Origin of the sequence: Streptomyces sp. NPDC001604, assembly GCF_042893475.1 — a bacterium.
Classification (GTDB): Bacteria; Actinomycetota; Actinomycetes; order Streptomycetales; family Streptomycetaceae; genus Streptomyces.
Genome location: NZ_JBIAUY010000009.1, coordinates 54,753 through 110,334 on the forward strand (window position 1 = coordinate 54,753; position 55,582 = coordinate 110,334).

Annotated in this window: 53 protein-coding genes and 4 pseudogenes (2 of these 57 only partly in view); 33 read left to right on the forward strand and 24 right to left on the reverse strand. The window is 72.0% G+C overall.

The features are described from left to right. The 7 genes from ACFY1E_RS24415 to ACFY1E_RS24445 all read right to left on the reverse strand — a co-directional run. On the reverse strand, window positions 1-380 hold the 5' end (the start) of the coding sequence (locus ACFY1E_RS24415) for an NADH-ubiquinone oxidoreductase-F iron-sulfur binding region domain-containing protein (RefSeq protein ID WP_389079415.1). 946 nt of this gene lie to the left of the window's left edge; 380 of the gene's 1,326 nt are visible here — the first part of the coding sequence; the start codon lies at window positions 378-380; its stop codon lies off the left edge, out of view. Continuing rightward, the gene (locus ACFY1E_RS24420; protein ID WP_389079416.1) at window positions 377-1,063 is read right to left on the reverse strand and encodes a ferric reductase-like transmembrane domain-containing protein; all 687 of its coding nucleotides are present in this window, start codon (window positions 1,061-1,063) and stop codon (window positions 377-379) included. The genes ACFY1E_RS24415 and ACFY1E_RS24420 overlap by 4 nt, the downstream gene beginning before the upstream one ends. Further along, entirely contained in the window at window positions 1,060-2,019 is a 960-nt protein-coding gene (locus tag ACFY1E_RS24425; RefSeq protein ID WP_389079418.1) for an FAD:protein FMN transferase, read from the reverse strand. Before ACFY1E_RS24425 ends, ACFY1E_RS24420 begins: the two co-directional genes overlap by 4 nt. Next, a complete protein-coding gene (locus ACFY1E_RS24430; RefSeq protein WP_389079421.1) occupies window positions 2,016-2,384 on the reverse strand; it encodes a hypothetical protein in 369 nt (122 codons plus the stop codon). The genes ACFY1E_RS24425 and ACFY1E_RS24430 overlap by 4 nt, the downstream gene beginning before the upstream one ends. A gap of 107 nt (window positions 2,385-2,491) precedes the next feature. Beyond that, window positions 2,492-3,907, reverse strand: a complete 1,416-nt coding sequence (locus ACFY1E_RS24435; protein WP_389079423.1) for a sensor histidine kinase — start codon at window positions 3,905-3,907, stop codon at window positions 2,492-2,494. Continuing rightward, a complete protein-coding gene (locus tag ACFY1E_RS24440) occupies window positions 3,904-4,608 on the reverse strand; it encodes a response regulator transcription factor (protein WP_389079425.1) in 705 nt (234 codons plus the stop codon). The genes ACFY1E_RS24435 and ACFY1E_RS24440 overlap by 4 nt, the downstream gene beginning before the upstream one ends. A 167-nt stretch (window positions 4,609-4,775) precedes the next feature. Continuing rightward, a complete protein-coding gene (locus tag ACFY1E_RS24445) occupies window positions 4,776-5,333 on the reverse strand; it encodes a CGNR zinc finger domain-containing protein (protein ID WP_389079428.1) in 558 nt (185 codons plus the stop codon). 83 nt (window positions 5,334-5,416) lie between these two features. Between ACFY1E_RS24445 and ACFY1E_RS24450 the strand changes: the two genes are divergently transcribed. The 5 genes from ACFY1E_RS24450 to ACFY1E_RS24470 all read left to right on the forward strand — a co-directional run bounded on the left by ACFY1E_RS24450 (window position 5,417) and on the right by ACFY1E_RS24470 (window position 11,711). Next, window positions 5,417-6,289 (forward strand): alpha/beta fold hydrolase, encoded by an 873-nt coding sequence (locus tag ACFY1E_RS24450; RefSeq protein ID WP_389079430.1) that lies wholly within the window; start codon window positions 5,417-5,419, stop codon window positions 6,287-6,289. A gap of 24 nt (window positions 6,290-6,313) precedes the next feature. Beyond that, a complete protein-coding gene (locus ACFY1E_RS24455) occupies window positions 6,314-7,267 on the forward strand; it encodes a pyridoxamine 5'-phosphate oxidase family protein (protein ID WP_389079433.1) in 954 nt (317 codons plus the stop codon). A 375-nt stretch (window positions 7,268-7,642) separates the two neighbouring features. Then, entirely contained in the window at window positions 7,643-10,402 is a 2,760-nt protein-coding gene (locus ACFY1E_RS24460; protein WP_389079435.1) for a cation-translocating P-type ATPase, read from the forward strand. Next, a complete protein-coding gene (locus ACFY1E_RS24465) occupies window positions 10,399-11,058 on the forward strand; it encodes a potassium channel family protein (RefSeq protein WP_389079436.1) in 660 nt (219 codons plus the stop codon). The genes ACFY1E_RS24460 and ACFY1E_RS24465 overlap by 4 nt, the downstream gene beginning before the upstream one ends. Continuing rightward, window positions 11,055-11,711, forward strand: coding sequence for a potassium channel family protein (locus ACFY1E_RS24470; protein ID WP_389079438.1), 657 nt, complete (start codon window positions 11,055-11,057; stop codon window positions 11,709-11,711). Before ACFY1E_RS24465 ends, ACFY1E_RS24470 begins: the two co-directional genes overlap by 4 nt. Window positions 11,712-11,737: 26 nt before the next feature. Here the strand turns inward: ACFY1E_RS24470 and ACFY1E_RS24475 are convergent. After that, window positions 11,738-12,212, reverse strand: a pseudogene (locus ACFY1E_RS24475) (universal stress protein); the annotation flags it as partial. Window positions 12,213-12,341: 129 nt separating this feature from the next. Between ACFY1E_RS24475 and ACFY1E_RS24480 the strand changes: the two are divergent. After that, window positions 12,342-12,941: a hypothetical protein gene (locus ACFY1E_RS24480; RefSeq protein ID WP_389079440.1), complete on the forward strand. Its 600-nt coding sequence runs from the start codon at window positions 12,342-12,344 to the stop codon at window positions 12,939-12,941. Between the two features lie 240 nt (window positions 12,942-13,181). Here the strand turns inward: ACFY1E_RS24480 and ACFY1E_RS24485 are convergent. The 3 genes and pseudogenes from ACFY1E_RS24485 to ACFY1E_RS24495 all read right to left on the reverse strand — a co-directional run. Beyond that, window positions 13,182-14,768, reverse strand: a pseudogene (locus tag ACFY1E_RS24485) (oleate hydratase); the annotation flags it as partial. A gap of 172 nt (window positions 14,769-14,940) precedes the next feature. Then, window positions 14,941-15,318, reverse strand: a complete 378-nt coding sequence (locus tag ACFY1E_RS24490) for a hypothetical protein (RefSeq protein WP_389079443.1) — start codon at window positions 15,316-15,318, stop codon at window positions 14,941-14,943. Window positions 15,319-15,351: 33 nt separating this feature from the next. Further along, window positions 15,352-16,556: pseudogene (locus tag ACFY1E_RS24495) on the reverse strand (globin domain-containing protein). Between the two features lie 653 nt (window positions 16,557-17,209). Between ACFY1E_RS24495 and ACFY1E_RS24500 the strand changes: the two are divergent. Next, window positions 17,210-17,356: pseudogene (locus ACFY1E_RS24500) on the forward strand (carbamate kinase); the annotation flags it as partial. 149 nt (window positions 17,357-17,505) lie between these two features. Next, window positions 17,506-18,420: a universal stress protein gene (locus tag ACFY1E_RS24505; protein ID WP_389079445.1), complete on the forward strand. Its 915-nt coding sequence runs from the start codon at window positions 17,506-17,508 to the stop codon at window positions 18,418-18,420. A gap of 12 nt (window positions 18,421-18,432) precedes the next feature. Here ACFY1E_RS24505 and ACFY1E_RS24510 read toward each other — a convergent pair whose 3' ends face one another. From ACFY1E_RS24510 to ACFY1E_RS24520, 3 genes are all read right to left on the reverse strand, one after another. Continuing rightward, complete coding sequence (locus ACFY1E_RS24510) at window positions 18,433-18,645, reverse strand: hypothetical protein (protein ID WP_389079448.1); 213 nt, start codon at window positions 18,643-18,645, stop codon at window positions 18,433-18,435. 165 nt (window positions 18,646-18,810) lie between these two features. Beyond that, window positions 18,811-19,485, reverse strand: coding sequence for a DUF4389 domain-containing protein (locus ACFY1E_RS24515; protein ID WP_389079450.1), 675 nt, complete (start codon window positions 19,483-19,485; stop codon window positions 18,811-18,813). A 136-nt stretch (window positions 19,486-19,621) separates the two neighbouring features. Beyond that, a complete protein-coding gene (locus tag ACFY1E_RS24520) occupies window positions 19,622-20,122 on the reverse strand; it encodes a pyridoxamine 5'-phosphate oxidase family protein (protein WP_389079452.1) in 501 nt (166 codons plus the stop codon). A gap of 241 nt (window positions 20,123-20,363) precedes the next feature. On the opposite strand from ACFY1E_RS24520, the gene ACFY1E_RS24525 reads away from it, so the two are divergent. The 10 genes from ACFY1E_RS24525 to ACFY1E_RS24570 all read left to right on the forward strand — a co-directional run bounded on the left by ACFY1E_RS24525 (window position 20,364) and on the right by ACFY1E_RS24570 (window position 31,356). Continuing rightward, on the forward strand, window positions 20,364-21,053 hold the full coding sequence (locus tag ACFY1E_RS24525) for a response regulator (protein WP_389079453.1): 690 nt from the start codon (window positions 20,364-20,366) through the stop codon (window positions 21,051-21,053). Between the two features lie 119 nt (window positions 21,054-21,172). Next, on the forward strand, window positions 21,173-22,201 hold the full coding sequence (gene gap / locus ACFY1E_RS24530) for a type I glyceraldehyde-3-phosphate dehydrogenase (RefSeq protein WP_389079456.1): 1,029 nt from the start codon (window positions 21,173-21,175) through the stop codon (window positions 22,199-22,201). Between the two features lie 92 nt (window positions 22,202-22,293). Beyond that, entirely contained in the window at window positions 22,294-24,048 is a 1,755-nt protein-coding gene (locus ACFY1E_RS24535; RefSeq protein WP_389079457.1) for a GAF domain-containing protein, read from the forward strand. Window positions 24,049-24,192: 144 nt separating this feature from the next. Beyond that, a complete protein-coding gene (locus ACFY1E_RS24540; protein WP_389079459.1) occupies window positions 24,193-25,491 on the forward strand; it encodes a transcriptional regulator in 1,299 nt (432 codons plus the stop codon). A 41-nt stretch (window positions 25,492-25,532) separates the two neighbouring features. Beyond that, window positions 25,533-27,056 (forward strand): aldehyde dehydrogenase family protein, encoded by a 1,524-nt coding sequence (locus ACFY1E_RS24545; protein WP_389079810.1) that lies wholly within the window; start codon window positions 25,533-25,535, stop codon window positions 27,054-27,056. Window positions 27,057-27,071: 15 nt separating this feature from the next. Further along, window positions 27,072-27,440: a DUF779 domain-containing protein gene (locus ACFY1E_RS24550; RefSeq protein WP_389079462.1), complete on the forward strand. Its 369-nt coding sequence runs from the start codon at window positions 27,072-27,074 to the stop codon at window positions 27,438-27,440. Window positions 27,441-27,451: 11 nt separating this feature from the next. Further along, entirely contained in the window at window positions 27,452-28,465 is a 1,014-nt protein-coding gene (locus ACFY1E_RS24555; protein ID WP_389079464.1) for a zinc-dependent alcohol dehydrogenase, read from the forward strand. 40 nt (window positions 28,466-28,505) lie between these two features. Next, a complete protein-coding gene (locus ACFY1E_RS24560) occupies window positions 28,506-29,621 on the forward strand; it encodes an NAD(P) transhydrogenase subunit alpha (RefSeq protein WP_389079467.1) in 1,116 nt (371 codons plus the stop codon). Then, on the forward strand, window positions 29,618-29,938 hold the full coding sequence (locus tag ACFY1E_RS24565; RefSeq protein ID WP_351463972.1) for an NAD(P) transhydrogenase subunit alpha: 321 nt from the start codon (window positions 29,618-29,620) through the stop codon (window positions 29,936-29,938). Before ACFY1E_RS24560 ends, ACFY1E_RS24565 begins: the two co-directional genes overlap by 4 nt. 5 nt (window positions 29,939-29,943) lie before the next feature. Then, window positions 29,944-31,356 (forward strand): NAD(P)(+) transhydrogenase (Re/Si-specific) subunit beta, encoded by a 1,413-nt coding sequence (locus tag ACFY1E_RS24570; RefSeq protein WP_389079811.1) that lies wholly within the window; start codon window positions 29,944-29,946, stop codon window positions 31,354-31,356. A gap of 192 nt (window positions 31,357-31,548) precedes the next feature. On the opposite strand, the gene ACFY1E_RS24575 is transcribed toward ACFY1E_RS24570, so the two are convergent. The 5 genes from ACFY1E_RS24575 to ACFY1E_RS24595 are packed head-to-tail and all read right to left on the reverse strand — an operon-like array spanning window position 31,549 to window position 36,914. Continuing rightward, window positions 31,549-33,174 carry an NAD(P)-binding protein gene (locus tag ACFY1E_RS24575; RefSeq protein WP_389079469.1) on the reverse strand — a complete coding sequence of 542 codons (1,626 nt, stop codon included), beginning with the start codon at window positions 33,172-33,174 and terminating at the stop codon, window positions 31,549-31,551. After that, window positions 33,171-34,181, reverse strand: coding sequence for a thiamine pyrophosphate-dependent enzyme (locus tag ACFY1E_RS24580; RefSeq protein WP_389079472.1), 1,011 nt, complete (start codon window positions 34,179-34,181; stop codon window positions 33,171-33,173). Before ACFY1E_RS24580 ends, ACFY1E_RS24575 begins: the two co-directional genes overlap by 4 nt. Further along, the gene (gene porA / locus ACFY1E_RS24585; protein WP_389079474.1) at window positions 34,178-35,419 is read right to left on the reverse strand and encodes a pyruvate ferredoxin oxidoreductase; all 1,242 of its coding nucleotides are present in this window, start codon (window positions 35,417-35,419) and stop codon (window positions 34,178-34,180) included. Before porA ends, ACFY1E_RS24580 begins: the two co-directional genes overlap by 4 nt. Continuing rightward, a complete protein-coding gene (locus ACFY1E_RS24590) occupies window positions 35,403-35,981 on the reverse strand; it encodes a 2-oxoacid:acceptor oxidoreductase family protein (RefSeq protein ID WP_389079477.1) in 579 nt (192 codons plus the stop codon). The genes porA and ACFY1E_RS24590 overlap by 17 nt, the downstream gene beginning before the upstream one ends. Window positions 35,982-36,023: 42 nt before the next feature. Then, window positions 36,024-36,914 (reverse strand): universal stress protein, encoded by an 891-nt coding sequence (locus ACFY1E_RS24595; protein ID WP_389079480.1) that lies wholly within the window; start codon window positions 36,912-36,914, stop codon window positions 36,024-36,026. Window positions 36,915-37,199: 285 nt separating this feature from the next. Here ACFY1E_RS24595 and ACFY1E_RS24600 point away from each other — a divergent pair, with 285 nt between their 5' ends. From ACFY1E_RS24600 to ACFY1E_RS24640, 9 genes are all read left to right on the forward strand, one after another. Beyond that, entirely contained in the window at window positions 37,200-37,922 is a 723-nt protein-coding gene (locus ACFY1E_RS24600) for a CBS domain-containing protein (protein ID WP_389079482.1), read from the forward strand. 146 nt (window positions 37,923-38,068) lie between these two features. Next, window positions 38,069-38,491 carry an Hsp20/alpha crystallin family protein gene (locus tag ACFY1E_RS24605; RefSeq protein WP_389079485.1) on the forward strand — a complete coding sequence of 141 codons (423 nt, stop codon included), beginning with the start codon at window positions 38,069-38,071 and terminating at the stop codon, window positions 38,489-38,491. Between the two features lie 177 nt (window positions 38,492-38,668). After that, window positions 38,669-39,223: a hydrogenase maturation protease gene (locus ACFY1E_RS24610; protein WP_389079487.1), complete on the forward strand. Its 555-nt coding sequence runs from the start codon at window positions 38,669-38,671 to the stop codon at window positions 39,221-39,223. A gap of 458 nt (window positions 39,224-39,681) precedes the next feature. Next, entirely contained in the window at window positions 39,682-40,557 is an 876-nt protein-coding gene (locus tag ACFY1E_RS24615; protein ID WP_389079490.1) for a universal stress protein, read from the forward strand. A 170-nt stretch (window positions 40,558-40,727) separates the two neighbouring features. Beyond that, a complete protein-coding gene (locus ACFY1E_RS24620) occupies window positions 40,728-41,453 on the forward strand; it encodes an HAD family hydrolase (RefSeq protein WP_389079812.1) in 726 nt (241 codons plus the stop codon). After that, complete coding sequence (locus tag ACFY1E_RS24625) at window positions 41,450-43,819, forward strand: glycoside hydrolase family 65 protein (protein WP_389079492.1); 2,370 nt, start codon at window positions 41,450-41,452, stop codon at window positions 43,817-43,819. Before ACFY1E_RS24620 ends, ACFY1E_RS24625 begins: the two co-directional genes overlap by 4 nt. A gap of 148 nt (window positions 43,820-43,967) precedes the next feature. Continuing rightward, a complete protein-coding gene (locus ACFY1E_RS24630) occupies window positions 43,968-44,213 on the forward strand; it encodes an SHOCT domain-containing protein (protein ID WP_389079495.1) in 246 nt (81 codons plus the stop codon). Between the two features lie 36 nt (window positions 44,214-44,249). Further along, window positions 44,250-45,239 (forward strand): Acg family FMN-binding oxidoreductase, encoded by a 990-nt coding sequence (locus tag ACFY1E_RS24635; protein WP_389079497.1) that lies wholly within the window; start codon window positions 44,250-44,252, stop codon window positions 45,237-45,239. 124 nt (window positions 45,240-45,363) lie between these two features. Continuing rightward, the gene (locus tag ACFY1E_RS24640; RefSeq protein WP_389079500.1) at window positions 45,364-46,269 is read left to right on the forward strand and encodes a universal stress protein; all 906 of its coding nucleotides are present in this window, start codon (window positions 45,364-45,366) and stop codon (window positions 46,267-46,269) included. Here ACFY1E_RS24640 and ACFY1E_RS24645 read toward each other — a convergent pair. Then, window positions 46,154-46,855, reverse strand: coding sequence for a response regulator (locus ACFY1E_RS24645; RefSeq protein ID WP_389079502.1), 702 nt, complete (start codon window positions 46,853-46,855; stop codon window positions 46,154-46,156). The genes ACFY1E_RS24640 and ACFY1E_RS24645 overlap by 116 nt on opposite strands. A gap of 228 nt (window positions 46,856-47,083) precedes the next feature. On the opposite strand from ACFY1E_RS24645, the gene ACFY1E_RS24650 reads away from it, so the two are divergent. After that, window positions 47,084-47,671, forward strand: coding sequence for a hypothetical protein (locus tag ACFY1E_RS24650; RefSeq protein WP_389079504.1), 588 nt, complete (start codon window positions 47,084-47,086; stop codon window positions 47,669-47,671). A gap of 44 nt (window positions 47,672-47,715) precedes the next feature. On the opposite strand, the gene ACFY1E_RS24655 is transcribed toward ACFY1E_RS24650, so the two are convergent. Beyond that, window positions 47,716-48,384, reverse strand: coding sequence for a CBS domain-containing protein (locus ACFY1E_RS24655; RefSeq protein ID WP_389079506.1), 669 nt, complete (start codon window positions 48,382-48,384; stop codon window positions 47,716-47,718). 23 nt (window positions 48,385-48,407) lie between these two features. Further along, a complete protein-coding gene (locus ACFY1E_RS24660) occupies window positions 48,408-48,872 on the reverse strand; it encodes a cyclic nucleotide-binding domain-containing protein (RefSeq protein WP_351464024.1) in 465 nt (154 codons plus the stop codon). Between the two features lie 209 nt (window positions 48,873-49,081). Between ACFY1E_RS24660 and ACFY1E_RS24665 the strand changes: the two genes are divergently transcribed. Then, a complete protein-coding gene (locus tag ACFY1E_RS24665; protein ID WP_389079510.1) occupies window positions 49,082-49,306 on the forward strand; it encodes a hypothetical protein in 225 nt (74 codons plus the stop codon). 5 nt (window positions 49,307-49,311) lie between these two features. Here ACFY1E_RS24665 and ACFY1E_RS24670 read toward each other — a convergent pair whose 3' ends face one another. After that, window positions 49,312-51,006 carry a SulP family inorganic anion transporter gene (locus tag ACFY1E_RS24670; protein ID WP_389079513.1) on the reverse strand — a complete coding sequence of 565 codons (1,695 nt, stop codon included), beginning with the start codon at window positions 51,004-51,006 and terminating at the stop codon, window positions 49,312-49,314. A gap of 169 nt (window positions 51,007-51,175) precedes the next feature. Here ACFY1E_RS24670 and ACFY1E_RS24675 point away from each other — a divergent pair, with 169 nt between their 5' ends. From ACFY1E_RS24675 to ACFY1E_RS24685, 3 genes are read left to right on the forward strand one after another with little or no spacing between them, the layout of a single operon-like run. Further along, on the forward strand, window positions 51,176-52,081 hold the full coding sequence (locus ACFY1E_RS24675; RefSeq protein WP_389079813.1) for a universal stress protein: 906 nt from the start codon (window positions 51,176-51,178) through the stop codon (window positions 52,079-52,081). Window positions 52,082-52,109: 28 nt separating this feature from the next. Further along, window positions 52,110-53,132, forward strand: coding sequence for an alcohol dehydrogenase AdhP (gene adhP, locus ACFY1E_RS24680; protein ID WP_389079515.1), 1,023 nt, complete (start codon window positions 52,110-52,112; stop codon window positions 53,130-53,132). Between the two features lie 5 nt (window positions 53,133-53,137). Then, on the forward strand, window positions 53,138-54,010 hold the full coding sequence (locus tag ACFY1E_RS24685) for a universal stress protein (RefSeq protein WP_389079517.1): 873 nt from the start codon (window positions 53,138-53,140) through the stop codon (window positions 54,008-54,010). Between the two features lie 14 nt (window positions 54,011-54,024). On the opposite strand, the gene ppk2 is transcribed toward ACFY1E_RS24685, so the two are convergent. Next, complete coding sequence (ppk2, locus tag ACFY1E_RS24690) at window positions 54,025-54,828, reverse strand: polyphosphate kinase 2 (RefSeq protein ID WP_389079518.1); 804 nt, start codon at window positions 54,826-54,828, stop codon at window positions 54,025-54,027. A 50-nt stretch (window positions 54,829-54,878) separates the two neighbouring features. Between ppk2 and ACFY1E_RS24695 the strand changes: the two genes are divergently transcribed. Continuing rightward, window positions 54,879-55,582 carry the beginning of a phosphoketolase gene (locus ACFY1E_RS24695; RefSeq protein ID WP_389079520.1) on the forward strand. 1,681 nt of this gene lie beyond the right edge of the window, so the window shows 704 of its 2,385 coding nt (coding positions 1-704); its start codon is at window positions 54,879-54,881; its stop codon lies beyond the right edge, outside the window.

The window sequence follows — 55,582 nt, forward strand, 5'->3', positions numbered from 1 at the left end:
GCGGCGGCCAGGACGGCACCGTCAAGGACAAGATGGGGCGCGACGGCGAGCAGGAACTGGTCTTTGCGGCTGGCGGGTTCGCTCTCCATGGCGTTGACGACGACCACCGAGCGGCCACGGCGCTCCGCAACCGCACGCAGTTTCCGCGCAGTGGGAAACCCGGCGCCGCCGCGTCCGGTCAGTCCCGCCGCCTCGACGGCCTCCACCAGGGACGTCGGCGTACGGCTCCCGGGAGGCGGGCCATAGCGCCCCAGATGATCGGTGAGTGCGGCCGGTTGCCCGGTGGAGTGCCACCCGGCGAGCAGACGAACCGCGGAGGGATCGACCGGCACGGCCCAGGGGTGGCCGGGCGCGAAGGCCTCCGCGGCCGAGGAGTTCATCGTCCACCTCCGAGGAGGATCGTCGTCGCGGCGGCACGCTGCGCCCAGCCGGGCTGCAACGGCCCCGTGGCGAGGAACGCCGCCAGCACCACCGGTACCGCGGTCGCAGTCACGGCGGCCACCAGACGCCCCGCGACCCGTCCCGGGCCCGCCTTCGCCAGGCGCCACCACACGGCAGCGACCACCGAGGCCAGACACCCGGCGTACAGCCACAGCTGGAGGGGAAGCCGGGTGTCGGTGCCGGTGCCCACCCCGTGGAAGAGAGCGAACGGCCAGGCCCCGTACGCCAGCCAGTGCACCGCCTTCCAGCGCCGCACCCCCAGCCGCAGCCGCAGTGCGCTCGTCACCAGCACGGCCAGCAGCAGATCGAGTGCGGCCGTGCCCAGCCCGAGCCAGAGCGGACGGTAGGCCGCTCCGAACGGCACCACGGACACCGCCCATCCCAGACGCACGAACGGATCGAGTACCGCGGTCACCACGTGCACCACGAGGAACACCAGGGTGAGCAGGGACAGGTTGCGGTGCAGCAGGCCGATCTCGAACCGGCCGATCCGGCGTGGTGCGGAGCGCCCGCCGGAGGCGATCCCGAGCACCAGGGTGGCGGTGAGCAGGATCAGGGAGAGGGTGCCGCTCGCACGGCTGGCGTACCACAGGGGACTACCGGTCAGCGCCAGGATCGTCATTGCGCGCCTCCCCGGGCGGTAACGCGGGAATCGGGCGGCCAGCCCCCGAGGCGTACGACATCGCCGTCGAGGCCGACCAGCCGCACGGGCAGGGCGGTGCCGCGCAGCCAGTCCAGGGCCCGCTCGCCCAGTACGACCGCGGCGGTACTGGCGGTGTTGGCGTCCACGCAGGTGGCGGCCGCGACGGTGACGGTACGCCAGACGGGTGTGGCGGGCTCACCGGTGGCCGGGTCGACGATGTGGTGCAGGGTGCGCCCGTCGCGCCGCCAGGTGCGCACCCGGATACCGGAGGTCGCCAGCGCTCCACCCGTCACGGCGACAGTCGGGCCCGGCTCCGTCATGGGCCGTGCGTGGTCGTCGGCGAGTGCGATCCGCCAGCCACCGTCCGGCGCCGGGCCGGCCGTCGCCAGGTCGCCGCCGAGGCTGACGAGAACCCCGCTGCCGGCGGCGGCAGCGGCTCTGCCGGCGGCGCGGTCCGCGGCGAGGGCCTTCGCGGTGGCGCCCAGGTCCAGTCGGGTGTGCGCGGGCAGGCGCAGCCGGCGGGTGTGCGGGTCGAAGACGATCCGCTGCCAACCCGGCGCGGGGCGGGACACGGGCAGCGGACGGGCGTCGTCGGGGCGCACGGAGGCGAAGGTGCAGTCGTAGCCGAGCGCGATCACCGCACTGCCCACGGTCGGGTCCACGGCGCCGTCGGTGATCCGGGCGGCACGCAGGGCGACCTGGAGCGCTTCGGCGAAGTATTCGCTGACGGTGATGGAGTGGCCTGCGCCCAGGTTCACGCGGGTGAGTTCGGAGTCGGGCCGGAAGCGGCTGCACGTGAGGTCGACGGCGGCCAGCTCGGCGCGCAGGGCCGCTGTGGCGGCGGACAGGGCGCTCGGGTCGGTCACGAGGAGGGCGGCAGTGGTACCCAGAGCGGGGAAGACGGTCTGGGCCGGCGCCGGGGCGCGTGTGGTCATGACGCCCCCGTCGTGGTGTGCGGCTGTCCCTGGGAGGGGGCCGGCGGCTGGGCGGGGGGCTGCGGTGCCGGCTGCGTGACCGGGGCCGCGCCCTCTCCGTCGTCCTCGCCCTGCTGGTCGTCCCCTCTTGCCGTGGTGGCGGTGGAAGCGGCGGAGTGCTGCGCAGGTGAGCTCGGCGGCGCGGGGGAGGCCGAGCTGCCCGGCAGCAGATGGGTGTAGAGGCTGCCCAGGGCCGCAGCGCCGGCCATGGCGGTGACGGCGATCCACCGGGTGATGCGGCGGCTGCGCCGTAGGCCGTGGTCGCGCGCGTGCGGGGAACCGGCCGGGGAGGGGGTGCGGTGGAAGTCGTCGGGCGAAGGTGCCATGGCGGCGCTCCTGGTGAGTCGGCGGCCCGCATCGGGTGCGTGCTTCTCCAGGCTGTGCCGACGGCACTCGGGAACTGGTTCGCGTCTTCTTCAGAACCCGTAAAGATCTACCGGCTCCGATCCGCAGTCCGGTCCACCGGTAAGGATCTCCACGCGACGCCCCGCTCGTTCCCGCGCTCCGGCCACAGCGGCAGATCCAGTACGACGGTCAGCCCGCCGCCCGGCGTGTCCTCCAGGCGCGCGGTACCGCCGTTGGCCGTGACCAGCCGGTGGACGATGGCCAGCCCCAGGCCGCTGCCCCTGGCCTCCGGGTTCCCGAACCGGTGGAATGCGACCGCCTTCGCCTCGGCCGTCATCCCCGGCCCGTCGTCCCGCACGCGCACCCGGGCCCGCCCGCCCGTCTCGCGGCCGTCGAGGGTGATGCTCCCGCCGGCGGGCACGGCCTCCACCGCGTTGGCGATCAGGTTGTCGAGGATCTGTTCCAGGTGGCCCGCGCCCAGCGCGACGGTCACCGCGGGTCCTGCGGACACGGTGCTGAGCCCCACCTCGCGCTCCTCCGCCACGGGCGACCAGGCGGCCACCCGCTCTGCCACCACCTCGTCGACGCGCACCGCGGTCGGCCGGGGTGTCGCCTGTTCGGCGCGCGCGACCTCCAGCAGTCCGTCGACCAGCCGGGACAGCCGGGCGATCTCCTCCTGGGCGGCGGCCAGTTCCGTCGCGGTGCCTTCTTCGGCGCCGGCGGCGAGGACGTCGAGCCGCAGCCGCAACGCGGCCAGCGGAGTGCGCAGTTGGTGGGACACATCGGCGATCACGGCCCGGTGGCCGTGCACCAGGGCTTCTGTGCGGGCCGCCATGGTGTTGAAGGTGGCGGCCAGCCGGCGCACTTCGGGCGGTCCGGCGCCGACGTCGGTCCGTTCGTCGAGGGCGCCCTCGCCCAGCCGCCGGGCGCTGGCGTCCAGTGTCGAGAGGGGACGGCCGACCCAACGGGCGAGGCGGACCGACAGCAGCACGGACGCGGCCAGGCCTGCGGCGCCGATCGCGGCGGACCAGCCCCAGATCGCGGCGATACGGGCGTCGAGCGGGGCGGCGGAGCGGGCCAGCACGACGGCTCCGGCGGGCCGTCGCACCTCACCGGCCGGTTCCGCGGCCAGTAGCCGGCCCTCGTTCTCCGGCGGTTCGGGCTCGTGCCCTGCCAGTACCTTCCCCACCAGTTCCGCGGCCTCCTCGCCTCGCGCCGCTGCCGTACAGGGCGTACTGGCCACCAGGCGCGCGGAGGCGTCGTACACCGCGGCGCAGTCCCCGGCCCGAGCCGCGGTGTCGAGTTCCTTGCGCATGGCGGCGGCCGGCTTGTGGTCCGAGAGATGTTCCTCGGCGGCCGCGGCGATCACGCGGGTGGCCGCCCGCTGGTTGTCGCGGTAGGAGACGCGCTCGCGCGCCGTCATCGACACCGCCAGCGGTACGACCGCCAGCACCAGCAGCACGGAGGTCAGAGCCAGCAGCGTCCAGGCGATCCGGCGGGTCACGGCTGCTCCTGGGACTCCTGGACCACTCCGAGCCGGAAGCCGTGCCCGTACACCGTCTCGATCAGCCCCGGCACGCCGAGCTTTCGGCGCAGCGCCGCGACATGCACGTCGAGCACCTTCGTGGGCCCGTACCAATGGGCGTCCCACGCCCGCTCCAGGATCTGACGCCGGCTCACCACCCGGCCCGGGTCGGCGGCCAGGCACTCCAGAAGGGAGAACTCCTTCGGCGTCAGAGCGACCGCACGGCCGTCGACGGAGACCTGGCGGGTGCGCGGGTCGAGCGCCAGCGGCCCGTGCCGCAGGATCTCCGGCTGCGCCGGGCGCCGACGGCGCAGCACCGCCCGGATCCGTGCCAGCAACTCGGCCAGCCCGAACGGTTTGACCAGATAGTCGTCGGCTCCTTCATCCAGGGTGACCACCCGGTCCGCCTCCTCACCCCGGGCGGTCACGGCGATGATCGCCGCGGTGGACCGGGCCCGCAGCCGCCGGCACACCTCGACCCCGTCGATGTCCGGCAGCCCCAGATCGAGCAGCACCACGTCGGGGGAAGGTGCGGCCAGCGCCGCCCGTCCGGTCCGCACGGCCTCGACCGCATAGCCGGCCTGCCGCAGACCACGCACCAGGGGCTCCGCGATGCCACGGTCGTCTTCCACGACCAGCACCCGCGTCTGGTCGGTTGCACCCGTGGCCTCGGGGTTCATGCCCGGCGCCCGTCTCCCTGACGAGGGGATCGACTACGTCGCCTCGCCTCCCAGCCTGCGTCCTTGCCGGGCCCCGGGGGCAGGGCCGTTCGTCCCGCCTTTCGACACAACCGCAGGCATACCGCTGCAGCGGCGAGCTACCCCGAGGACCCGGTGGGACGTTCGGGTCATCTGGCCTTGTTGCGCTGATAGTGGCGGGCGACGCGCACCCGGTTGCCGCAGCGGGTGGCCGAGCACCAGCGGCGGCGCGGATGGGCGGCCAGGAACAGCATCACGCAGTCGTCCGCCTCGCATTCCCGGATCCTGGTGACCGCCGGATCTGCCAGCAGTTCGGCGGCGGCCTCCGCGAGGCAGGCGGCAAGCCGTAGGCCCGGTGAGCCGTCGCGTCGGCGGGTGGCGGCGACCGCCGACCCGTTCCATGCCAGCTCGTTGATCGCCGGCGCGGCGCGCTGTGCCTGGTTGAGCGCGTCCAGGTCGGCGGCCAAGGGCTCGCGGCCTCGGCGGACGTCGTCGAGGGCGCGGGCGGTGTGCTCCCGTACGGCCCGCACGGCGGCCAGGTCCTCAGCGGTGACCGACTGTGGCACCTCGTCCGGCAGGCGGTCGGCCTGAAGGGCCCACCAGGCCCGCAGGTCGTCCGCGGTCGCGAGCAGATCGCCTGCGGTCGGACGGGTGTTGACCAGGTCCAGCGCCAGCGGTTCTCCGGTCAGCGGCACAAGATCGCTCATGCGGCTAATGATACATCTCCGGATTGACACGTTAGTCTGATCCGGGTATACCTAATGCATGAATCGACTTAGGAGGAATTAGCGTGCTTGTCGCAGCCACCCGCACCGTCCACCGCCACATCGATGTCGAGGGCGTCCGCGTCTTCTACCGGGAGTCCGTCCCGGAGCGTGCCGACGCGCCGGTACTGCTGCTCCTGCACGGCTTCCCGTCCGGTTCTCACCAGTTCCGCGGTCTCATCGACGCGCTCGGCTCGCACTACCGGATGATCGCTCCGGACCACCCCGGCTTCGGCCACACCCAGGCCCCGGACGGCTTCACCTACTCCTTCGACCGGCTCGCCGACATCACCGAAGGCTTTGTCCGGCGCCTCGGCCTCGACCGGTTCGTGATGTACGTCTTCGACTTCGGCGCGCCCATCGGCTTCCGTATCGCCGAACGCCACCCGGAATGGATCGCGGGCCTGGTCGTGCAGAACGGCAATGCCTACGAGGAGGGGCTCTCCGACGCGGCCCGCGGCCTCATCGCCCTGACCCCCGAAACCCCCGGCGCCGAGGACGCCATCCAGGGCATGCTCACCCTCGACGGCACCCGCAGCCAGTACGAGACCGGCGTCCCCGACCCCGGCCTCATCGCCCCGGACGGCTACACCCTCGACCAGCACTTCCTCGACCTGCCCGGCCGCAAGGAGGCCCAGCAGGCACTGATCTTCGACTACCACACCAACGTCGAGCACTACGACCACTGGCACGCATGGCTGCGCCGGCACACCCCTCCCACCCTCATCACCTGGGGAAGCAACGACCCCTTCTTCCCCGAGCCCGGAGCCCGCGCCTACCTCCGCGACCTGCCCGACGCCGAACTCCACCTCTTCGACACCGGCCACTTCGCCCTGGAAACCCATCTGCCGGAGATCGCCCCGCTGATCGGCGACTTTCTCGACCGCGCCTGGAAGTGATCAGGCCCGCGCAAAGGAGGACTGATGGACATCAGGAACGTCCAGCATGAGGGCGAGCAGGCGATCCAGCGGCAGGCGCGCGAGGGCGGTCCCGGATGGGGTTCTCCGATGTTCGGCCCCGAGATCCCCCATGGGTTCGTCCCGTTCGTCCGGGACCAGCGCATGCTCGTCATCGCCGGGGCCGACGACGAGGGCCAGATCTGGTCGACCGTCGTCGACGGACCGACCGGTTTCGCCGAAGTCGTGGACGAACGGACCGTCGTCATCGACGCGTTGCCCGCGCCCGGTGATCCACTCCGCGAGGCCTTCCGCACCGAACGGGACATCGGTGTGCTCGCCCTCCAGCCGCAGACGCGACGTCGGATCCGGATGAACGGAGTCGCCAGGCGCGACGGTGACCGCCTCGTCGTGCGGACCGAGCAGGTGCTGGGCAACTGCCCGAAGTACCTTCAGACACGCACCGTCGAGGAGACCGTGCCCGGCGGCGCCGGACCGGCCGTGACCGGCGAAGAGCTCAGTGAAGACCAGCAGCGGTGGATCGAGAGCGCCGACACGTTCTTCATCGCGAGCCTCTCGCCCGGGCACGGCGCCGACTCCTCGCACCGCGGCGGCATGCCGGGATTCGTCACGGTCGCCGGCCCGCGCACCATCGTCTGGCCGGACTACACCGGTAATCAGTTCTATATGACGCTCGGCAACCTGCATCTCAACCCGGCGGCGGGTCTGCTCTTCCTGGACTGGGAGAACGGCCACACGTTGCAGCTGACCGGACAGGGCCGGATCGACTGGGACCCCGCGCGTGCCCAGAAGTACCCCGGGGCCCTGCGAGTGGTTGAGTTCGACATCGCCAAGGTCGTGCAGATCGACCATGCCAGCTCCCTGAGGTGGGAGTTTCACGCCTACTCGCGGATCAACCCGCCCGCGCGCGCCGACGACGGACCCACCGGACCAACCGTGTCCGCCTGCCGGCAGAGGTGACCTGGGTCCGGCTTGCCACGGACTGTCCCCGCGCAGAGTCTGCTCCCGCCGCCCGCGCAGTCCCACCGGTTCCGTGAGGAAGCTGTCGGACCTCGCGCCGACAAATCCCCGGCGCCGTCCTCGGGGCCGAACGGCTCTCCCACGGAGCCCGTACGGCCCCGCGCCCGCGAGGCCCGACCCGTTGGATCCTCGACGGATGAACGCTGTGCATGCGTCGCCGCGGACACCGTACGCCATGCCCGGTTCCGGGATTGCGGCCCGGAATGACGGACTCCACGATGAGGACATGGCCGCTCGCCACGCCGACTGCCGCGAAGCCGTCAGGGCACGCCCCGTCGCGGCGCCCGAGGCCATCACCCGGCACCTGGTCACGCCGTGACGTCGAGCGGCCCCGCGGTGCAGACCCTGGCCACCCGGGCCGTCTTCGCCGCCCTGGACAGCTCGCCCCGCGGGCTGGCACCGGGCGACGTGGCCGTGCGGCGGGAGCGCCACGGCCCCAACGAGCTGCCGAGGGCTCGGCGCAGGGGCTGGTGGCGGGACCTTGCCGGCCAGTTCACGGATCTGTTCGCGGTGCTACTCCTCGTCGCGTCCGCGATCACCTTTCTGGCCTACGGCCTTCAGCACCCCCGGGACGTGGGGACCCTGCAGCTCGCCGTCGCGATTCTCTGCGTGGTGCTGCTGAACGCGGCCATCGGCTTCGTCCAGGAGTACTCCGCCGAGCGGACCGCCGAGTCGCTCCAGGCGATGGTGCCCCACACCTGCCGGGTACTGCGCGGCGGGGAGCGGCAGGAACTGCCCGCGCGTGACCTGGTCCCCGGGGACGTCGTGGTCCTGGAGGCCGGTGATGCGGTCTCGGCGGACTGCCGTCTCGTGGAGGCACACGAATTCGCAGTCAACAACGCGGCGCTGACGGGGGAGAGCGATCCCGTCGGCCGTACCCGCCAGCCGGTGGCGGCCGGGCCCGTGCTCGAGGCACGCAACTGCGTCTTCATGGGAACCGACGTCGTGGCGGGGTCCGCGAAGGCCGTGGTGTTCGCGACGGGCGCGGCGACCGAGTTCGGGCGCATCTTCCGGCTCGCGTCCGCCGCGCCACGCCAGAAGACTCCCCTGCAACGCCAAGTGGCCTCCATGGCCCGCAGGGTGGCGGGCGCAGCGCTGGTGATCGGAGCACTCCTGTTCGCGGTGCGGCTGCCCGCCGGACGGCCGCTCGTCGAGACCTTCGTCTTCGCCCTCGGCGTGATGGTCGCCCTGGTGCCCGAGGGCCTGCCCGCGACGCTGTCCGTGTCCCTGGCCATCGGCGTACGCCGCATGGCCCGCCGGCACGCCCTGGTCAAGAAGCTGCTGGCGGTGGAGGCGCTGGGCTCCACCACCGTGGTGTGCACGGACAAGACCGGCACCCTCACCCAGGCCGAGATGACCGTCGTCCAGCTGTGGGCGGGCGGTGTCCGCCATCCCGTCTCCGGCGTGGGGTACGCGCCCGCCGGTGAGGTGACCGACCCGCAGCCGGTGCGCGAGCTGCTCCGTACGGCGGCGCTGTGCTGCGACGCCCGGATGGTCCCGCCCGCGGACCACGACGGCTGGCGGGTCCTCGGCGACACCACGGAGGGAGCCATCCTCGTCGCCGCTGCCAAGGCCGGCGTCGACCTGGCGGCCGAGGAGGCCTCGACGCCCCGCGTGACGGAGTTTCCCTTCGACTCGACCCGCAAGCTGATGAGCACCGTGCACCGTGGCCCCCACGGCGATCTCCACGCCTGCGTCAAGGGCGCGCCGCAGGAACTGCTCGCCCGCTGCAGCGTCGTCGTATGGAAGGACGAGCTGCAGCCGCTGACCGAGGAGCTCAGGGCGGCGGTGATCGGTGCCAATGACGAACTGGCCGCCCAGGGACTGCGGGTGTTGGCGGTGGCGTCGCGGTCCCTGCCCGACGGCCGCCCCACCCAGGACGAGACCGAGTCGGAGCTTGCCCTGCTGGGCCTCGTCGGCATGCAGGATCCGCCCCGGCCGGAGGTCAGTGACGCCGTCGACGCCTGTCGGCACGCGGGCATCCGCATCGTGATGGTCACCGGCGATCACCCGCTGACCGCGGAAGCAGTCGCCCGCCGCGTCGGCATCGTCCGCCGACCCGATCCCACCGTTGTGACCGGCACCCGGCTGGACACCCTCGACGACGAGGCTCTGGACGCCCTGCTCGCCGGCTCGGGCGAACTGCTGCTGTGCCGGGTCAGCCCCGAGCACAAGATGCGGGTGGTCACCGCCCTGCAGCAGCGCGGCGAGACCGTCGCCGTGACCGGCGACGGCGCCAACGACGCGCCGGCCCTCAAGCACGCGGACATCGGCGTCGCCATGGGAGCCTCCGGTACCGACGTCGCCCGGGAGGCCGCCGTCATGGTGCTGCTGGACGACTCCTTCGCCTCCATCACCACCGCGGTACGCCTGGGGCGCTCCGTCTACCAGAACATCCGCAAGTTCCTCATCTACCTCTTCAGCCACAACATCGCCGAACTCACGCCGATCCTCGCCGCCACCTTCGCGGGATTCCCCCTGGTCCCGATCACGGCCGTACAGATCCTCGCGATCGACCTCGGCTCCGACGTCCTCCCCGCCCTGGCCCTGGGCGCCGAGCCGCCGGAGTCGGACGTCATGGACCGCCCGCCGCGCTCCCGGCGCGAGCGGCTGTTCTCCACCGCCGTGACGGGACGGATCCTGTTCCTCGGCGGCATCCAGTCCCTCGGCGTGTGCGCCGTGTTCTTCTGGCACATCCACGCCTCCGGCATCCCGTACGCCGACTTCACCAAGGACACCCCCGTCTACCGGGAGGCGATCACCATGGTCCAGGCAGGGATCGTGGTCAGTCAGTTCTTCAACGCGCTCGCCGTGCGCACCGACCGGCAGAGCGTGTTCCGGATCGGCCTGCTGTCCAACCCCTGGCTGCTGGCGGCCGGCTGCTTCGGCATCACGCTGATGGCGGCCATCAGCTACGTGCCGTCGCTGCAGGCCCTGTTCCACACCGCCCCGCTCGCCGCCGCCGACTGGGCCGTTCTCGTCGGCTTCGGCGTGCTGCTGCTGGCAGCCGAGGAGGCCCGCAAGGGATGGCTGCGACACCGTCGGCCTGCGGGCCGGAAGGAAGGAGTGCAATGAGGGTGATCATCGCGGGCTGCGGCCGGGTGGGATCCGCACTCGCCGTCCAGCTCGTCGCCGAGGGCCACGACGTCGAGCTCATCGACCGCAACGCCAGGACCCGCAGACTGCTGCCGGCCGGCTTCCCGGGCCGGTTCCACGAGGGCAACGCCTACAGCCGGTCCGTGCTCCAGGCCGCCGGGATCGAAAACGCCGACGCGTTCGTGGCCGCCACCTCGGGCGACAACAGCAACATCGTCAGCGCGCGCACGGCCAGGGAGACCTACCGGGTGCCCGTCGTCCTGGCCCGTATCTACGACCCACGGCGCGCCGACATCTACCGCGACCTCGGCATCCCCACCATCGCGAGCGTCCGCTGGACGGTGCACCAGATCCACCAGATGCTCCTGCACCGCCACCTCACACCGGAACTCACCTTCGGCAACGGGGAGACCCTGCTGGTCCGCTCCGAGCTGCCGTCCTACGTCAGCGGGCGCCGGCTGGCCGAGTTCGACGTGGACGGCGAGATCCGCGTCGTCGAGGTCACCCGCGGGGGCCGCTCGCTGGTGCCCGCACACAGCACCCGTGCCGAACCCGGCGACCTGGTCACCTTCGCCGTCGCGGCGACCGCGCTCGGCCGCCTGCGCGGCTTTCTGGACAAGGAGCTGGGGACATGAAGGCTCTCATCGCGGGTGCGGGACGCCTGGGCACCCAGATCGCCCAGGTACTCGCCGCGGCCCGCGGCGACGTCACACTCGTCGACATCGACGAGGACCGCGTCGCCGAACTCAAGGGCCATCTGCCCGTACGTCTCGTGGCCGGGGACGCCTGCGAACCCGCGATCCTGGAACACTCGGGCGTACTGACGGCCGACCTCGTCATCGCGGCCACCGGCGACGACGAGGACAACCTCGTCATCAGCCTGCTCGCCAAGCGGCAGTTCGAGGTGCCCCGGGTCGCGGCACGCGTCAACGACACCGAGAACACCTGGCTGTTCGACCGGAACTGGGGAGTCGACACAGCGGTCCCCGCGGCCACTCCGCTGATCTCCCTCATCGAGGAGGCGACCGGCGCCACGGACACCGTCGCCCTGCTGCGCCTGAGCAAGGCGGGCGTCGACGTCATCGAAACCGCCATCACATCGCAGTCCCGCGCCGCGGGACGCACGCTCGCCGAGATCACGCTTCCCGTCGGCACGGTCGTCGCCACCGTCATCCGCGACGGTCAACCCACCGTCCCGACACCCGGGATGCGGCTCCAGCCCGGCGACGAAATCCTGGTCGTCTCGCACGCCGCCACCGAACAGGAGATCCACGCCTCCTTCCAGTGACAGCAGTCTCCGCGCTGTCTGCGCGAAGGATCGTGGGCCTGGCGCACCACGACGTCCGGGCAGGCGGCGTGCTGGGCGCAGCGCCGACCGACCGACCGACCCCAGCATCGCCCGGGCGAACCCGCCGCGTCCCCGGCGGCCCACGACCAGCAGTTCCGCCTCCTCCGAGGCCCGGATCAGCACCTCGGAGGGATCGCCCTCGGCCAGACGTTCCTGCAGCCCGGGCGGGAGCTCGTCCGGGAAGACGGCGCGCAGCTCAGCCGCGAAGCGCTCCCGTGCCTGCGCGAGGTCGAAGTCGGGGTCGATCGCAAGGCCGCTCCAGCCCGCCTCCGACGGTGTCTCCCACGCATGGACCGCCTCCACCACACCGCCGACGCTCTGCGCATACCGCGCCGCCCAGCGCAGCGCCGCGCACGAGGAGGGAGAGCCGTCCACGCCCACGACGACCCGGTGCGTCGGCTCAGCAGATTGCAGGGTCACCCCTCGCGGGGCGGGCGTCATGACGAGGGCCGGTCGGCCCCGCGGGCCTGCCTGGTCGGCCCCTGCCGTCCACCCGCCGTGACGTGGGACGTTCCAGGTGGAGGACGTCAGCGAGGACGCCGGCACGTACGACAAATGGGGTGTCGACCGATGACGAAGACACACCGTGCGAAAGCGAAGAGGGTCAGGTTCTGGCGGTGGCGACGCAATCCCCTGCGGCGTCGCAGTGACCGGCTGGAAGCGTGGATCGTGCTCGCCGCCTGGACACTCGCCGTGCTCGGCGGCCTGCTCGCCGCGCTGGCGACGCAGACGGCGGTGCAGGACGACCTCGCCGCACGACGCGCGGACGTGCACTCCGTCTCGGCGGTGCTGACCGAGGAGGCGCCACGGATCCCGCCGGTTTCCACGTCGGGGTACAGCGACGACAGGGTGTGGGCGAAGGTGCGCTGGGCAGCTGCCGACGGTTCGACGCACACCGGGACCACAAGGGTCGAGCCCGGCACCGCCGTCGGCACCCGGGTCACCGCCTGGACCGACCACACGGGCAGGCTGGTCCTCGAACCCGCGAGCCCGACCGAGGCATGGCTGCAGACGGCGCTGTTCAGCTCCGCGGCCGCCATGGGAGCCGGGGCCGTGGTCCTGGCCGGCGAACGGCTCGCTCGCGGACGGCTGGACCGGCGGCGCCTTGCGCAGTGGGACGCGCAGTGGGCGCAGGTCGGCCCCCAGTGGAGGAAGCGGATGCTCGGCTGACAGAGGCCGACCGATCCAAGCCGGAGCCGGCCGGTCCGCGCGGCCGGGCGCCCGGCGACGACGCCGGAAAGGGAAGCGGTGTCGACTGCCACGGTCCCGGTGCCGTCGACGAAGAGAGGCACCCTGACCGTCCCGGGGCGGCGCATCGGGGCGCTCTGGCGCGCTGCGCCGCACTCCGTGTGCGCGGCCGACCTGTTCTCCGGCCGCGCCCACGTCTTCCACCGGCCGGGGCGTGCCCGGTCACCTGCGGTGCATCGTCTCCAGAGCCGCAGCCAGGACACGGGGGTCATGGTGCCCCTTGTAGACCGTGGGAGGCTGCCGGTCGAGTTTCAGGAGCCGGGCCACCGCGGTCCACGCGGTGCGTACCGAGTACTCGACGGTGAAGACGACGTCGTCAGGAACCTCCGCGAACTGCCCGATGAAGGCGAGGTTGACCGATGCCTCGGGCACGACACGGGGCCGGTCCTCGCGACGGCGGACCAGGAACTGGCTGGTGATGTACGGCATCAGGCAGGGCACGACGGTGGAGGTCTCCAGGACCCGGGCCGCCGACGACTCGTCGAAGTGCAGATGGTGCAGCACCTCCTCGAGGATCTCCCGGCCGGAGCACATCGTCATCGGCTTGCGCGTGTGGTTGCCCGCGCGGCCGGGGAACAGACCGTAACCCCACCACACGGAGACGCCCTCGGGCTGGTCGCGGTAGACCGGCTGGCGGTTGGCGACGATGGTCAGCAGCCAGTTGGAGCCGGTGAAGGTCATCAGCCCGCCCCTGCCGGTCTCACGGTCTGCGAACTCGGCCAGCGCGTCCAGGAAGACGGGGTCCTTGGCGGTGACCGTGAACGACTCCCAGCGGGACTCCTTGACGTGCTTGTCGAAGACCGCCGGGTTGCCGAAGTCCTCGCGCCCTCGGGCGATGCGGTGCCACAGCAGCCACGCCTGCGAGCGATGGCCGGGCGGGGGCGGTGCCGTGGTGTGCGTGCCGAGGCTGGAGGCGTCCGTCATCGAGCCGTTGGTGACCAGGACCAGATCCTCGGGAGTCACGGCGATCTTCTCGTCGCGGCCGCCCCGGGAGACATGGAGGGTCTCGACCGTGGTGCCGGCCTGCCCCGGCGCGAACCCGAGGTCGGTGACCTGGCTTCCGGTGTGCACGGTGACGCCACGCTCCCGCAGCCAGGCCGTCAGGGGACGCACGATCGAGTCGTACTGGTTGTAGCGGGTCCGGTGGATGCCCGACATCGACGCGAACTCCGGGAAGAGATGGATGAACCGCCTCAGGTAGCGGCGGAACTCGATCGCGCTGTGCCAGGGCTGGAAGGCGAACGTGGTGCACCACATGAGCCAGAAGTTCGTGGTGAAGAAGTGCTCGCCGAAGCAGTCCGTGATGCGTTTGCCGTCCAGGTGCCCCTCGGGGCTCGCCAGGCACCGGACCAGTTCCAGCCGGTCGCGCTCGGAGAACCCCATGGAGGCGGTGTCGACGATCTTTCCGTCCCCGTCGACGAGACGTGCCACGTCGTCCCAGGCGAACTCCTCGTGCCCCGCCAGGATCTCCTCGGTCACGGACACCGCGGGATCGTCGAGCGTGGGGATCGCGGACAGCAGGTCGTACGTGCAGCGGAACTCGGCCTCGAACATCCGCCCCCCGCGCATGCTGTAGCCCGCGTCCACGCTGCCGCCCGCGTCCAGACTGCCCCCGACGGTGTGCTGTTCCTCGAAGAGGTGGATGTCCGCCCCGTCGAATCCGCCGTCACGGATCAGGAACGTGGCCGCGGCGAGCGCCGCGATCCCGCTGCCCACCAGATACGCCTTCGCCATCACGCAACTCCTCGTCCTCGCCCGCCGATTCGGGAACCACGACGCCCACGGTTTCGTGCGCCCGTGGGCCTGGTCAGTGGGCCGTTGGTCACCTGTGCGGGCCGGTCGGCCCGCGTCCCGCCGCGGCAGCACATGACAGCGGCCCGATCGGTGGACCGCCACCGACCGGGCCGTTCCCGATGAGCCCTTACGCCGACTGCTGACCGCCGCCACGCCATGGCGGCGCCTCGGTCCGCTGGCCGTCTTCCCAGGCGTGGGCGGCCTTGTCGGTCTGGCGGCGCAGCCGGTCCTGGAGCAGGTCCACGACCGCCCGGCCGGTGGACTCCTCGGCGAGGACCACCACCTGCCGGCCGCCGACGTGCAGGTCGGCCGTGGCCAGCCAGGGCCGGTCGGCATGGCGGACGGCCGCCCGCACGATCCGTACCTCACCGGTGATGGCGGGCAGACCGGAACGGCCGACGACGGCGTCGATCTTCATGCGGGCGTAGGCGAGGGTCTCCTGGTCCACCGGGCCGTCGAAACGCAGCCGCACCGCGGGTGCCGCCTTGGGGTTGTCGCTCGTCATCGTGGATCCTTTCCTGGAAGGTCGCAGCGCGGTTCAGGCCGCGCTGCCGGGCAGCCACAGGTCGGGGCCGAAGACCTCGTACCGGATGCGTCGTGCCGGAACGCCGGCGCCGAGCAGCTGGGCGCGGACGTCGCGCATGAAGGGCAGCGGGCCGCACAGGAACACGGTGGCGCCGTCGGGGAGTTCGACTCCGGAGAGGTCCATCAGGCCCTCGCGGGCGTCGGGTTCCTCGGCCCGGGACGCTCGTACCAGAAGAGCGCACGGGCGTACGGCAGTTGTGCGACGAGCTCGCGGGTCTCGGTGCGCAGAGCGTGGTCGGCGGGGGAGAGGTCGGCGTGCAGGACCAGCACCGGGCGGGTCGAGCCGCTCGCTTCGAGATGGGCCAGGACGCCCGTCATGGGGGTGCAGCCGATACCCGCCGAGACCAGCACCAGAGGTTCGGTGCCGGCGGCAGGCCCTTCGAGGAACACGTCCCCGAAGGGTGCGGGGAGGGTCAGTTCGGCTCCCTCGTGGACCTGGTCGTGCAGCAGGTTGGAGACCTCGCCCTCCGGATCGCCGGTGACCCGCTTGACGGTGATGCGCCGCAGCTCCCTCTCCGGGTCCGAGGAGAGACTGTACTGACGCAGCTGGTGGACCCCGTCCGGCATGAGCATCCGCACGCTCACGTACTGGCCCGCCCGCGCCCGCGGTGCCGGTCGGCCGTCCGCCGGGCGGAGCAGGAAGGACACCACGTCGGGGGCCTCGGTGCGGCGCTCGACGACCGTCCACTGCCGCCAGGTCCGGCCGGGCTCGACGCCCGCGTCCTGGTAGAGGCGCGCCTCCCGGCCGATCAGAGCGCCGGCCATCAGCCAGTACACCTCGTCCCAGGCGGCCGCCACCTCCGGGGTGACGGCGTCGCCGAGGGTCTCGGCTATGGCACCGAACAGGTACTTGTGCACGATCGTGTACTGGTCGTCGGTGACCCCGACGGCCGCGTGCTTGTGCGCGATCCGGGCCAGCAGGGCATCGGGCCGGGCGTCCGGGTCGGCCAGCAGCGCGGTCGCGAACCCGGCTATGGAGCCGGCCAGTGCGCGCCGCTGGTCCCCGCTGGCCTGGTTGCCGCGGTTGAACATCCCGTCGAGCAGTTCCGGCCGGTCCCGGAACATCGCCCCGTAGAAGCGCGTCGTGATCTCGTCGAGCGCTCCGGCCACGGCGGGCAGGGTGGCACGTACCACGGCGGCGGATTCTGCGGACAGCATGGAGCCTCCCGGACGGGGGAATCGGGGTGTGAAGACCGCCGCGTCGAATGCGCGGCGACCTTCTGTGTAGCAGTCGTCCTGCCGTGTTTCGGCGCCGTTTCGGGGCGTTGGACGCAGGAGGGGCCACATGGCCCCATGGGTTGGGGAACTCCGGCCCCATGGCCCGCCCGGGCCGTGGGGCCGTGCGGCGCCAGGGACCTGTCCCTTGGGCCCTGTCCCCGCGTCGGGCGGGGGACGTGTCCGCGCGGCTGCGAATCGCGCGGGCACGCGGCCGACGACCCACGTGCGGCCACGACCCTTCGCAGGGCCGTCCCCCTGGCGCGGACGCCGTTTCCGGCGGGGACGGGGGAGCCCCTTCGGATGCCGGGCCCGGCGTTCGCGCTCACCTCAATGATCACGCCGTGGCCACGGGGGGATCAGGGGCGACCGGACCTGTTTGAGGGACGGTCGGGTCCTTGCCACGCAGGGGTGGCCTGGTACACGCGGGAGGCCGGAGGCGGCTGCTCCCCGGCGAGGAGCATCGCCGGATGTCACGGCGCGCGCGGCGAGGGGCCGCTCGCCCGGTGTCGTACGACAGGCACCCGACGAAATACATCGTTCGGCACCCCGAAGCAGCACCCGTGCTGGACGCCCCCCGCTGAGCTGCGCCGATGTTCTCCGCCGGCTCGATGGGACCCAAGGCCGGGGCGGCCGCCCAGTTCGTCGAACGCACCGGCGCCCTGGCCGCGATCGGCGCCCTGGACGCGGCCTACGAGGTCGTGCACGGCCGCTCCGGCACCACTGGTCCGCTGGTCCGCCCCGTCCCGCCCGCAGCCCGAGAAGCGCCCTGCGCGGGCGTCAGGCACCCGCAGCGCGTGGGCCGACCGGTCCCCGGCAGGGACTTGAGGCCCCTCCTGCCGCAGCCGCGCCGCCCGAAAACTGGCAGAGCAACCCCGAAGGAGGTCCGCACATGCCCACCATCACCGTCGGCCTCGACGGCTCACCGCAGAGCCTCGCCGCCGCCGACTGGGCCGCCCGCGAGGCAGTACAACGCGGGGCGGCGCTGTGCCTGCTGCACGCCCGGGAACAGCAGTCCCATCTGGTCCCGGCCCTCGCCGGAGTTCCCGTCCCGGGCGCAATCGACACGCAGCACGGGTGGGCCAAGACCCTGCTGGACGACGCGCAGTCCCGGCTCGCCCACCGCCACCCCGGTCTGGACATCGGCACACAGCAGACCGGGGGTCGGCCGGTCGCGGCCCTCCTGGCCGCCGCCGAGGAGACCGACCTGCTGGTCCTCGGATCCCGGGGTCTCGGCACGGTCGCCGGGTTCCTGGTCGGCTCCGTCTCCCTCGCCGTCGTGGCCCGTGCCGCGCGGCCCGTCGTCCTCGTCCGGGCGGGCGAGCGAGCCCAGGACGAGCACCTGCCGGACGCCTCGGGCGGCGCGTCCACCACGACCCCGTACCGGGATGTACTGCTCGGGCTGGACCTGGACGACCCCGGCGACGCACTCATCGGCTTCGCGTTCGACGCGGCCCTGCGCCGTGCAAGCGGTCTGCAGATCATCCACGGCTGGAACCTGCCGACCTCCCACGGCTACGGCAGCGCCATGGACGTAGGGCTGAACGAGGAACTGGCCGAGCAGGTGCGACACGCCCTGACCGACACCCTGCGGCCGTGGCGGGACAAGTTCCCCGGCGTGGAGGTGCATGCACACGCCGTGATCGGCAGCGCCGGCCGTCATCTCGTGCACGCCTCACGCGATGCGGGCCTGGTCGTCGTGGGCCGCAGTGAACGCCACACCTCGATCGGCGGTCACATCGGTCCCGTGGCCCACGCGGTGCTTCAGCATTCCGCCGCCCCGGTCGCGGTGGTGCCGCACCACTGATCTCCCAGGTCCTCAGTAGACGGAGGCGGGCCACGAACAGGCAACAGCGGTGATCACGCCCACGTCCAGCAGTACACCGACGGTCAGCCACGGGTCGAACCAGACTGCCTTGAGCACCAGGCCGCTCGACGCGGCGACCAAGGCGGCCGTGGGCCACCAGCCGGCGTCCGCCAGCACTCCGGCGCCGGCGACGGCGTACACCACCGCCGTGTACCAGGCCAGCACGAGCGCCGCGGCCCCAGGCCGGGGCCGGGCGGACGCCCGCGGCCGCCAGCACCCACGAGTGCCCGGGAGTGAACGGGGCCGCCGTGCCGGGCTGCTGCGGCGCCGTCCACACGCCGGGGTGCAACAGCCCGTGCACGATCAGGAACGCCCCCACCAGCAGGGTGGTCACGACAGGTCACCGGGCGCGAAGGGTTCGTGGGGCTCTGTGCCGCCCATGTCGAGCCGGAAGGGCGGATAGGTGTCCGTCATCAGGGCGGCATAGGCGGCCACCCGCAGCACCCACCGGTTGAGCCCGAGGATCAGGTCGAACAGGGCTGGCGGGTACTTCTCGGTGAAGGCCAGGGTCACGGCGGCGATCACCGCCAGCACGGCCACCAGTCCGCCGTCCCACCAGCCGAGGTGCCAGCCGCCGAGGAAGAACCCGATCACGATGTAGTGCGGGACGGCCAGCAGCCACCACTTCACCAGGACCAGCCCCCGGGAGAGCCGCTCGGGGTAGGCGATGTCCAGCCGCGCGGGGTAGTCGGGCTCCTCGCTCAGGCTGAACGGCGGGTACCGGTCGGTGCCCAGGGCCGCGTACGAGTAGTACGCCACCCGCCAACTCCAGCGCAGCACGCCCAGGTTGAAGTCGAACAGGGCCCGTGGATAGCGCTCGGTGAACAGGATGCTGAAGAACGCGATCACGCTCACCACGGTGAAGGCGATCCAGAGGAAGAACAGGACCACGTAGTGCGGAATCACCAGGATCCACTTCACCAGCCACAGCCACCGGGACAGCGGCGCGTCGAGCACAGCGTTCACCCGCACAGGACGGTCAGGTGTTCCTGCCAGGGTCGTCATGGTGATCAGCTCCTTCGGCCCGTGGTGCCGCCGCGGCGACCCGGGCCCAAGTCCAGCGTGGGCGCCGAAGCCCGGTCCGGACGAGGGCCGTCGGGGTCGATGCGGGGGCCGTCGGTCCCGGTCGCGCGGTCCCGCCTCAGCCGCCGTCCTGGCGGCTTGCCCAGGTGTCCGTGAGACGGATGCCGGTGACCAGGTCGGGCCGGATACGGACCGCGTAGTCCATGGACTGCTGCACCCACGGATGCAGCAGCCGCTGATAGCGGGCCAGCTCCTCGGGGTCGGTGACCAGCCGGGCGTAGCCGGTGGCGACCACGCTCCAGCCGAGGTGCGTGGCCGGGTCGATGGTGTCGGCCTCGTAGGCCACGACCACGCCCGACGGGGCGGACTCGCCTGCTCGGGAGGTCAGGGCCGCGCCCTCGTGGGTGCGGATGACGATGTCACCGTGGTCCAGGATGTGGTTGACCGGTCGGATGGTCGGCAGCGCATGCCGAGTGAAGACGATCCTTCCCACGGACACGCTTCCGAGCAGCCGCAGCGCTTCGCCGCTGTCGAGTTCGATGCTCAGGCGCGGCCCCACGGGAACCGGGTGGGAGTTGTCGAGGCGCATGGCGGGTTTCCGTACGGGTTGGCGGCTCATTGCTGACCGTCCATGGAACTCCCCTGCCGCACCAGGGGTAAGGGCCGTTCGGCCCTCTTCCGTGTCCGGTCGGCCCGGAGGGGTACGCGAGCGGTCTGTTGTCGGGCCGAACGGGTACCGGCGTATGGAGACCGGCGCGGGATCGGGGCCGACCGGCCCTGGCCCTGCGGGTGGTCAGGGGCGAACATCCCGGAAACCGGCGCAGACGATCCGGCGCGGAGCGCAGGACGAGGAGCATTCGATGGCTGACAGCGAGCGGCCGGGCCCCGAGGGCCCGATCCGGGTCTTCCTGCTGGACGATCACGAGGTGGTACGTCGAGGAGTGCGCGACCTCCTCGACGACGAGCCGGACATCACCGTGGTCGGCGAGGGCTCCACCGTCGAGCAGGCCATGGTCCGTGTTCCGGCGCTCCGCCCGCAGGTGGCGGTACTGGACGTGCGGCTGCCCGACGGCGACGGTGTGACGGTCTGCCGGGAGCTGCGCTCACGCCTGCCCGAGCTGGCCTGCCTCATGCTGACCTCGTTCGACGACGACGAGGCCCTGCTCGACTCGATCATGGCCGGCGCCTCCGGGTACGTCCTCAAGCAGATCCAGGGCTCCGACCTGGTGTCCGCCGTGCGCACGCTCGCCGCCGGCCAGTCCCTGCTCGATCCCAGCGCCACCGCCAGGCTGATGGCCCGGCTGCGCGGCGGCCAGCAGGAGGAGGAGCCCGACCCGCTGCCGGGCCTGACCGACCGGGAGCGGGAGATCCTGTCCCTCATCGGCGAAGGTCTGACCAACCGGCAGATCGGCCGGCGGCTGTTCCTCGCCGAGAAGACGGTGAAGAACCACATCTCGCGCCTGCTGGCCAAGCTAGGCGTGGAACGGCGCATCCAGGCAGCCGTCATCGCCACCCATGCCGAGGACCGGCTCCGGAGGCAGGGCCACTGACACCCAGGGCCGAACGTCCCCCGCTCGCCCCCGTCCGGCCCAAGCCCCGCCCGCCCGCCGTCAGCAGGCTGGCGGCAGACCCCGGACACAGCCGGGCGACGACAGGGAGGGCGACGGACATGAGCGTACGCGTGGGCATCAACGGCTTCGGCCGCATCGGACGCAACTACCTGCGCTGTGTGCTGGAGCGGGCCGAGGGCGGCACCGGCACACCCGTGGAGGTCGTGGCGGTCAACGACATCACCTCACCGGCGGCGCTGGCCCATCTGCTGGAGTACGACTCCACGTACGGCCGGCTGCACCGCACCGTCGAGCACGACGACAGCTCCCTGACGGTGGACGGCCACCGCATCGCCGTGACCGCCGAACGCGACCCGGCCGCCCTCGCCTGGGGCGAGCACGGCGTGGACGTCGTCATCGAGTCCACCGGCCGCTTCCGCACCCGCGAGCAGGCCGGAGCGCACCTGAGGGCGGGCGCCCGCAAGGTGCTGCTGTCCGTGCCGGGCAAGGGCGTCGACGCCACCCTCGTGATGGGCGTCAACGAGGGCACCTACGACCCCGACAGCGACCACGTCGTCTCCAACGCCTCCTGCACCACCAACTGCGTGGCCCCCATGGTGAAGGTGCTCGACGAGCGCTTCGGCATCGTCAAGGGCCTGATGACCACCATCCACGGCTACACCAACGACCAGGTGGTCCTGGACGGCCCGCACAAGGACCTGCGCCGCGGCCGCAGCGCCGCCGTCAACATCATCCCCACCAGCACCGGGGCCGCACGGGCCGTCGGCCTCGTCCTGCCGGAGCTGGCCGGCACTCTCGACGGCATCGCCGTACGGGTGCCCGTGGAGGACGGCTCGCTGACCGACCTGAGCGTGGTCCTCGAACGGCCGGTGACCGCGGACGAGATCAACGCCGCATACCGGGAGGCCGCGGACGGTCCGCTGAAGGGCGTCCTGCGGGTCTCCGACGCGCCGATCGTCTCCCGCGATGTGGTCGGCGATCCCGCCTCGTGCGTCCTGGACGCCCCGCTGACCCAGGCGAACGGCGAGCTGGTCAAGGTCTTCGGCTGGTACGACAACGAGTGGGGCTACACCAACCGGCTCCTCGACCTGACCGAGTACGTCGCCGCCCGCCTGTCGCGTCCCTGACCGGCGCCGGAGCCCGTAACCTGGCCCGTTCCGTACCGCCCCCTGCCGTGGACCGTTACCGTGGCACATGACCGATGTGGTCGGCCGTCGGTATGGCACGGGGAGCTGGAGGAACGCCGGTGGGAAGCCCTGAGGAGTCCCAGGCGCCGCGCGTACGGCTGCCGCAGCTGAGGCTGGACGAGCTCCTGGGGGAGCTGCAGGCCCGGCTGGACGCGGCGCGCGGGACCCGTGACCGGGTGCACAGCCTCCTGGAGGCCGTCCTCTCGGTGGGCCGGGAGCTCGACCTGGAGCAGGCGCTGCGGAGCATCGTGGAGGCCGCGGCGACGCTGGTCGACGCGGAGTACGCCGCCCTCGGTGTGATCGGCCCGGACGGCAAGCGTTTGTCGGCCTTCCACACGATCGGGGTCACGGAGGAGCAGATCGCCAGGATCGGTCCGTTCCCCGAGGGCCACGGCATCCTCGGGGAGCTCATCCGCCACCCCGAGCCCCTGCGGCTGGCCAAGATCTCCCAGCATCCCGAGTCCTACGGCTTCCCGGCCCACCACCCGCCGATGAACACCTTCGTCGGGGTCCCCATCCGGGTGCGCGACCAGGTGTTCGGCAACCTGTACCTGACCGAGAAGCGTGGGGGCGTGCAGTTCGACGAGGAGGACGAGTCGGTCCTGGCGACACTGGCCGTGGCGGCCGGTGTCGCCATCGACAACGCCCGCCTGTACGAGGAGTCCCGGCTGCGCGAGCGCTGGCTGCAGGCCAACGCGGAGATCACCCACGACCTGATGTCCGGCCGTGCCCGCTCCGACGTCCTGCGCCTCATCGCCGAGCGGGCCGGGGAGATCACGGGATCGGCCCTGGCCGCGGTCGCACTGCCCATGGAGGACGCCGCCTCGCTCGCCGTGGAGATCGCCGTCGGGATGGACGCTGAGGCGCACCGTGGCCTTGTGCTGCCCATGGACCGGAGCCTCATGGGGCTGGCGTTCACCGAGGCCGCCCCGGTGACCAGCGAGGATGCCGCTCACGACGAAAGGATCTCGCGGGAGCCGCCGCGTTTCGAGGGACTGGGTGCCGCAGTGGCCGTGCCCATCGGTACGGGCGAGCCCGGCCCGCGCGGCGTGGTCCTGCTGGCGCGCAAGGTCGGCCAGCCGATGTTCACGGACATGGAGACCATGCCCCTGCAGGCCTTCGCCGCGCAGGCCGCCATCGCGATGGAACTGGCCGAACGCCGCCGGGACGCCGAGCAGATCGCGGTGCTCGAGGACCGTGACCGGATCGCCCGTGACCTGCACGACCTGGCGATCCAACGGCTGTTCGCCACCGGCATGACGCTGCAGAGCGCGGGCCGCTTCATCGAGCATCAGGAGGCCGCCGAACGCGTGGTGCGGGCGGTGGACGACCTGGACGAGACCATCAAGATCATCAGGTCGACGATCTTCGGTCTGCGGGCCCGGGAGGGCGGCGCCGGAACCGGACTGCGGGCGCGAGTGGTGCGTGTGGTCGGCGAGGCGGCCCCGGTACTCGGCTTCGCACCCAGCGTGCGGATGGAAGGCCTGCTGGACACCGACGTGCCGCAGGACATCGCCGCCCATGTCGAGGCAGTTCTCTCCGAGGCCCTGACCAACATCGCCCGGCACGCCGGCGCCGACCGTACCGACGTCGTCCTGGAGACCGACGGCCGCGAGGTCCGGCTGACGGTCACGGACAACGGCGTGGGCATCCCGCCCGGGGGCCGCCGCAGCGGTCTGCGCAACATGGCCGAACGGGCGGAGCAGTTGGGCGGAGCGCTGGACCTCGACACCGGGCCCGCGAGCGGCACCGTACTGGCCTGGCACGTACCGCTGCCCCGGGAATAGCGGCCCGCTTCTCCTCATGGTGGCTGCCTCCTGACGTGAGCCCACCAGGCCCTGTCCCAGGGGCCCTTCGGCCTCTGCACCCTGCCCCGCCGGGCGGGTGAGGCTGGTGGGGCCGGACCGGGAGGACGGCACACAGGAGGTGGCATGGACGCTTCCACCGCGGCCTCGGTGCCCGCGCTGCGCGCCGCACACGAGCGATTCGTCACCGCGCCACAGGCACCGCCGGGCGTGCGTGGTCTGGTGGCCGAGTCATGGCGGCGCTGCGCCGCCACCGATGTACGGGCCGACGGCGGCCGACTGCCGTCCCTGCGTACCACGTCCGAGGAACTGGCCGCCTACCGCCGCACTCACCCGCTGGCCGGCGTACTGCCCCTGTTCCGGGAGCTGCTGGGGACCGGGGCGGCGGACGACGGGCACATCTTCGCGGTCGGGGACGCGGACGGGACCCTGTTGTGGGTCGAGGGCGACCGCGCCACCCTCGGGCGTGCCGAGGCCATGCACTTCGCCGAGGGCGCGCGGTGGTCCGAGCGACAGGCGGGGACGAACGCCCCGGGCACGGCGCTGGAGTTGGCGCGGGCCGTCCAGATCGTCACCGGGGAGCACTACAGCGCCGCCGCGCATGCCTGGTCGTGTGCCGCAGCGCCCGTGCGCGACCCGGCCACCGGCCGCGTCCTCGGCGTGGTCGACCTCACCGGCGGCGCCAGCATCGCCACCCCGCCCGCGTTCGCCGCGGTGCGTGCGGCCGCGCTGGCGGCACAGGCGGAGCTCGCGCACCGGCCGTCGGCGCTGCTCGGCACCGACGCGCAGGCGCCCGAGGTCCGCCTGCGAGCTCTCGGCCGGGACAACGCCGTACTCGAGACCGACGGACGCGTCCTCCAGCTCAGCCCGCGGCACAGTGAGATCGTCGTCGCGCTCGCCCTGGCAGGTCACGGAGTGAGCGGGGAAAGGCTCGCCGTCGACCTGTCGGAGTACGAGGTGCCCGCCTCCACGCTGCGCGCCGAGATGACCCGGCTACGTGCGGTCCTCGGCCCTGACCTGCTCGGCTCACGCCCGTACGCGCTCCTGTGCACCGCTCACACCGACTTCGGCGACGTCGCCGACCTGCTCGCGGCGGGACGGGTCGCCGAGGCCCTGGCCCGCTACACCGGTCCGCTCCTGCCGCGTTCCGATGCACCCGTCGTGGTGGAGCAACGGCGGTGCCTGGACCAGCAGTTGCGTGGCGCCGTGCTGGCCGCAGGCGACACGGCGCTGCTGCGTCGCTGGGTGGGCGCCGAGTGGGGAGCCACCGACGCCTCCGCATGGCTGACCCTCGCCCACCGGCTGCCGGGCGGTTCGGCGCAGCGGGCGGCCGCCGCGGCTCGCGCCCGCGCGCTGGACTGCCGTCTGGCCGTTCCGCCGCAGGTCGCGCCGCATGCAGCGTGGTTGCAGCGTTCCCGCTCCTAGCGTTCGAGCATGAACCGATCGTCGTGTCCGGAAAGGGGACGATCATGAAGTACGAGCCTCCCGGCAGGCCCGACAGTCCCGTGGACGTCGCGCCCCGGTACGAGAACTTCATCGGCGGCAAGTGGCAGGCGCCCAGCACCGGCCAGTACTCCGTCAACCTGTGCCCCGCGACCGCGAAGCCGGTCTGCGAGGTCCCGAAGTCGGGCGCCGAGGACATCGAACTCGCCCTGGACGCCGCCCACGCAGCCAAGGACGCCTGGGGGGAGGCCTCCACAGCCCAGCGCGCCGCCGTCCTGAACAAGGTGGCCGACGCCATCGACGCCCACCGCGAGGAACTCGCCGTCGCCGAGAGCTGGGACAACGGCAAGCCGGTCCGCGAGACCCTGGCCGCCGACATCCCCCTCGCCGCCGACCACTTCCGCTACTTCGCGTCCGCCATCCGGGCCGAGGAGAGCGAGATCACCGAGATCGACAAGGACCTGATCGCCTACCACTTCCACGAGCCGCTGGGCGTGGTCGGCCAGATCATCCCCTTCAACTTCCCGCTGCTGATGGCCGCGTGGAAGCTGGCCCCGGCGCTCGCCGCGGGCAACACCTCGGTGCTCAAGCCCGCCTCACCGACCCCCTGGTCGATCCTGAAGCTGATGGAGGTCGTCGGCGACATCCTGCCGCCCGGCGCCGTCAACGTCGTCAACGGTCCCGGTGCCGAGATCGGCAAGGCGCTCGCCACCAACAAGCGCATCGCCAAGGTCGCCTTCACGGGCGAGACCACCACGGGCCGTCTGATCATGCAGTACGCGTCCCAGAACATCATCCCGGTCACCCTGGAGCTGGGCGGCAAGTCGCCGAACATCTTCTTCAACGACGTGGCCGCGAAGGACGACGACTTCCTGAACAAGGCCGTCGAGGGACTCGTCCTGTACGCGTTCAACAAGGGCGAGGTCTGCACCTGCCCCTCCCGCGCGCTCATCCAGGAGGACATCTACGAGGAGTTCATGGGCCGCTGCCTCGAGCGCATCCGCGCCATCAAGCAGGGCGACCCCCTCGACACCGCGACCATGATCGGCCCGCAGGTGTCGAAGCAGCAGATCGAGAAGATCGCCTCGTACGTCGAGATCGGCCTGAAGGAGGGCGCCGAACTGCTGGCCGGCGGCCACCGGCCCGCCGTGGGCGGCGAGTTCGCGGACGGCTACTTCTACGAGCCGACCGTCCTCAAGGGCCACAACAAGATGCGGGTCTTCCAGGAGGAGATCTTCGGCCCCGTCCTCGCCGTCACCACCTTCAAGGACGAGGCGGAGGCACTGGAGATCGCCAACGACACGCTCTACGGCCTCGGCGCCGGCGTGTGGAGCCGCGACGGCGCCCTCGCCTACCGCATGGGCCGCGCCATCAAGGCGGGCCGGGTCTGGACGAACTGCTACCACCAGTACCCGGCGGGCGCGGCGTTCGGCGGCTACAAGGTCTCCGGCATCGGCCGCGAGACGCACAAGATGATGCTCGGGCACTACAGCCAGACCAAGAACCTCCTGGTCAGCTACGGCACCAAGCCGCTCGGGCTGTTCTAGGGGGAGTGCGGCGACATGTCCGAGAAGGTCGAACACGGCACCGTCGGGCGCGTCACCGCCACGCGGGCGGCGCGCAGGGCCATCGCGGCCCTGTGCGCCGCCCACGGCGGGCCGGTGATGTTCGTCCAGTCGGGCGGCTGCTGCGACGGAAGCGACCCGATGTGCTTCCCCGGCGGCGAATTCGCCCTGGGAGACGGCGACATGCTCGTCGGTGTGGTGGACGGCTGCACGTTCCACATGGACGCCGAACAGTACGAGGCGTTCGGCCGCCCCTTCTACGTGCTGGACGTCGCAGAGGGCACGCCGGGCGGATTCTCCCTCGCAGCCGGGGACGGGCTGCACTTCGTGACCCGGGTCAAGGCGCCCGGGAACAGGACGAGTTGAGGAGCAGATCGATGAAGGCAGCAGTGGTCACCGACTTCGGCAAGCCCCTGGAGATCCAGGACCTGCCCGTCCCCGAGCCCGGCCCCGGCCAGGTGCTCGTCAAGATGGAGGCCTCCGGCCTCTGCCACACCGACATCCATGCCGCCCACGGCGACTGGCCGGTCAAGCCGCAGCCGCCGTTCGTCCCCGGCCACGAGGGCATCGGCACCGTCCAGGCCGTCGGCGCCGGCGTCCCGGCCGAGCTGGCCGGCAAGCGGGTCGCCATACCGTGGCTCGGCTCGTCCTGCGGCACCTGCCGCTACTGCGTGTCGGGCTGGGAGACGCTGTGCGAGAGCCAGGTCAACTCCGGCTACTCCGTGGACGGTTGCTATGCCGAGTACGCCCTCGCGAACGCGGGCGCGGTCGTCCAGGTGCCCGAGGGCGTCAGCTCCTTCGACGCGGCACCCCTGACCTGCGCGGGCGTCACCACCTACAAGGCGATCAAGGTCGCGAAGGTGGTCCCGGCCGAACGGGTCGCGGTCTTCGGCATCGGCGGCCTCGGGCATCTGGCCCTGCAGTACGCGCGCCTGGTCGGCGGCCTGGTCACCGCCGTCGACGTGGAACCCGAGAAGCTGGGCCTGGCCCACCGGCTCGGCGCCGACCAGACCGTCAACGCCCGCACACACGACCCGGTCGAGGAGATCAAGAAGGCCGGCGGAGCGGACGTCGCCGTCGTACTCGCCGCCGCCCCGAAGGCGTTCGAGCAGGCCTACAGGTCCCTCAACCGCGGCGGACGCCTCGTCATGGTCGCCCTGCCCGCCGACAACGCCGCGATCAACGTGCCGATCTTCGAGACCGTCCTCGGCGGCATCTCCGTCATCGGCTCCATCGTCGGCACCCGCCAGGACCTCGCCGAGGTGTTCGCGCTGCACGCGGCCGGACGCACCCAGGTCATCGCCGAAGCGCGCCGCCTGGACGAGGTCAACGACTCCTTCGACGAGGTCCTCGGCGGACGGGCCGAAGCCCGGCTCGTCTTCGAATTCTGAGGCCCGCGCCCCAGCGGACCACAGGGAGAGGCAGCAGATCATGCCCACCGTCACCGTAGGCGCCGTACGGGAGCGGGCACCCGGCGAACGCCGTGTCGCCCTCGTCCCCGAGGCGGTAACTCTCCTGATCCGGGCCGGACTTGAAGTCCTGATCGAAACCGGGGCAGGCTCCGGCGCCTGGTTCACCGACGCCGACTACACCGCCGTGGGCGCGACCGTCGTGCCCCCGGAAGAACTGTACGCACGCGCGGACGCCGTCCTGTGCGTCGGCCCGCCGGACCCGGAGACCGCCGAGTCGCTGCGTGCCGGGCAGACCCTGATAGGCCTGCTCGAACCGCTGCTCCACCCCGCCCTGGCCGGACAACTGGCCGAGCGCGGAGTGCGGACGGTGAGCCTCGATCTGCTGCCGCGCACCCTCAGCCGCGCCCAGTCCATGGACGCGCTGACCTCCCAGGCCAACGTCGCCGGCTACAAGGCGGCCGTGCTCGCGGCCGACTCGTACGACCGTTTCTTCCCGATGCTGACCACCGCGGCAGGCACCATGCGCCCCGCGCAGGTCCTCGTTCTCGGTGCCGGAGTGGCCGGACTGCAGGCGATCGCGACCGCCCGCCGCCTCGGTGCCGTCGTCACGGCCTACGACGTACGCCCCGCAGCACGAGAGGAGGTGGAGTCGCTCGGCGCCCGATTCCTCGACATCCAGCACCCGTCAGGCACCGGATCGGGCGCCGGACAGGGCGGCTACGCACGGGAGTTGACCGAGGCGGAGCAGCAGGCCCAGCGAGCAGCGCTGGACGCGCACATCGCCCGTACCGACATCGTGATCACCACGGCCCAGGTGCCGGGCCGCAAGCCGCCGTTGCTGGTCACCGCCGACGCCGTCGAGGCCATGAAGCCCGGTTCGGTGGTCGTCGACCTCGCCGCGAGCGAACTCGGCGGAAACGTCGAGGTCTCCGAACCCGACAAGACGCAGGTCCTCGCGGGCGGCGTCACCGTCATCGGCGCCGGACGCCTGCCGTCCGCGATGGCTACCGCCGCGTCCACGGCCTACGCGCGCAACCTCGTCGCGCTGCTGCGCCACCTCGTGCACGACGGGGAACTGCTCTTCGACCCGGCCGACGAGATCACGGCCGCACTCACGGGAGGAGCCCTCTCATGAACAGTCTCGATCTCCTCACCGCGATCACCGTCTTCGTGCTGAGCGTCCTGGTGGGCGTCGAGGTCATCAGCAAGGTCCCCGCGACCCTGCACACCCCCCTGATGTCCGGCTCCAACTCCGTGCACGGCATCGTCGTCGTCGGAGCCATGCTGATCGCGGCCGAGTCGCACACCTGGCTCGGCTACGTCCTCGCCTTCGCGGCGATGGTGTTCGGAGCGATGAACGTCGTCGGCGGATATGTCGTCACCGACCGGATGCTGGAGATGTTCAAGGCCAGGCCCGCCCCCTCCGGCACTCGTGACAAGGCGGAGGTGTGAGCACCATGGACACCGTCTCCAACGCCGTCCACTACGTCTTCCTCGCCACGGCCGCGTGCTTCGTCCTCGGCCTGCACCTGATGAACCACCCGCGCACGGCCCGCCGCGGCAATACGATCTCCGCCGGGGCCATGGCCGTCGCGATGGCCGCCACGGTGTGGCTGGTGGCCCACGAAGGCACCATCAGCACGACCGGCTGGCTGGTGCTGGCCTCCGGCGGCCTCGTCGGCGCCGCGCTCGGACTGTACGCGGCACGCGAGGTCAAGATGACCGCCATGCCCCAACTGGTCAGCCTCTTCAACGCGGTCGGCGGCGGGGCGGCCGCGCTCATCGCGCTCAACGACCTCCTCCAGGCCGACCATCCGGCCGCGCTCGGCGCCCGGGTCTCCCTGCCGGGCGCCCTGGACATCGTCATCGGCGCGGTCACCTTCTCCGGATCGCTGATCGCGGCAGGCAAGCTCCAGGGCGTCGTCTCCGGGGCGCCGGTGGTCTTCCCGGGAGCACGGCTGCTGAACGTGGTGCTGCCGGCCTCCTTCGTCGTCGGCACGGTCTGGCTGGTGCTCGCTCCGGACTCCCTTGTCGCCCTCTACGGACTGGTGGCCGTCGCCCTGCTCTTCGGCGTGACGATGGTGCTGCCCATCGGCGGCGCGGACATGCCCGTCGTCATCGCCCTGCTGAACGCCTTCACCGGATCCGCGGTCGCCATGGCGGGCTTCGTCCTGAACGAGACCGCGCTGATCATCGCGGGCATGCTGGTCAGCTCCTCGGGCGGCATCCTCACCAAGCTGATGGCCGACGCCATGAACCGGTCGATCGCGGGCATCGTCGTCGGCGGCTTCGGCACCGGCGACAGCGCCCCGGTGGCTGTCGGTTCAGCTCCCGCCCAGGTGCGGTCGATCTCCGCGGACGACGTGGCGATCCAGTTGGCGTACGCGAGCAAGGTCATCTTCGTTCCGGGTTACGGCCTCGCCGCGGCCCAGGCCCAGCACGAACTCGGCGACCTCGCCAAGATGCTCACCGACCACGGCGTCGACGTCAGTTACGCCGTCCACCCGGTCGCGGGCCGCATGCCCGGACACATGAACGTGCTTCTGGCCGAGGCCAACGTCCCCTACACCCAGCTGAAGGAGATGGACGAGGTCAACCCCGAGTTCCCGCAGGCGGACGTCGCCCTCGTCATCGGCGCCAACGACGTCACCAACCCGATCGCCCGCCGTCCCGGCAACGCGATCTCGGGGATGCCGATCCTCGACGTCGACAGGGCCAAGAGCGTCGTCGTCATCAAACGCTCGATGGGCCACGGCTACGCCGGCATCGACAATGAGCTCTACACCGACCCGAAGACCGGGATGTTCTTCACCGACGCGAAGAAGGGACTGGCCGAACTCAAGACAGCCGTGGGCGAGTTCGTCGGCTGACCCACGGCATGCCGCCGGGGCCGCTCTCCGGGCGGCCCCGGTGGTATGCCCGGCCACGGTGCCTGCAGCAGCGGGATCAGGTCGGCGATCCGCTCCATCCGGTCGCCCGGGGCGCGCAGGCCGACGGCGGCCGGCAATCCCCTCCGGGGACTGAGGGATCAGGCGGGGACTGACAGATCAGGCGGGTCCGGCTCACTCCTCCGGCACCATGTCGATCGCCCCGCACGGGCACTCGGCCGCGCACAGCCCGCACCCCTTGCAGTAGTCGAGGTCGATGGTGAACCCCTTGCCCGGCCCCAGCTTGATGATCGCGTTGTCCGGGCAGACGCCGTAGCAGTTGTCGCACTCGAAGCAGTTGCCGCAGGACATGCAGCGCCGGGCCTCGAACAGGGCGGTGGACTCGTCGAGCCCCTGCACCACCTCGTCGAACGTCGAGACACGGCGGGCGAGTTCGAGCGTCGGCCGTACGGAGGCGGGGGCGTCGGAGTAGTACCAGGTGTTGAGCCGGTCGGCCGACGCGAGGCCGTGCCTGGGGCCGGGCTCGTACGCCGTGCCGCGCAGGAACGCGTCGATGTGCCGGGCCGCCTTCTTGCCGTGCCCCACGGCCACCGTGACCGTGCGCTCGGCCGGCACCATGTCGCCGCCCGCGAAGACGCCCTCGTGCCCGGTCATCAGCCCGTCGGTCACCTGCACCATGCCGTGGTCCACGGTCAGCTCCGGTACGTCCCGCAGCAGGGACAGGTCCGAGTCCTGGCCGAGCGCCAGCACCACGCTGTCCGCCTCCAGCTCTTCGAACTCGCCGGTGGGCTGCGGGAATCCGGTCTCGTCGAGCGCCATCCGCTCGATGGTCAGCCGCCCCTCGTCGGCGTGCTTGATGGTGGAGAGCCACTTCATCCGCACGCCCTCCTCCAGCGCTTCCTCGACCTCGATGTCGTGCGCGGGCATACGGTCCCGGGTGCGCCGGTAGACGACCACGGCGTCGGTCGCGCCGAGCCTGCGGGCGGTGCGGGCGGCGTCCATGGCCGTGTTGCCGCCGCCGTAGACCGCGACCCTGCGGCCCAGCAGCGGCCGGTCCTCGCCCTCCATGCTGCCCAGCAGCGTCACCGCGTCGAGGATGCGGGCGCTGTCACCGGCCGGGATGTAGGCACGCTTGCCGATGCCCGCGCCCACCGCCAGGAACACGGCGTCGAAGCCGTCGTCCCGCTGCGCGGCGAGCACGTCGTCGACCTTCGTGCCCAGCTCCAGCCCGACGCCCAGCGCCGTGATCCGGTCGATCTCGGCGTCCAGCACCTCGCGCGGCAGCCGGTAGCGCGGGATGCCGTACCGCATCATCCCGCCGGGCTGCTCCTGCGCCTCGCGGATCGTCACCTCGTGTCCGAGCAGCCTCAGGTGGTACGCGGCCGACAGCCCGGCCGGCCCGGAGCCGACGACCAGGACACGCTTGCCCGAGGTCGTTTCCGGCACGGGCACGAACCAGCCCCGCTTGATCGCCTCGTCGCCCAGGAACCGCTCGATCGAGTTGATGCCGACCGCGTTGTCGACCTGGACCCGGTTGCAGGCGGTCTCGCACGGGTGATAGCAGACGCGTCCCATGACGGCGGGCAGCGGATTGTCCCGCATCAGCTGCCGCCATGCGGACTCGTAGTCTCCGCCCTCCGCGTGGAACAGCCACTGCTGGATGTTCTCCCCGGCCGGGCAGGCCTGGTTGCACGGCGGCATCCGGTCGACGTAGACGGGACGTTCGGTGCGCCAGGCCCCTGTGTGGTTCGCCAGGCTGGAGCCGACGTTCAGAGTGATCGCGAACGGTTTGTCCCTCACGACGCCGCCTCCTCATGGGCGAGCAGCCCGAAGCGGGCGATGTTGCGGTCGGCGGTGCGCTGCAGGCGGGCGATGACGTCCGCGCGCAGCTCCGGCCGGAAGAGGTGCGCGTAGCGCTTCTGCGGGCGCAGGTACTCCTCCACCGGCAGACGGCGCCGGATCGGTGTGACGTCGGTGACCTCGCCGTCGAGGGCCTCGAACACCGGGAACAGCCCGGTCTGTTCGGCCAGCCGGGCGATGCGCACCGTGTCGTGGGACGCCGTGCCCCAGCCCAGCGGGCAGGGCACCAGCACATGCAGATAGCGGGCGCCGCGCATCCCCATCGCCCGGTGCACCTTGGCCTCCAGGTCGCGCAGACCCGCGACGGTGGCCGTGGCCACGTACGGGATCTCGTGCGCCATCGCGATCAGCGGCAGGTTCTTGCCCTGTCCGAAGGGCGCGCCGGGCTCCTCTCCCACCGCCTGGGTGGTGGCGGTGCGCGCGGTCGGGGGAGTGGCCCCGGAGCGCTGCACACCGGTGTTCATGTACGCCTCGTTGTCGTAACAGACGTACAGGACGTCGTCGCCCCGCTCGAACATGCCGGACAGACAGCCGAGGCCGATGTCCACCGTGCCGCCGTCGCCGCCCTGCCCGACCACGCGGATGTCGGTGCGGCCCTTGGCGCGCAGTGCGGCGGCGACGCCCGCGGCGACCGCGGGCGCGTTGCCGAACAGCGAGTGCAGCCAGGGCAGTTGCCACGACGTCTCCGGATAGGGCGTCGAGAACACCTCCAGGCAGCCCGTCGCGTTCACCGCGATCACCTTGCCGCCGGCCGCCCGCTGGGCTGCGTCCAGGATGTAGCGGGCGCCGAGCGCCTCGCCGCAGCCCTGGCAGGCGCGGTGGCCGCAGGTCAGCGCGTTGGCGCGGCCCGGATCGGCCTGGTCGGACTGCAGCTCGGGCCCCAGCAGCCGGTTCCCGGCCGCGAAGCTGCCCACCTGGTAGAACTTGACCTGCGGCGCGGCACTCATCGGTTGCTCCCCACATCACGCAGGATGTTCTCCGCGGACGGACCGGACCGCCTGGTCTCAGCCATCCGCGCCAACTCCCGCTCCACCAGCTCTGTGTCGAGGTCCAGGAAAGTGAGCTCTCCGAGCCGCCCCGCGATCGCGTCGTCGAAGAGCCGGTGCAGCGACTCCTTGGTGATCGCGCGCCCGCCGAGCCCGGCGACCACCGTGTGCCCGTCGAGCAGGATCCCGGACAGCGCGGTACGCACGTTCGCGGACACGATCCCGCCGACGCCGACCGCCAACGCCCGCTCCAGCACGAGCACTTGGCGTGCCCTGCCGAGCACGGTCCGCACCGCGTTGAGCGGGAAGGGCCGGAACGACGTGATGGCCAGCGCCCCGATCCGCACCCCGCGCCCACGCATCTCGTCGACCACGTCGCACACCGTTCCGAACACCGAGCCCAGAGCCACGACGATCGTGTCGGCGTCCTCGCAGCGGTACGGATGGACCAGGCCGCCGCTGGCGCGCCCGAAGACCTGCCGGAACTCGTCGGCCACCCGGGGGATCGCCTCCAGCGCCTGCATCTGCTTGGCGTGCGCCAGATAGCGCACCTCGGTGAAGGCGTCCGGGCCGACCATCGCACCGATCGACACCGGCTCGTCCGGGTCCAGGACCTGGCGCGGCTCGTACGGCGGCAGGAACGCGTCGACCTGCGCCTGCTCCGGCACCTCGATGCGCTCCCAGGCGTGGGTGAGCACGAAGCCGTCCATGCACACCATCACCGGCAGCGACAGCTCCTCGGCCAGCCGGAACGCCTGCGGATGCAGGTCGGCGGCCTCCTGGTTGTCGCGCGCGTACAGCTGGATCCAGCCGGAGTCGCGCTGCGACATGGTGTCACTGTGGTCGTTCCAGATGTTGATGGGCGCGCCTATGGCCCGGTTGGCGACCGTCATCACGATCGGCAGACCGAGCCCGGAGGCGTTGTAGAGCGCCTCCACCATGTACAGCAGGCCCTGGCTCGCGGTCGCCGTATACGTACGGGCACCCGCGGCCGAGGCCCCGATGCACATCGACATCGCGGCGAACTCCGACTCGACGTTGACGTACTCGCACGGCTCCAGCGCACCGGACTTCACCAGGCGGCTGAGTTCCTCGACGATGTGCGTCTGCGGCGAGATCGGATACGCGGCGATCACTTCGGGCCGGCAGCAGGCGACGGTTTCGGCGACCGCACGCGACCCCTCAGTCTGCTTGAGCATGCGCCCGCTCCTCCCGCTGGGCCTTTTGGACGTGGTCGTACGCTTCCCGGGCGGCGGCGGCGTTGGCCTCGCCCAGCTCCCCGGGGAAACGCTCGCGGACGGCGGCGCCGAGCGACTCGATCCTCACACAGCCGGTGAGCGCGGCGAGTCCGCCGAGCAGGACGGCGTTCGGCACCGGCCGGCCGAAGTGGCGCACGGCGAGCGCGGTGGCCGGGACGGTGAGGGCATGACCGGCAAGCTCGCCGAGGCCCAACTCGTCCACGGACCGCGGCGAGTTGATCAGCACCGCGCCGCCGGGTCGCAGCCCTTCGAAGACGTTCACCTGGTGCAGCAGCGTGGGGTCCTGGACCACCAGCGCATCGGGCCGCATGACGGGCTCGCGCACCCGGATCGGCCGGTCGTCGATCCGGCAGAACGCCACGACCGGCGCCCCCGTCCGCTCCGATCCGAAGCTCGGGAACGCCTGCGCGTGACGGTCCTCCATGAACGCCGCCACCGACAACAGCTCGGCGGCCGTGACGGCTCCCTGGCCGCCACGGCCGTGGATGCGAACCTGGAACACGGCACCTTCCCTTCCGCCCGGGTCCTCGTGTCTTCGGGCGAGTCAGTCGTGCGGGACGATCACGACCGGGCAGCGCACGTGGTGCATCACCGCGTGCGCGACCGGCCCGGTGTGCGCGCCCAGCCTGGCCGGACGGTTCCTGCGGCCGACGACGAGCAGCCCGGCGTCCTGTGTGGCGTGCAGCAGCTGCTGGGCCGGGCGGCCGTTCTCCACGAGCGTCCGGACCTTCACCGTCGGGTACTTCTCCCGCCACGGCTGGAGCGCGGCGTCCAGTGCGGTTTCGGCGGCCTGCTGAGCAGCGGCACTCATCGTGGCCGCCGCGGCGGGCGGGGCGTACGACACGTGCCAGGTGTGCAGCACCTGCAGCTGTGCGGAACGCAGGGCCGCGCTCTCGAAGGCGAACGCGAGCAGCTCCTCGCACGGATGTGCGATGTCCACGCCGGCCACGACGTCGCGGTACGGCGTGCGCAGCGACGGTCGGCCCTCCTCGTCCGTCAGGTGGTCGTCCTCTGCGGTCCGGTCGGCCCGTACGAGCACCACGGGCCGTGCCACGCGGGCCACCGTCGCGAGCGCCACCGAACCTGCCATGAAACCGCCGAATCCGCTGAACGCCCGGCTGCCCAGGACCAGCAGCTCGGCCTCGGCGCCCGCCTCCACGAGCGCGTCCGCCGCGGGACGGGCGATCTGCTCGGCACTGAGATACACCTGCGGGTGACGTTCGTTGAGCTGGTCCATGGCTCCGCGCAGGATCCGCCGTGCCCAATAGCGTGGCGCCTCCAGCTCGGGCAACGGCGACGTGTCGGACTCCAGTCCCTCCCACGCGTGCACCAGCCGCAGCGGCAGGCCGCGCCGCAATGCCTCCCCGGCCGCCCACTCAGCGGCGGCGAGGCTCTCACGTGACCCATCAAGGCCTACGACAACGGGGCGAAGCACGGCCTCCACCTCCCCGGATCGACGGCCGCCCGGCTCCGGGCGGCCCTTCTGCACTCCCAGCGTCTCCGGGAAGCCGTCCGCCCGGGCAGGGGCTGCGTGGCCTGCGGAACGGGCCGAACGGCCCTTGGCTGCGCTGCTCGGGCGGGCGGGCCCGCAGCACAAAGAGAGCCCACCGGAACCCGGTACGGGGCCACTTGGCCCATGTCGACGACGGGCGGGTGCCCGACGCTGAAGGTGTCGTGCGACACGAGCATGTCGCGCGCCGCGAGCACAAGGGAGGACGCCATGCACGGCACTCCGCACATCGTCAGCGATGTGATGACCCGCACCGTCGTAGCCCTCGGCCGCGGAGCGACGTTCAAGGAGATCGTGAAGACCATGCAGCAGTGGAAGGTCAGCGCCATGCCGGTGGTGGAGGGCGAGGGCCGGGTGGTCGGTGTCGTCTCCGAGGCCGATCTGCTGCCCAAGGAGGAGTTCCGCGACGGCGATCCGGACCGCTACACCCAACTGCGGCGGCTGGCCGACCTGGTCAAGGCCGGTGCCGTGACCGCCGAGGAGCTGATGAGCGCGCCGGCCGTCACCGTCCAGGCACACGCCTCGCTCGCACAGGCCGCCCGGATCATGGCGCTCCACAAGGTGAAGCGGCTGCCGGTGGTCGACGACGAAGACATGCTGCGGGGCATCGTCAGCAGGGCCGACCTGCTGAAGGTCTTCCTGCGCAGCGACCAGGACATCGCCGGGGAGGTGCGGCGCGACGTCGTCGACCACCTGTTCCCCGACGAGGCGGAATCGATCCGGGTCGAGGTGCGCGAAGGCGTCGTGAAGCTCACCGGACGTACCGGCGACACCGCGCTGGTGCCCATCGCCGCACGGCTGGTGCGGGCCGTCGAGGGCGTCGTGGACGTGGACTGTGCGCTGCTGGGACCGCGCCGGCGCCCGGACCTCGACCCGGACCTGCCGGACACCGAGCCGACCGCGCCGCCCTCGGGAGTCGGCGGCGCGCCTTGAGGCGGCGCCCCAACCGGCAGGCGCCGGGGGGACGTTGGGGCGCCAGGGGCCGACCGGGCCCGGTACGGGTCCGGTCGGCCCACGCGCGTCGCGCCCCGGCGCGGGACGCTCGAAGTGGCAAAGAAGACGGAAGACGAGGAGGGGACATGACCGGCATGATCGAACGGCTGCCGGGCTGGCCGACCCTGCCCGACCTGTTCGGCTGGGTCGAGACCGGTTTCCCCGGGGCGCACACGGTCCCCGGACTGCACGGCATCCGCATCGAAGAACACCTGGCGGACGAGACGTACGTGCTGCGGGCGGAGCTCCCGGGCATCGACCCCGCCAAGGATGTCGAGATCACCGTCGCGGAAGGCGTTCTGACCCTGCGGGCCGAGCGCAGTGAGGAGACGACACAGAAGCACCGCACGGAGTTCCGCTACGGCACCTTCGCCCGCTCCGTCCGGTTGCCGGCCGGGGCCAGGGGCGACGAGGCCACGGCCGAGTACAAGGACGGCGTCCTGGCCGTCACGATCCCGGTGCCCGAGATCAAGACGGGCACGAAGACCATCCCGGTGCGGCTGGGCTGAGTGCGGGTGGGCGCTCGCCCGCAGCCGCGGTGCGCGGCCGGTACTGCGGCCGCGCACACGTCTGCCAGGGCCGGACAGCGGGGGCCGGGCGGACCGTTTCCGAGGTCCTTCGGCCCAGCGACCGGGACGCCGGGCTCCGGCAAGGCTGGAGACACATGCAGTGGAGGGAGAGGAACCATGACCGTCTCCACCCGTATCGCGATCATCGCCATCGGCGACCCGGACCGGCACGACGACGGTGTGCCCCGAGCGGTGCTCTCCCGGCTGCGGGAGCGGGCGATCGAAAGGCCGCTGCCCCCGGGCACCCTGCTCGCCGCATGCGATCCCGACCCGGCACGGCTGATCCGGCTGTGGGAGAACACGGAGCTGGCCGTCGTGCTGGAGGCGGCCCGCGCCCGCCCGAGCCACCCCGGCCGCATCTACCGCCTCGAACTGGACACCGCGGCGCTGTGGCGGGCCGGCACGATGCGCCCGCATGGCCTGGGCGAAGCCGTCAACGTGGGAAGGGCGCTCGGGCGGCTGCCCGGCCACCTGGTGGCGTATGCCGTGGACGGAGCGGACACCTCACTCGGCCAGGGACTTTCCGAACCCGTCGCAGCAACCGTCGGGCACCTCGCCGTCTGCGTCGAGGCGGAGATCACCCGTCATCGGGCCGCGATCGCCCAGGACTTGGCGGACCGGGCCCGGCCAGGAAGGACGGGAAGGGCCCCATCCGCTTCTCGCGGATCCTGATTGCGCGGTGCGCGGCCGCCGGCCGCTTCTCCGCGCCCTTGCCGGGTCCTTCCCGTCACCTCCAGCAGAACACGGTGACACCGGACATGCCAGGGCCACTCGGCCCTCAATCACGGGCTCGGAGGGGCACAAGAGAGGGTGAGCCGGACATGAAGGGCTACGTGTTCCACCTCCCGGGACAGGCGGCTTGGGAAGAGATCACAGACCCGGGCCGGGATGAGGCCACCGATGCGATCGCGCGTCGATGCCGTCACCGTCTGCGGCACGGATCTGCATCCGCAACGGGATGTGCCCGAGGTTGCCCCGGGCACGAAGGATGAGAGACACCAACGGGCCTGGGCCGAGTGGCCCCGGGCGGGGGCCGAACCACCCCTGCTGAGGCCGGGCCGCCGGTGCCACGGTGGGAGTGGAGCTCTGCGCTGAGCTACCGCACAGACCGACGAAAGGCGGTGGGGAAGATGGAGCTGCCCCTGGTCGTGGGCGTCGACGGATCCGACGGGAGCCTCGCCGCGGTCGACTGGGCCGTGGACGAAGCGGCCCGGCACGGCCTGCCGTTGCGCCTGGTGTACGCCTCGCTGTGGGAGCGCTACGAGGGCGCCGTGCCGTCCAACAGTCTTGAACGTCCGTCCGAGCAGGTGATGGCGGAACACGTCGTCGCCTCCGCCGCGGAGCGCGCCGGGCGGCGCAACCCCGACGTGAAGGTCACCACCGAGGTGCTCCCCGAGGAGGCGGTCGCAGCGCTCCTGCGTGAAGGCAACAACGCCTCCGTGCTGGTGACCGGCTCGCGCGGGCGCGGCGAGCTGGCGGGCCTGCTGCTCGGCTCGGTCGGACTGGCCGTGGCCGCCCGTGCCCACGGTCCGGTGGTCGTCGTCCGCGGCGACAAGGCCGGCCTCGCGGGCACCCATGAGCGGATCCTGCTCGGCGCCGGGGAGCCGGCGACGGGCGGCGAGGCCGTGCGGTTCGCCTTCCGCGAGGCCGAGGCGCGCGGATGCACCCTCGACGTCGTGCGCACCTGGCGCTGCCCCGCACACGAGAGCGCCGACCACCCGCGGCTGGCGGAGGACCCCGCGCACCGCCACGAGGAACAGGCGGCCGCACTGCTCGACGCCTTGCTCGCCGACGCGATCGCCGACCACCCGAAGGTCCTGGTGCACCGCGTCACGGTCGAGGGACCGGCCCGCAAGGTGCTGCTGCGCCGCTCGGCCGCCGCGGACCTCGTGATCGTCGGGGCACGGCGCCGCACCGGCCACGGCGGCCTCCAACTCGGCCGGGTGGCCCACACGTTGCTGCACCACGCCGACTGCCCGGTGGCGGTCGTGCCCCAGCAGGTGTGACCGTGCACCGACCCCTGAGTGGCCTCGACGAAGTCCGCGCCGCTTCGTCAGCGCCCCAGAGGAGCGCGGGGTACGGCGCGAGCAGCCACGACGGCGCCGCGGACGAGCGACGGCACGACGCCCCGCGGCGGAGCCGCACGTCGGCACCACCCGCGGAGCGCCTCGCCCCGGTGCTGCGGGACGTGCGCGCCGTCGTCTTCGACACCGACGGCGTCATCACCGACTCGGCCCGGGTGCACGCCGCCGCCTGGAAGACGGCCTTCGACGCCTACCTGCGCGCCCACCCGCCCCGGGATCCGGGGCTCCGCCGCCCTTTCGACGTGCGCGACGACTACCTGCGCCACGTGGACGGCAAGTCCCGGCTCGACGGCGCCGCGGCCTTCCTCCGGGCACGCGGCCTCGATCCGTCGGAGGAGACCGTGCGGGCCGTCGCCGCGGACAAGGAGCGCCTGTTCACCGAGCGGTTGCGCGCCCACGGCGTCGACGCGTACCCGGGAACGGTACGGCTGGTGCATGCCCTCCGCCGCGCCGGGATACCCCGGGCCGCGGCCTCCGCGTCCCGCCACGCCGGTGAGCTGCTCGACCGGGCCGGGGTACTCGATCTCTTCGACGTGCTCGTGGACGGCGGCGAGGCGGCCCGGCTGGGGCTGCCCGGCAAACCACGCCCGGACCTCTTCCTCGAAGCGGCCCGCCGGCTCGGCGTCCCCGCAGCACGCACCGCCGTCGTGGAGGACGCCCTGGCAGGCGTGGAGGCGGGCCGCCGGGGCGGATTCGCCCTGGTGATCGGCGTGGACCGCACGGACGTCCCGGACACCGGTCAGCGGCTGCTGCACCACGGCGCCGACATCGTCGTGTCCGACCTCGCCGAACTGGTCGTACGAGGAGACCCGAAGTGACGGACTGGACCTGGGAGTACGAGGGCTACGAGCCGGCCGACGAACGCCTGAGGGAGGCGCTGTGCACGCTGGGCAACGGCTACTTCGCCACCCGGGGAGCGCTGCCCGAGTGCGCCGCGGACGAGGTGCACTACCCGGGCACCTATGTGGCGGGCTGCTACAACCGGCTCACCTCCGACGTGGCGGGCCGCCAGGTCGAGAACGAGGACATGGTCAACCTGCCGAACTGGCTGCCGATGCGCTTCCGCCTCCCCGGCGGGCGGTGGCTCACGCCCGACACCGCGACCGTCCTCGACCACCGCGAGATCCTGCACCTGTCCTCGGGGCTGCTGGAGCGGCGGACGCAGTACGGCCTCGGCGAGGACCGGGTGCTCACGGTACGGCAGCAGCGGGTGGTGCACATGGCCGACGCCCATCTGGCCGCGCTGCGCACCGAGTTCACCGCCAAAGGATGGGCCGGCCCGCTCGACCTCGAGGCGGCCCTCGACGGCGGCGTCACCAACAGCGGCGTGCCCCGCTACCGGGACCTCGACGGCCGCCACCTCACCCATGTGCACACCGGAACCGCCGCCCCCGACACGGTGTGGTTGCGCTGCCGTACCCGCACGTCGGACATCCGCATCGGCATGGCGGCCCGTCTGACCGCCGACACGCCCGTCACGATCAGCCACCAAGTTCCGCGCGCCGTCCAGCGGTTGACCCTGGACCTGGCCGCGGGGCGCACCGCCGTAGTCGACAAGACGGTCGCCCTGCACACCTCACGCGACCCGGCGATCAGCGACCCGCTCTTCGCCGCCGTCGACCGGGTGACCCGGGCGCCCGGCTTCGACGAGCTTCTCGAGTCCCACCTCACGGCCTGGGACCAGCTCTGGCGGCGCGCCGACCTCGACGTCGACGGGGAGGCGGGCCGCATCCTGCGGCTGCACCTCTTCCACGTCCTGCAGACGCTCTCCCCGCACACCGCCGATCTCGACGTCGGCGTACCCGCCCGCGGACTGCACGGCGAGGCCTACCGCGGACACGTCTTCTGGGACGAACTGTTCGTCCTGCCCTACCTCAACCTGCACTTCCCCGAGGTCTCCCGCGCCCTGCTCCGCTACCGCCACCGCCGCCTCGAACAGGCCTGCGCCGCCGCACGGTCGGCGGGCCGACGGGGCGCGCTGTACCCCTGGCAGAGCGGGAGCGACGGACGCGAGGAGACCCAGCAGCTGCACCTCAACCCCCGCTCGGGACGCTGGCTGCCGGACCACTCCCGGCTCCAGCACCACGTCGGCTCGGCCATCGCATACAACGTGTGGCAGTACTGCGAGGCCAGCGGAGACACCGAGTTCCGCGACACCAAGGGCGCCGAGATGCTGCTGCACATCGCCCGCTTCTGGGCCGACTCGGCCGTCTACGACGAGCGGCTCGGACGCCACCGCATCAAGGGCGTGGTCGGCCCCGACGAGTACCACGACGCCTACCCCGGCGCCTCGCAGCCCGGCCTCGACGACAACGCCTACACGAACGTCACGGCTGCCTGGGTGCTCTCGCGCACGCTCGAACTGATCCAGTCACTGCCCGAGCCACGGCGGCGCGAACTCGTCGAACGCACCGGGCTCGACGGTGGCGAACTCGAACAGTGGGAGGACGTCTCCCGCACCCTTCACGTGCCCTTCCACGACGGTGTCATCAGCCAGTTCGAGGGCTACGGCGACCTCGCCGAACTCGACTGGGACGGCTACCGCGAGCGCTATGGCGACATCCGGCGCCTCGACCGGATCCTGGAGGCGGAGGGCGACACCGTCAACCGCTACCGGGCCTCCAAGCAGGCCGACGTCCTGATGCTCGGTTATGTCTTCGCACCGGCCGAACTGCAGGGCCTGTTCCGCCGGCTGGGGCTGCGGCTCGACGAGGACATGTGGCGGCGCACCGTCGACCACTACCTGCAGCGCACCAGCCACGGCTCCACGCTCAGCGGGCTGGTCCACGGCTGGGTCCTGGCCCGGGCCCGGCGGGCGGAGGCGTGGAAGTTCTGCCTGGAAGCCCTCCGCGGCGACGTCGCCGACGTCCAGGGCGGCACGACCGGTGAGGGGATCCACCTGGGCGCCATGGCCGGCACCCTCGACCTCGTCCAGCGCGGACTGACCGGCCTGGAGACGCGGGGCGGCGCCCTGTGGCTCGATCCGGTGCCGCTGCCCGAGCTGTCCTCGTACGGGTTCGCGCTGCGCTACCACGAGCACTGGGGCGTACGGCTGAGGCTGGAGCGCGGGCTGCTGGAGATCGCGGTGCCGTCGTCCGACGGCACACCCATCGACGTACGGCTGCCGGACCGGGCGGTCTGCCTGCAGCCGGGGGAGACGGGCCGGCTGCTGCTCGGGGAGTGAGGGCGAGCGGGGCCCCGGGCTTGGGCCGGATGGTCCCGGGTCGACACCGGGCGGCCCATACCCGCTGGTCGTGCGGGGTGTGAGGGTGGCCGTGAGAAGCAGTCCGAGACACAGGAAGCGGTCCGCGATGTACTGGAACGGTCACGACATGAACGGATGGGGCTGGTTCACGATGTCGATCGGCACGGTCCTGCTGTGGGCCCTGCTCATCACCGTGGCCGTGCTGCTCTACCGCACCCTGAACCGGCCCCTGGAGGCCCCGCGCACCCCTCCCGCCGCCTCGGCCGAGCAGCTGCTCGCCGAGCGCTTCGCCCGGGGTGAGATCGACGAGGAGCAGTACCGCCGAAGCCTGGCCGTGCTGCGCGGGGACGGCCCCACCCTCGCCAAACACTGACAGAACCGCCCCGCCCGTCCGGGGGAGGTGCGCCCCATGCCGGCACAACCACTCGACACGACGAACATCACGGCCCTGGTGGCCGCCGCCACGGCCGCGCCCTCCCTGCACAACGCGCAGCCGTGGCGATTCCGCCATCACACGAGGGTCGGCACGGTCGAACTGCGGGCCGACTTCGAGCGCGCCATGCCGCACACCGACCCGGACAACCGCGGCTTGCACATCGGCTGCGGCGCGGCACTGTTCAACCTCCGTGTCGCCGCGGCCGACAGCGGCCTGCACGTCGATGTGCATCTGCTGCCCGATCCCGCCGACCGGGAGCTGCTCGCCCTCGTGCATCTCAACGACAGCGGCCGGCCCGACCGTGACCTGGCGACGCTGTTCCCGGCGATCGCCCGCCGGCACACCAGCCGCCATCCGTTCCAGGACAAGCCGATCCCGGCCGCGGTCCGGGACGCCCTGCGCGACGCCGCCCTCAGGGAGGGTGCCCAACTGGCCTTCCCCGACGCCTGGCACGTGGAGTCACTGCTGGAGCACGTCCGCGACGTCGAGGGACGCGACAGCATGCACCCCGAGCGTCTCGAGGACGTGCAGCGGTGGACCCGCATCGGGGCGGACAGCGCCGACACGGCCGTGGACGGCATTCCCGAGGCGGCCTTCGGGCCGCGCAAGCAGGGCGGCCGCGCTCCGGTCCGTGACTTCGCCGGCCGTCGCGCCGTGTCCGGCCGTCCGGCGGCCGTCTTCGAGACCACGCCGCACCTCGCACTGCTGGGCACCCACAACGACCACCCCGACGACTGGCTGCGCGCGGGACAGGCGCTCGAACGAGTCCTCCTGCTGGCCACGCTCGACGGCCTGGCCACCTCCCTCACCTCCCACGCGCTGGAGCAGTCGGACCTGCGGGAGCTGGCCCGCGATCCACGCTCGGCCATGGGCTTCGTGCACATGGTGCTGCGCCTCGGCTACGGGCCCGCGGGGACGGGGACACCGCGACGCCCCGTGCAGGAGGTACTGGAGATCGGCTGAGGTCCCGGTCGGACCCCCGAGAGGGCCGGTCGGTGCGCCGCCGGGGCCCGTCGGCCCAGTGCGGCCAAAGCCAGGCGGGCGAAGGCTGAGAAACCGCGAAAACCGCAGACGAGGGAGGGGCACCATGAACGGTCCGGTCGTGGTGGGAGCGGACGGTTCGCCGTCGGGTCTGGCGGCCGTGGAGGCCGCGGCATGGGAGGCCGACCGGCGCGGAGTTGGTCTTGAGCCGGCGCACGCCCTGACCTGGTCCGAGGAACTGGTGCCGGCCGGTGTGGCGCCCTGGGATCCGGACGGCGGCGGGCTGCGGGACCGGGTGAACGAGGCACTGGCCGATGCCGAGGGGCGGGCCCGCCGGCTGGCGCCCGACCTGGCGATCACGCGTGAAGTCCTCGTCGGCGAGCCGGCGACGGTGCTCGGCTCCGCCTCGCGCGCCGCCTCGCTCACCGTGGTGGGGAGCGGTCACGCGCGCGGCATGCGCGGCCGCCTGCACGGCTCGGTCGCCGGCCGTCTGACGGCCCGTGCGGGCTGCCCGGTGCTGGTGGTGTGCGGCAGGCAGAGCCGGACCGGGCCGGTCGTCCTGGCGCAGGACGAGCCACCAGGGCAACCGCGAAGCCGCCGAGTTCGCCAGCGGAGGCCTCGGAGCGCGGTGCGGACCTGGTGGTCCTGCACCGGACGGCAGCCGTACGCACCCTGTCGGGGCTGTGCGAGCAGTATCCGGACGTCGCCGTGCGCATCCGCCCGGTCCGGAGCCGCCCTCACCGGTCCCTGGCCGAGGCGAGCATCGGCGCGCAGCTCGTCGTGGTCGGCGTACGACGACGCAACGGCAGTGCGGCCGCCCGTCCGGCCCCGACGGGCGGGCGATCCAGCGGCACGCACACTGCCCCGTCGCTCTGGTGCCGTCCGGGAAGGCGTGATCAGTGCGTGGGCCGGTCGGCCGTCTCCGGCTGCTCCAGGTGTGTGGCGAGGACCGCGGCCTGGACGCGGCGTTGCACACCGAGCTTGGCCAGCAGCCGGGAGATGTGGTTCTTGACGGTCTTCTCCGACAGATAGAGCTGCTTGCCGATCTCACGGTTGGTGAGCCCGTCCCCGATCAGCGCGAGGATCTCCCGCTCACGCGGCGACAGACCCGCCAACTCCGGTGCCACCGAGGGCGTTTCGGCGGGTTCGGTGCGCAGGGAGCGCATGAGCCGGGCGGTGGTGGCCGGGTCCAGCATGGGCTGGCCGGAGGCGACCGTGCGGACCGCCGAGATCAGGTCGGAGCCCTTGATCTGCTTGAGGACATAGCCGGAGGCACCGGCCATGATGGCGTCGAGGAGGGCGTCCTCGTCGTCGAACGAGGTGAGCATCAGCACGGCGAGCTCGGGCATACGGCTGCGCAGCTCACGGCAGACGGAGATGCCGTCTCCGTCAGGCAGCCGGACGTCCAGGACGGCGACGTGGGGGCGCACGGCGGGTGCGCGGACGAGGGCGTGCTCGACGTTCTCGGCATCGCCGACGACGCTGATGTCGGGTTCGGCGTCCAGCAGGTCGGCCAGCCCGCGTCGGACGACCTCGTGGTCGTCGAGCAGGAAGACGCGGATCGGGTCCTGCGCCGTGAAGGTACGTGCCTCGGTCATGTCGACCCCTCGTTCCCCGGATGTATGACGTACCGGCGGCGGACCGCACGTCACAACGATCATCACGCGTGGGGAGCGGACGCACTAGGGCCGACCGGCCCCACTCGCCGCCACGCCACCCGGTCCGCTGCGCCGTACGAAGGGCCTGCTGCCCCTCCCGCCGACGGCGAAGTGGTGAGACCTTTTAGGTGTGTGCGTCCTCATTGCACCCGTAAGGGGGTGTGACCGATGCGAAAGGTCAGACGCGCGAAGGTGCTGGGGTGGCGCTGGCGGCGCAACCCGCTGCGGCGGCGCAGCGATGTGGTGGAGGCGTGGATCGTGCTGACCGCCTGGACGGCCGCGACGGCCGGAGCGGTTGCCGCCGGGATGGTCGGGGCGCAGGCCGCGCAGCGCGTGGTGAACGAGGACCGGGCGGGCCGTCGGCCCGTGTCGGCGGTGGTCGTGAAAACCGTGCCCGGAAGCGGGCGGGACATCGTGACCGGTGTGCGCTACGACCGGGTCCTGGCGACGGTGCGCTGGAGCGACGGGAAGGGAAAGGTCCGTACGGGCACGGTGGACGTGAAGCCCGGGGCAAAGCCGGGCAGTGAGGTCCAGGCCTGGACGGACGCACACGGCCGCCTGGTGTCCGCGCCCGTGAATTCCGGTGAGGCGGCGACACGTGTGGTGCTGGCCGGCACCGGAATCGGGCTGGCGACGGGACTGACGGTTCTCGGCGGCGGGCGGCTGGTGCGGTTGCGCGTGCAGCGGCGGGCCACCGAGCAGTGGGGAGCCGAATGGGAGCGGGTCGGACGGGAATGGGGGCACAGGACAGGCTGAGCCCACCGGCCGACGACCGGGACGGTGGCGCCGATCAGACCGGATCAGATCGCCGGCCGATCGTGTCCGACGTGTCCGTCGAGTGCGAACTCCACGTCCACGACCCCCTCGACCGCCCGCACCAGGCGTGCGGCCACCGGCACGAGCGAGGTGTCGCGGACCCGCCCGCCGAGGGTCACGACCCCGTCGCGGACCTCGACCCGTACCTGCGAGAGCGGTGTGGTGAACAGATACGAGACGATCTCCCGCCGCACCTCCTCGGCGATCTCCTCGTCGTCCCGCAGGAACACCTTGAGCAGGTCCGCCCGGCTGACGATGCCCTCAAGGCGCCCGCCGTCGTCGACCACCGGCAGACGCTTGACCCGGGCCCTGGCCATCTCCCGCGCGGCCTGCGCGAGCGTGGCGTCCGGCCGGACGGTGAGGGCGGGTGAGGTCATCAACTCGGCGGCGGTGACCGAGCCGGCCTTCGCGAGGTCGGACAGCCGCCGCAGCTGTGTGTAGCGGTCGGGGTCGCTGTCGCGGAACTCCTCCTTGGGCAGCAGATCGGCCTCGGACACGACCCCCACGACCCGGTTCCCGCCGTCCACCACGGGTACCGCACTGACCTTCCGGTCCTGCATGGTCCGCACGATGTCCTTGAAGGCGGCCTCGCGGCCGACTGCGGCGACGGTGCGGGTCATCACGTCACTCACGATGTGCGGGAATGCGTGCACGACGCCTCCTTGATCGCTCGGGTTCAGCGGAGCGTCCCGCTGCCGTACGGGGCATAGAGGTCCAGCAGCCGCACCCGGGCAGCCTGCAGCCGGTGGGCCACGACCTCGCCCACCCAGCGGGCGATGGTCCGTCCGAACGCGGGATCCTCCTGGCAGATCGTCCGTACGGTCGTGGCGTCGAACTCGTACGCCCGCAGCGGCGAGGCCGCCTCGGCGCCGAGGTGCCAGATGTACGGGGCGAACAGCCAGGACCAGCCGACCAGTTCGTTGTGCCCGATCGACTCGATGACGGCGGCCCGGCGGCCGGGCACGCGCATGTCGAGATCGATCGTGCCGGTACGGATGATCCAGAACCGGTCGGCGTGACCGCCCTCCTCGAAGAGCCGGGTGCCCTCGGGGAACGACACCTCCCGGGCGATCCGCATCAGCCGCTGCCGGTGCTCGGCAGGCAGCGCCCGCGGCATGCTCGTGGTGACGGGAGCGTTCATGGCGTGCCTCCACTCAGGCGTACGGGCTACCACTCCCAGCGTGGGCGCACGGCCCGGTCCGGACCAGGGGCCACCCGGCCCCACGATCGGGCCGACCGGCGGTGCGCCCCACCCCAGTGGCACGCTGTGCCGCCCGCCCGGCCGCAGTTCGATGGTGGTGAGAGAGCCACCCGACAGTGCAGAACGACAGAGCGGAAAGGGGGAACACCATGGGTACGAGCCTGACTCCGGAATTCTGGCGACAGTCCGCCGTTCTCCTGGTGATCGCGATGGCCGTCACCTTCGTGCTCAGCGCGGCACTCGATGCGCTGGTCCTGCGGGCACAGCAGCGCCGTGCCGCACGGCGGCCGTCGGACACAGGGACGTCCGCAACGACCGGGACGACCGGGACTGTGACGCGCCGGCCCGTCGTGCGGACGCCCGTGAAGAACTGACCGGCCTACTCCTCGCGGCACCACGTCCGATACGCCGCCACCGCGGTCGGCAGCGTGGGAAAGATCATTTCCCTGCCGACTGCTTCGGCCAGCCCGTACGCCTCCAGGTCGTCCAGCAGATCCTGCTTGACCCGCGCGAGGGCGAACACGATGCCGCGGCGGGTGAGTTCGCGGCGCACCTCGTCGACCGCGTCGAGGGCGGTGATGTCCACCTCCACGTTCGCCTCGGTGTTGAGCACGAACCAGCGGACCGGGGTGGTCTGTTCGTCCACCGCGGCCAGCGCCCGGCGGTGGAAGTCCTGTGCGTTGGCGAAGAAGAGCGGGGAGTCGTAGCGGTAGACGAGCAGGCCCGGGATGGTGCGTGCTTGCGGGTAGTCGTCCACGTCGTGCATGCCGGCCACGCCGGGCACCAGTCCCTCGACGGCGTCGTGCGGACGCGCCACCCGGCTGAGCAGCTCCGCGACGGACAGCCCGACGGCGACGATCACGCCGTAGAGGATGTCGAGGGTCAGCACCCCGGCCAGGCAGCCGAGTGCCAGCAGCAGTTCGCGCCGCCGGAAGGAGGCCAGCCGGCGAAAGCCCGCGACGTCGATCATGCGGACGGCGGCGTACACCACGATCGCGCCCAGCACGGCCGACGGCGTATGGGTCAGCAGCGGGCTGAGGAAAAGCAGGACGGCGATCACCACTACCCCCGCCACCAGCGAGTAGGCCTGGCTCCGCGCCCCGGTCGAGGAGGCGAGCGCGGTGCGGCTGGCGCTGCTGCTCACCGGGAAGCCGTGCAGACAGGCGGCCCCGAGGTTGGCCGCGCCGAGGGCGAGAAACTCCTGGTTGGCGTCCAGCTCCGAGCCGTCGTCGTCAGGAGCGGTGAAGCCGCGGGCGGTGAGGATGAAGTCGGTGTAGGCGACCAGGAGGACGCCGAGGGCGGGCAGCACCAGGTGCGGCACTTCCGTCAGGTCCGGCAGCGCGAAGTCGGGCAGGCCCGCCGGGACCGCGCCGATCACCTTGATGCCGTGCCGGCCGTCCAGGTCGAAGGCGGCCACGGACGCGGTGCCCAGCCCCAGGACCAGGAGCGGTCCGGGTGCCAGGGGGAGCCATCGCCGGACCGCGAAGAGGAGCGCGAGCGTCACGGCGGAGAACACCAGCGTGGCCGGGTGGGCCTGCCCCAGGTGCCGCAGGAAGGACCACAGCTGGGGAAAGAACGTCGAACCCGTCGTCGGTACGCCGGTCAGCTTGGTCAACTGGTCCACGACCATGATCAGGGCCACGCCCGCCAGATAGCCGATCAGGACGGGCCGGGAGAGCAGGTCGGCGACGAAACCCAGGCGCAGCAGCCGCGCGGCCATGCAGAGCAGACCGACCGTGGCCGCGAGCGCGGTGGCCAGCGTGGCGTAGCGATCCGGGTCGGAACCCGCGAGGGGAGCCACCACGGTGGCCGTCATCAAAGCGGCCGTCGTCTCGGGGCCCACCGACAGCAGCCGTGACGTGCCCAGCAGGGCGTACAGCGCGAACGAGGGCAGGATCGCCCAGAGCCCCGTGACCGGCGGCAGTCCGGCCACGCTTGCGTACGCCATCACCTGCGGCACGAGATAGGCGGCCACTGTCACCCCGGCCAGCAGGTCGCCGCGCAGCCACGCCCGCCGGTAACTGAGCAGCATGGCGAGCCCCGGCAGCAACCGCCCTGCGGATCTTCGCACCATGGCCCGCCTTTCACCGTCCGGCCCCAGCATCCAACGGCCGCGCGCCCCGCCACAGCTCTCTCTGGGCGATGGGGCCGGTCGGCCCCTGCTCAGGACCAGCGGCCCCTGCACCGCACACCCTCCCGGAGCCGACGCTGGGAACGGAGCAAACCGGGAGGTGGAGATCATGATGCCCCGTACCGTCACCGTGGGCCTGGACGGGTCGCCCGAGAGCCGCGCCGCAGCCGAATGGGCCGCCCGCGAGGCGCATCTGCGCGGCCTTCCTCTGAAGCTGGTGCACGTCTGGGAGGCCGTACCCGACCCGATCGCGCAGGCACCGCTGCTCGGAGCCGAGACACTCCAGCACTGGACCGAGCGCGTTCCCCGCGAGACCGCCGAAGGACTGCGGCTGCGTCACCCCGGCGTCGAGGTGATCACCGAGCACTTGACCGGCCGGCCGGCAGAAATCCTGGCCGGACAGGCGAAGGAGGCCGAACTGCTCGTCATCGGTTCCCGCGGCCTGAGCGGGATCGGCGGCTTCCTGATCGGCTCGGTCGGCTACGAGGTCGTCGCGCACGCGGACCGTCCGGTCGTCCTGGTCCGCGCCGGCGAACAGGCTGCGGACGAGCACCAGCCGGATCCGGCGGGCATCCCGTCCGCCGCGGGCCCCTACCTGCCCGTGCTACTCGGCCTGGACGCGGATTCCCCCAACGAGGCGCTGATCGAGTTCGCTCTCGACGAGGCCGTCCGCAGGTCCACCTCCCTGCGGGTCGTCCACGGCTGGAACCCGTCGCCGTACATCTCGTACGGCGTCCCCGCGGACTACGAACTCCACCGGTCGCTGGCCCGGCAGCACGCCGACGCCCTGACGGACGTCATGCGCCCCTGGCGGCAGAAGTTCCCGGACCTCTCCATCACCGAGGAGTCCCGCTACGGCAGCCCCGCGAACCTCCTGGTCGACGCCTCCGGCGATGCCTCCCTGGTCGTCGTGGGCCGACGGCACCGGCACGGCCCTCTCGGCCCCCACATCGGCCCCATCACGCACGCGGTCCTGCACCACGCCACCGCCCCCGTCGCAGTCGTGGCCCACGACTGACGCACCCCCTGACAGGAGCTCAACAACCATGAAGGCAGCAGTCGTACACGCCCTCGGCGCCCCTCTGGTCATCGAGGACCGGCCCGATCCCGAACCGGGTCCCGGCCAGGTCCGCATCCGCGTCGAGGCCTCCGGGCTGTGCCACACCGACATCCATGCCGCTCACGGCGACTGGCCCGTCAAGCCCGAACCGCCGTTCGTGCCTGGCCACGAAGGCGTCGGCCTCGTCGAGAAGCTCGGCGACGGCGTCACCCACTTGAGCGTGGGGGACCGGGTCGCCGTGCCGTGGCTCGGGAAGGCCTGCGGGCGGTGCGAGCACTGCCTGAGCGGCTGGGAGACGCTGTGCCAGCAGCAGATCAACACCGGGTACGGCTGCGACGGCGGATACGCCGAGAAGATGCTGGCCTGGGCCGACTTCGCACAGCCGGTGCCTGACGGCGTCGGCGCCTTCGAGGCCGCCCCGCTGACCTGCGCCGGCGTCACCACGTACAAGGCGCTCAAGGTCGCAGGCGTCCAGCCGGCGCAGCTCGTCGCGATCTCCGGCATCGGCGGCCTCGGCCACCTCGCCGTCCAGTACGCGAAGATCGCCGGAGCCACCGTCGCGGCCGTCGACGTCACGGACGAGAAGCTCGAACTGGCCACGGAACTCGGCGCCGACCTCGTCATCGACGCCCGCAAGCAGGACGTCGGCGAGGTGCTGCGGCAGCACGGCGGCGCCCACGCGGCGATCGCCCTGGCCGTGAACGAGGCCGCGTTCACCGCCGTGAACTCCGGGTTGCGGCGCGGCGGGAAGCTGGTGATGGTGGCACTGCCGGCGCACGGCACCATCCAGGTCCCGATCTTCGACACCGTTCTGAACGGCACCTCGGTGATCGGCTCGATCGTGGGCACCCGACAGGACCTCGCCGAGGTCTTCCAGCTGCATGCGGCGGGCCGCACCAGGGTGATCCACGAGACCCGCCCGCTCGCCGCGGTCAACGAAGCCATCGGCGAGGTGCTGCGCGGCCAGGTCAAGGCCCGCATCGTGTTCGACCTCGGCACGGAAAGGTGAGAACGATGGAACTCCCTCTGGTCGTGGGCGTGGACGGCTCCGAGCCGAGCCTGCGTGCCGTCGACTGGGCGGCCGACGAGGCCGTGCTGCGAGGAGTGGAGCTGCGGGTCGTGTACGCCTCCCTGTGGGAGCGCTATGAGGGCACCTCCCTGGCCACGGACCTGGGCAAGCCCTCCGAGTCGGTGCTCGCCCAGGACGTCGTCGACCTCGCGGCCCGGCGGGCGCACGAGCGCCGTCCGGACCTGAAGGTGACGCCGGTGGTGCTGGCGGAGGAGCCCGAGTACGCCCTGGTGCACGAGGGGCGTCAGGCCTCCGCGCTGGTGGTGGGCAGCCGTGGCCGCAGCGGTATCGCGGAGTTCCTGCTCGGTTCCGTCAGTCTGTCCGTGGCCGCGCACGCCGACTGCCCGGTGATCGTGCTGCGCGGCAACCACGACAAGCAGGCAGTGCCGGGACAGCACGGACGTGTGCTCCTGGGTGTCGGCGAGGACGGCGCCGAGTCGTCGGCCGTGCGCTTCGCGGTCGACGAGGCGCGCCGCCGCCGGGCGCGCCTGGAGGCCGTACGAGCCTGGCGGTGCCCCGCGCACGAGAGCACCGACCACCCGCTCATGGCCGGGGAACCCGCCCGGCTGCACGAGGAGCGGGCCGTGGCGGCGCTGGAGGGTGCGCTGCACGACGTACCGGCGGACGCCGACGTGCACCGCCGCGCCGTCGAGGGGCACGCCCGCGGGGTCCTGGCGGACCTGTCCCGCGATGCCGACCTGCTGGTCGTGGGGGCCAAGCGGCGCGAGGGGCGCTTCGGGCTCCAGCTCGGCCGCGTAGCGCACGCGGTACTGCACCACTCCGCCTGCCCGGTCGCCGTCGTACCGCAGCGGGTGTGAGCGCTGTGACCGGCTTACAGGGTCGCCGCGTGATCGGGGACGTACGTCTGCAGGTCACGGGGCGAACGCTGGTAGCCGGTCGATTCAGGCCGGTCCGGCAGCTCCAGCACTGGCGGCGGCACGTCGTGATACGGCAGCGAATCCAGCAGATGGGCGATCATGTTCAGCCGTGCCCGGCGTTTGTCGTCGCTCTCCACGACGAACCACGGTGCCTCGGTGATGTCGGTGTGCACCATCATCTCGTCCTTGGCCCGGGAGTACGCCTCCCAGCGGGTGATCGACTCCAGGTCCATCGGCGACAGCTTCCAGCGCCGCAGCGGGTCTTCCAGCCGGCGCCGGAAGCGCTCCTGCTGCTCGGTGTCGCTCACCGAGAACCAGTACTTGCGCAGCAGGATCCCGGCCTCCACCAGCATCCGCTCGAAGATCGGGCACTGCCGCAGGAAGAGCTGGTACTCCTCCTTGGTGCAGAAGCCCATCACATGCTCGACGCCTGCCCGGTTGTACCAGGACCGGTCGAACAGCACGATCTCCCCGGCGGCCGGCAGATGCTCGACGTACCGCTGGAAGTACCACTGGGTGCGTTCGCGCTCGGTCGGCTTCGGGAGGGCCGCGATGCGGGCGACACGGGGGTTGAGGTGCTCGGTGACCCGCTTGATGGTGCCGCCCTTGCCGGCCGCGTCCCGCCCCTCGAAGACGATGACGAGCCGGGCGCCCTCCGCACGCACCCACTCCTGCAGCTTCACCAACTCCGTCTGCAGGCGCAGCAGTTCCTTCTCATAAGTCTTGCGCGGCACCTTCGCCGCCTTCTTGCCGGCCATGCCGCCTCCACCGCCCCGTCGCCCCACGCCGATGACTTCCGGAGTCCCTGATGCCCAAGGTCGAACACCAGAACAGCAGCACCGTACTGACCGACGACGAACTGCGCACCCTGGACGCGCACTGGCGTGCCGCCAACTACTTGTCCGCCGGGCAGATCTACCTCATGGCCAACCCGCTGCTGCGTGAACCGCTGCTGCCGGAGCACATCAAGCCGCGACTGCTCGGCCACTGGGGCACCTCGCCCGGTCTGAATCTCGTCTACACCCACCTCAACCGTGTCATCAAGGCCCGCGGCCTCGACGCCCTGGCCATCTGGGGCCCGGGCCACGGCGGGCCGTCCGTGCTGGCCAACTCCTGGCTGGAGGGCAGCTACAGCGAGACGTATCCGGACGTCGGCAGGGACGAGGCCGGTATGGAGCTTCTGTTCCGCCAGTTCTCCTTCCCCGGCGGCGTGCCGAGCCATGTGGCGCCGGAGACCCCCGGCTCGATCCACGAGGGCGGTGAACTGGGATACTCGCTCTCGCACGCCTACGGGGCGGCTCTGGACAACCCGAATCTGCTGGTCGCCTCTGTGATCGGCGACGGCGAGGCGGAGACCGGACCGCTGGCCGCCTCCTGGCACTCCAACAAGTTCCTCGACCCGGTCCATGACGGTGCCGTGCTGCCGATCCTCCACCTCAACGGCTACAAGATCGCCAACCCGACGGTGCTGTCCCGCCTGCCCGAGCACGAGCTCGACGAGCTGCTGCGCGG

Excerpts from the sequence above, each read along its gene's own strand:
- ACFY1E_RS24420 (WP_389079416.1), bottom strand. The coding sequence starts at position 1,063 with ATGACGATCCTGGCGCTGACCGGTAGTCCCCTGTGGTACGCCAGCCGT.
- ACFY1E_RS24425 (WP_389079418.1), bottom strand. The coding sequence starts at position 2,019 with ATGACCACACGCGCCCCGGCGCCGGCCCAGACCGTCTTCCCCGCTCTG.
- ACFY1E_RS24430 (WP_389079421.1), bottom strand. The coding sequence starts at position 2,384 with ATGGCACCTTCGCCCGACGACTTCCACCGCACCCCCTCCCCGGCCGGT.
- ACFY1E_RS24440 (WP_389079425.1), bottom strand. The coding sequence starts at position 4,608 with ATGAACCCCGAGGCCACGGGTGCAACCGACCAGACGCGGGTGCTGGTC.
- ACFY1E_RS24445 (WP_389079428.1), bottom strand. The coding sequence starts at position 5,333 with ATGAGCGATCTTGTGCCGCTGACCGGAGAACCGCTGGCGCTGGACCTG.
- ACFY1E_RS24455 (WP_389079433.1), top strand. The coding sequence starts at position 6,314 with ATGGACATCAGGAACGTCCAGCATGAGGGCGAGCAGGCGATCCAGCGG.
- ACFY1E_RS24465 (WP_389079436.1), top strand. The coding sequence starts at position 10,399 with ATGAGGGTGATCATCGCGGGCTGCGGCCGGGTGGGATCCGCACTCGCC.
- ACFY1E_RS24470 (WP_389079438.1), top strand. The coding sequence starts at position 11,055 with ATGAAGGCTCTCATCGCGGGTGCGGGACGCCTGGGCACCCAGATCGCC.
- ACFY1E_RS24480 (WP_389079440.1), top strand. The coding sequence starts at position 12,342 with ATGACGAAGACACACCGTGCGAAAGCGAAGAGGGTCAGGTTCTGGCGG.
- ACFY1E_RS24490 (WP_389079443.1), bottom strand. The coding sequence starts at position 15,318 with ATGACGAGCGACAACCCCAAGGCGGCACCCGCGGTGCGGCTGCGTTTC.
- ACFY1E_RS24505 (WP_389079445.1), top strand. The coding sequence starts at position 17,506 with ATGCCCACCATCACCGTCGGCCTCGACGGCTCACCGCAGAGCCTCGCC.
- ACFY1E_RS24515 (WP_389079450.1), bottom strand. The coding sequence starts at position 19,485 with ATGACGACCCTGGCAGGAACACCTGACCGTCCTGTGCGGGTGAACGCT.
- ACFY1E_RS24520 (WP_389079452.1), bottom strand. The coding sequence starts at position 20,122 with ATGAGCCGCCAACCCGTACGGAAACCCGCCATGCGCCTCGACAACTCC.
- ACFY1E_RS24525 (WP_389079453.1), top strand. The coding sequence starts at position 20,364 with ATGGCTGACAGCGAGCGGCCGGGCCCCGAGGGCCCGATCCGGGTCTTC.
- gap (WP_389079456.1), top strand. The coding sequence starts at position 21,173 with ATGAGCGTACGCGTGGGCATCAACGGCTTCGGCCGCATCGGACGCAAC.
- ACFY1E_RS24535 (WP_389079457.1), top strand. The coding sequence starts at position 22,294 with ATGGCACGGGGAGCTGGAGGAACGCCGGTGGGAAGCCCTGAGGAGTCC.
- ACFY1E_RS24540 (WP_389079459.1), top strand. The coding sequence starts at position 24,193 with ATGGACGCTTCCACCGCGGCCTCGGTGCCCGCGCTGCGCGCCGCACAC.
- ACFY1E_RS24550 (WP_389079462.1), top strand. The coding sequence starts at position 27,072 with ATGTCCGAGAAGGTCGAACACGGCACCGTCGGGCGCGTCACCGCCACG.
- ACFY1E_RS24555 (WP_389079464.1), top strand. The coding sequence starts at position 27,452 with ATGAAGGCAGCAGTGGTCACCGACTTCGGCAAGCCCCTGGAGATCCAG.
- ACFY1E_RS24560 (WP_389079467.1), top strand. The coding sequence starts at position 28,506 with ATGCCCACCGTCACCGTAGGCGCCGTACGGGAGCGGGCACCCGGCGAA.
- ACFY1E_RS24565 (WP_351463972.1), top strand. The coding sequence starts at position 29,618 with ATGAACAGTCTCGATCTCCTCACCGCGATCACCGTCTTCGTGCTGAGC.
- ACFY1E_RS24570 (WP_389079811.1), top strand. The coding sequence starts at position 29,944 with ATGGACACCGTCTCCAACGCCGTCCACTACGTCTTCCTCGCCACGGCC.
- ACFY1E_RS24580 (WP_389079472.1), bottom strand. The coding sequence starts at position 34,181 with ATGAGTGCCGCGCCGCAGGTCAAGTTCTACCAGGTGGGCAGCTTCGCG.
- porA (WP_389079474.1), bottom strand. The coding sequence starts at position 35,419 with ATGCTCAAGCAGACTGAGGGGTCGCGTGCGGTCGCCGAAACCGTCGCC.
- ACFY1E_RS24600 (WP_389079482.1), top strand. The coding sequence starts at position 37,200 with ATGCACGGCACTCCGCACATCGTCAGCGATGTGATGACCCGCACCGTC.
- ACFY1E_RS24605 (WP_389079485.1), top strand. The coding sequence starts at position 38,069 with ATGACCGGCATGATCGAACGGCTGCCGGGCTGGCCGACCCTGCCCGAC.
- ACFY1E_RS24610 (WP_389079487.1), top strand. The coding sequence starts at position 38,669 with ATGACCGTCTCCACCCGTATCGCGATCATCGCCATCGGCGACCCGGAC.
- ACFY1E_RS24615 (WP_389079490.1), top strand. The coding sequence starts at position 39,682 with ATGGAGCTGCCCCTGGTCGTGGGCGTCGACGGATCCGACGGGAGCCTC.
- ACFY1E_RS24630 (WP_389079495.1), top strand. The coding sequence starts at position 43,968 with ATGAACGGATGGGGCTGGTTCACGATGTCGATCGGCACGGTCCTGCTG.
- ACFY1E_RS24635 (WP_389079497.1), top strand. The coding sequence starts at position 44,250 with ATGCCGGCACAACCACTCGACACGACGAACATCACGGCCCTGGTGGCC.
- ACFY1E_RS24640 (WP_389079500.1), top strand. The coding sequence starts at position 45,364 with ATGAACGGTCCGGTCGTGGTGGGAGCGGACGGTTCGCCGTCGGGTCTG.
- ACFY1E_RS24645 (WP_389079502.1), bottom strand. The coding sequence starts at position 46,855 with ATGACCGAGGCACGTACCTTCACGGCGCAGGACCCGATCCGCGTCTTC.
- ACFY1E_RS24650 (WP_389079504.1), top strand. The coding sequence starts at position 47,084 with ATGCGAAAGGTCAGACGCGCGAAGGTGCTGGGGTGGCGCTGGCGGCGC.
- ACFY1E_RS24660 (WP_351464024.1), bottom strand. The coding sequence starts at position 48,872 with ATGAACGCTCCCGTCACCACGAGCATGCCGCGGGCGCTGCCTGCCGAG.
- ACFY1E_RS24665 (WP_389079510.1), top strand. The coding sequence starts at position 49,082 with ATGGGTACGAGCCTGACTCCGGAATTCTGGCGACAGTCCGCCGTTCTC.
- ACFY1E_RS24670 (WP_389079513.1), bottom strand. The coding sequence starts at position 51,006 with ATGGTGCGAAGATCCGCAGGGCGGTTGCTGCCGGGGCTCGCCATGCTG.
- ACFY1E_RS24675 (WP_389079813.1), top strand. The coding sequence starts at position 51,176 with ATGCCCCGTACCGTCACCGTGGGCCTGGACGGGTCGCCCGAGAGCCGC.
- adhP (WP_389079515.1), top strand. The coding sequence starts at position 52,110 with ATGAAGGCAGCAGTCGTACACGCCCTCGGCGCCCCTCTGGTCATCGAG.
- ACFY1E_RS24685 (WP_389079517.1), top strand. The coding sequence starts at position 53,138 with ATGGAACTCCCTCTGGTCGTGGGCGTGGACGGCTCCGAGCCGAGCCTG.
- ppk2 (WP_389079518.1), bottom strand. The coding sequence starts at position 54,828 with ATGGCCGGCAAGAAGGCGGCGAAGGTGCCGCGCAAGACTTATGAGAAG.